This is a genomic window from Methylobacterium sp. DB0501, from assembly GCF_011043735.1.
GTDB classification, from domain to species: Bacteria; Pseudomonadota; Alphaproteobacteria; order Rhizobiales; family Beijerinckiaceae; genus Methylobacterium; species Methylobacterium alsaeris.
Genome location: NZ_JAAKGV010000025.1, coordinates 55,933 through 108,936 on the forward strand (window position 1 = coordinate 55,933; position 53,004 = coordinate 108,936).

The 53,004-nt window shown below is 68.4% G+C and carries 38 protein-coding genes, 1 tRNA gene and 4 pseudogenes (1 of these 43 only partly in view); 26 read left to right on the forward strand and 17 right to left on the reverse strand.

Features of this window, described 5'->3' with window-relative positions:
* Nucleotides 1-406, reverse strand: partial view of a (2Fe-2S)-binding protein gene (locus G4G93_RS29265; RefSeq protein WP_165089945.1) — the 5' portion only. 74 nt of this gene lie to the left of the window's left edge; only the first 406 of its 480 coding nucleotides appear in the window; it begins with the start codon at nucleotides 404-406; its stop codon lies beyond the left edge, outside the window.
* Between the two features lie 605 nt (nucleotides 407-1,011).
* Here G4G93_RS29265 and rpsA point away from each other — a divergent pair.
* From rpsA to G4G93_RS29335, 14 genes are all read left to right on the forward strand, one after another.
* Nucleotides 1,012-2,724 carry a 30S ribosomal protein S1 gene (gene rpsA / locus G4G93_RS29270; RefSeq protein ID WP_165089947.1) on the forward strand — a complete coding sequence of 571 codons (1,713 nt, stop codon included), beginning with the start codon at nucleotides 1,012-1,014 and terminating at the stop codon, nucleotides 2,722-2,724.
* Nucleotides 2,725-2,970: 246 nt separating this feature from the next.
* Entirely contained in the window at nucleotides 2,971-3,927 is a 957-nt protein-coding gene (gene sppA, locus G4G93_RS29275; protein ID WP_165089950.1) for a signal peptide peptidase SppA, read from the forward strand.
* Nucleotides 3,928-3,983: 56 nt separating this feature from the next.
* Complete coding sequence (gene ihfB / locus G4G93_RS29280) at nucleotides 3,984-4,310, forward strand: integration host factor subunit beta (RefSeq protein ID WP_165089952.1); 327 nt, start codon at nucleotides 3,984-3,986, stop codon at nucleotides 4,308-4,310.
* Nucleotides 4,311-4,454: 144 nt separating this feature from the next.
* Nucleotides 4,455-4,811, forward strand: a complete 357-nt coding sequence (locus G4G93_RS29285) for a lipopolysaccharide assembly protein LapA domain-containing protein (protein ID WP_165089954.1) — start codon at nucleotides 4,455-4,457, stop codon at nucleotides 4,809-4,811.
* A 2-nt stretch (nucleotides 4,812-4,813) separates the two neighbouring features.
* Nucleotides 4,814-5,752, forward strand: a complete 939-nt coding sequence (locus G4G93_RS29290; RefSeq protein ID WP_165089956.1) for an ornithine cyclodeaminase family protein — start codon at nucleotides 4,814-4,816, stop codon at nucleotides 5,750-5,752.
* Between the two features lie 74 nt (nucleotides 5,753-5,826).
* Nucleotides 5,827-6,576 carry a phosphoribosylanthranilate isomerase gene (locus tag G4G93_RS29295; protein WP_165089959.1) on the forward strand — a complete coding sequence of 250 codons (750 nt, stop codon included), beginning with the start codon at nucleotides 5,827-5,829 and terminating at the stop codon, nucleotides 6,574-6,576.
* Between the two features lie 52 nt (nucleotides 6,577-6,628).
* On the forward strand, nucleotides 6,629-7,849 hold the full coding sequence (gene trpB, locus G4G93_RS29300; protein ID WP_165089961.1) for a tryptophan synthase subunit beta: 1,221 nt from the start codon (nucleotides 6,629-6,631) through the stop codon (nucleotides 7,847-7,849).
* 124 nt (nucleotides 7,850-7,973) lie between these two features.
* Nucleotides 7,974-8,050, forward strand: a tRNA-Met gene (locus G4G93_RS29305).
* 238 nt (nucleotides 8,051-8,288) lie between these two features.
* Complete coding sequence (locus G4G93_RS29310) at nucleotides 8,289-8,540, forward strand: hypothetical protein (RefSeq protein ID WP_165089964.1); 252 nt, start codon at nucleotides 8,289-8,291, stop codon at nucleotides 8,538-8,540.
* Between the two features lie 69 nt (nucleotides 8,541-8,609).
* The gene (locus G4G93_RS36220) at nucleotides 8,610-9,065 is read left to right on the forward strand and encodes a hypothetical protein (RefSeq protein WP_246737095.1); all 456 of its coding nucleotides are present in this window, start codon (nucleotides 8,610-8,612) and stop codon (nucleotides 9,063-9,065) included.
* A gap of 49 nt (nucleotides 9,066-9,114) precedes the next feature.
* Nucleotides 9,115-9,333, forward strand: coding sequence for a pyocin activator PrtN family protein (locus tag G4G93_RS29320; RefSeq protein WP_165089968.1), 219 nt, complete (start codon nucleotides 9,115-9,117; stop codon nucleotides 9,331-9,333).
* A gap of 571 nt (nucleotides 9,334-9,904) precedes the next feature.
* Nucleotides 9,905-10,789 carry a DUF3800 domain-containing protein gene (locus tag G4G93_RS29325; protein WP_165089971.1) on the forward strand — a complete coding sequence of 295 codons (885 nt, stop codon included), beginning with the start codon at nucleotides 9,905-9,907 and terminating at the stop codon, nucleotides 10,787-10,789.
* 27 nt (nucleotides 10,790-10,816) lie between these two features.
* Entirely contained in the window at nucleotides 10,817-10,972 is a 156-nt protein-coding gene (locus G4G93_RS29330; protein ID WP_165089974.1) for a hypothetical protein, read from the forward strand.
* A gap of 122 nt (nucleotides 10,973-11,094) precedes the next feature.
* The gene (locus G4G93_RS29335) at nucleotides 11,095-11,391 is read left to right on the forward strand and encodes a hypothetical protein (RefSeq protein ID WP_165089977.1); all 297 of its coding nucleotides are present in this window, start codon (nucleotides 11,095-11,097) and stop codon (nucleotides 11,389-11,391) included.
* 34 nt (nucleotides 11,392-11,425) lie between these two features.
* On the opposite strand, the gene G4G93_RS29340 is transcribed toward G4G93_RS29335, so the two are convergent.
* Both G4G93_RS29340 and G4G93_RS29345 read right to left on the reverse strand, forming a co-directional pair.
* Nucleotides 11,426-11,578, reverse strand: a complete 153-nt coding sequence (locus G4G93_RS29340; protein WP_165089980.1) for a hypothetical protein — start codon at nucleotides 11,576-11,578, stop codon at nucleotides 11,426-11,428.
* Between the two features lie 1,289 nt (nucleotides 11,579-12,867).
* A complete protein-coding gene (locus tag G4G93_RS29345) occupies nucleotides 12,868-13,512 on the reverse strand; it encodes an SOS response-associated peptidase (protein WP_165089983.1) in 645 nt (214 codons plus the stop codon).
* A gap of 457 nt (nucleotides 13,513-13,969) precedes the next feature.
* Between G4G93_RS29345 and G4G93_RS29350 the strand changes: the two are divergent.
* Nucleotides 13,970-15,609 (forward strand): annotated as a pseudogene (locus tag G4G93_RS29350) (methyl-accepting chemotaxis protein).
* 61 nt (nucleotides 15,610-15,670) lie between these two features.
* On the opposite strand, the pseudogene G4G93_RS29355 reads toward G4G93_RS29350, so the two are convergent.
* The 6 genes and pseudogenes from G4G93_RS29355 to G4G93_RS29380 form a co-directional block, all read right to left on the reverse strand.
* Nucleotides 15,671-15,754 (reverse strand): annotated as a pseudogene (locus G4G93_RS29355) (hypothetical protein); the annotation flags it as partial.
* Between the two features lie 69 nt (nucleotides 15,755-15,823).
* Nucleotides 15,824-17,044: a TadE/TadG family type IV pilus assembly protein gene (locus tag G4G93_RS29360; protein ID WP_165089986.1), complete on the reverse strand. Its 1,221-nt coding sequence runs from the start codon at nucleotides 17,042-17,044 to the stop codon at nucleotides 15,824-15,826.
* Nucleotides 17,045-17,198: 154 nt separating this feature from the next.
* Nucleotides 17,199-18,299: a Brp/Blh family beta-carotene 15,15'-dioxygenase gene (locus G4G93_RS29365; RefSeq protein ID WP_312892292.1), complete on the reverse strand. Its 1,101-nt coding sequence runs from the start codon at nucleotides 18,297-18,299 to the stop codon at nucleotides 17,199-17,201.
* Between the two features lie 2 nt (nucleotides 18,300-18,301).
* Nucleotides 18,302-19,063, reverse strand: a complete 762-nt coding sequence (locus G4G93_RS29370) for a bacteriorhodopsin (protein WP_165089989.1) — start codon at nucleotides 19,061-19,063, stop codon at nucleotides 18,302-18,304.
* A 494-nt stretch (nucleotides 19,064-19,557) separates the two neighbouring features.
* Nucleotides 19,558-19,800 carry a hypothetical protein gene (locus tag G4G93_RS29375; protein WP_165089992.1) on the reverse strand — a complete coding sequence of 81 codons (243 nt, stop codon included), beginning with the start codon at nucleotides 19,798-19,800 and terminating at the stop codon, nucleotides 19,558-19,560.
* Nucleotides 19,797-20,168: an MmcQ/YjbR family DNA-binding protein gene (locus G4G93_RS29380; RefSeq protein WP_165089995.1), complete on the reverse strand. Its 372-nt coding sequence runs from the start codon at nucleotides 20,166-20,168 to the stop codon at nucleotides 19,797-19,799. The genes G4G93_RS29375 and G4G93_RS29380 overlap by 4 nt, the downstream gene beginning before the upstream one ends.
* Before the next feature lie 77 nt (nucleotides 20,169-20,245).
* On the opposite strand from G4G93_RS29380, the gene G4G93_RS29385 reads away from it, so the two are divergent.
* On the forward strand, nucleotides 20,246-21,298 hold the full coding sequence (locus G4G93_RS29385; protein ID WP_165089998.1) for an SDR family oxidoreductase: 1,053 nt from the start codon (nucleotides 20,246-20,248) through the stop codon (nucleotides 21,296-21,298).
* 512 nt (nucleotides 21,299-21,810) lie between these two features.
* Here G4G93_RS29385 and G4G93_RS36640 read toward each other — a convergent pair.
* Together G4G93_RS36640 and G4G93_RS29395 are read right to left on the reverse strand one after the other, a co-directional pair.
* The gene (locus G4G93_RS36640; protein WP_206290093.1) at nucleotides 21,811-22,365 is read right to left on the reverse strand and encodes a hypothetical protein; all 555 of its coding nucleotides are present in this window, start codon (nucleotides 22,363-22,365) and stop codon (nucleotides 21,811-21,813) included.
* Nucleotides 22,366-22,519: 154 nt separating this feature from the next.
* Nucleotides 22,520-22,846 (reverse strand): multidrug efflux SMR transporter, encoded by a 327-nt coding sequence (locus G4G93_RS29395; protein WP_165090001.1) that lies wholly within the window; start codon nucleotides 22,844-22,846, stop codon nucleotides 22,520-22,522.
* A gap of 255 nt (nucleotides 22,847-23,101) precedes the next feature.
* On the opposite strand from G4G93_RS29395, the gene G4G93_RS29400 reads away from it, so the two are divergent.
* Nucleotides 23,102-24,295, forward strand: coding sequence for a serine hydrolase domain-containing protein (locus G4G93_RS29400; RefSeq protein ID WP_246737096.1), 1,194 nt, complete (start codon nucleotides 23,102-23,104; stop codon nucleotides 24,293-24,295).
* Nucleotides 24,296-24,406: 111 nt separating this feature from the next.
* Here G4G93_RS29400 and G4G93_RS29405 read toward each other — a convergent pair whose 3' ends face one another.
* Nucleotides 24,407-25,780, reverse strand: coding sequence for a DUF4105 domain-containing protein (locus G4G93_RS29405; RefSeq protein ID WP_165090007.1), 1,374 nt, complete (start codon nucleotides 25,778-25,780; stop codon nucleotides 24,407-24,409).
* Nucleotides 25,781-25,810: 30 nt separating this feature from the next.
* Between G4G93_RS29405 and G4G93_RS29410 the strand changes: the two genes are divergently transcribed.
* The 4 genes from G4G93_RS29410 to G4G93_RS29425 all read left to right on the forward strand — a co-directional run bounded on the left by G4G93_RS29410 (nucleotide 25,811) and on the right by G4G93_RS29425 (nucleotide 34,225).
* Nucleotides 25,811-26,137, forward strand: coding sequence for a hypothetical protein (locus G4G93_RS29410; RefSeq protein WP_165090010.1), 327 nt, complete (start codon nucleotides 25,811-25,813; stop codon nucleotides 26,135-26,137).
* Nucleotides 26,138-26,221: 84 nt separating this feature from the next.
* Nucleotides 26,222-26,605, forward strand: a complete 384-nt coding sequence (locus G4G93_RS29415) for a hypothetical protein (RefSeq protein WP_165090013.1) — start codon at nucleotides 26,222-26,224, stop codon at nucleotides 26,603-26,605.
* 364 nt (nucleotides 26,606-26,969) lie between these two features.
* On the forward strand, nucleotides 26,970-27,206 hold the full coding sequence (locus tag G4G93_RS29420) for a hypothetical protein (RefSeq protein ID WP_165090018.1): 237 nt from the start codon (nucleotides 26,970-26,972) through the stop codon (nucleotides 27,204-27,206).
* Nucleotides 27,207-27,868: 662 nt separating this feature from the next.
* The gene (locus G4G93_RS29425) at nucleotides 27,869-34,225 is read left to right on the forward strand and encodes an autotransporter outer membrane beta-barrel domain-containing protein (RefSeq protein ID WP_165090020.1); all 6,357 of its coding nucleotides are present in this window, start codon (nucleotides 27,869-27,871) and stop codon (nucleotides 34,223-34,225) included.
* Nucleotides 34,226-34,469: 244 nt separating this feature from the next.
* Here the strand turns inward: G4G93_RS29425 and G4G93_RS29430 are convergent, their stop codons facing one another.
* Nucleotides 34,470-35,264, reverse strand: coding sequence for a DUF4239 domain-containing protein (locus G4G93_RS29430; protein WP_165090023.1), 795 nt, complete (start codon nucleotides 35,262-35,264; stop codon nucleotides 34,470-34,472).
* Between the two features lie 379 nt (nucleotides 35,265-35,643).
* On the opposite strand from G4G93_RS29430, the gene G4G93_RS29435 reads away from it, so the two are divergent.
* The 4 genes from G4G93_RS29435 to G4G93_RS29450 all read left to right on the forward strand — a co-directional run bounded on the left by G4G93_RS29435 (nucleotide 35,644) and on the right by G4G93_RS29450 (nucleotide 42,441).
* A complete protein-coding gene (locus tag G4G93_RS29435) occupies nucleotides 35,644-36,855 on the forward strand; it encodes an NHLP bacteriocin system secretion protein (protein WP_165090027.1) in 1,212 nt (403 codons plus the stop codon).
* A gap of 8 nt (nucleotides 36,856-36,863) precedes the next feature.
* Nucleotides 36,864-39,032 (forward strand): NHLP family bacteriocin export ABC transporter peptidase/permease/ATPase subunit, encoded by a 2,169-nt coding sequence (locus G4G93_RS29440; RefSeq protein ID WP_165090029.1) that lies wholly within the window; start codon nucleotides 36,864-36,866, stop codon nucleotides 39,030-39,032.
* Complete coding sequence (locus G4G93_RS29445; protein WP_165090032.1) at nucleotides 39,022-41,889, forward strand: NHLP bacteriocin export ABC transporter permease/ATPase subunit; 2,868 nt, start codon at nucleotides 39,022-39,024, stop codon at nucleotides 41,887-41,889. The genes G4G93_RS29440 and G4G93_RS29445 overlap by 11 nt, the downstream gene beginning before the upstream one ends.
* Before the next feature lie 285 nt (nucleotides 41,890-42,174).
* Nucleotides 42,175-42,441 (forward strand): hypothetical protein, encoded by a 267-nt coding sequence (locus tag G4G93_RS29450; RefSeq protein WP_165090034.1) that lies wholly within the window; start codon nucleotides 42,175-42,177, stop codon nucleotides 42,439-42,441.
* A gap of 396 nt (nucleotides 42,442-42,837) precedes the next feature.
* On the opposite strand, the gene G4G93_RS29455 is transcribed toward G4G93_RS29450, so the two are convergent.
* The 4 genes and pseudogenes from G4G93_RS29455 to G4G93_RS29470 form a co-directional block, all read right to left on the reverse strand.
* On the reverse strand, nucleotides 42,838-44,325 hold the full coding sequence (locus tag G4G93_RS29455; RefSeq protein WP_165090037.1) for a carbohydrate porin: 1,488 nt from the start codon (nucleotides 44,323-44,325) through the stop codon (nucleotides 42,838-42,840).
* On the reverse strand, nucleotides 44,325-48,326 hold the full coding sequence (locus G4G93_RS29460) for a Pls/PosA family non-ribosomal peptide synthetase (RefSeq protein WP_165090039.1): 4,002 nt from the start codon (nucleotides 48,324-48,326) through the stop codon (nucleotides 44,325-44,327). The genes G4G93_RS29455 and G4G93_RS29460 overlap by 1 nt, the downstream gene beginning before the upstream one ends.
* Nucleotides 48,327-48,965: 639 nt before the next feature.
* Nucleotides 48,966-52,121, reverse strand: a complete 3,156-nt coding sequence (locus G4G93_RS29465; RefSeq protein ID WP_165090042.1) for an autotransporter domain-containing protein — start codon at nucleotides 52,119-52,121, stop codon at nucleotides 48,966-48,968.
* A gap of 312 nt (nucleotides 52,122-52,433) precedes the next feature.
* A pseudogene (locus G4G93_RS29470) lies at nucleotides 52,434-52,694 on the reverse strand (integrase core domain-containing protein); the annotation flags it as partial.
* A gap of 58 nt (nucleotides 52,695-52,752) precedes the next feature.
* Between G4G93_RS29470 and G4G93_RS29475 the strand changes: the two are divergent.
* Nucleotides 52,753-53,004: pseudogene (locus G4G93_RS29475) on the forward strand (IS30 family transposase); the annotation flags it as partial.

The following is a 53,004-nucleotide window of genomic DNA, read 5'->3' on the forward strand; positions in this document are numbered from 1 at the left end:
AGGTGCCGCAGCGGCACAGGTTGCCGCTCATCGTGCTGTCGATGTCGGCGTCGGTCGGCTTCGGGGTCTCCTTGAGGAGGGCCGCCGCCTGCATGATCTGCCCGGTCTGGCAGTAGCCGCACTGCGCCACGTTCAGCTCGCGCCAGGCCGCCTGGACCGGGTGGTTGCCGTCCGGCGACAGGCCCTCGATGGTCACGATCGGCTGGCCGTCGGCGGCCGAGACGGCGGTCTGGCAGGCCCGCACCGCGGTGCCGCCGACATGGATGGTGCAGGCGCCGCAGGCCGCGACGCCGCAGCCGAACTTGGTGCCCGTCAGGCCGAGCTCGTCCCGCAGGTACCACAGGAGCGGCATCTCGGGATCGCCGTCGAAGCGGCGCTCCTCACCGTTCACGTTGAGCTTGATCATCGTCGCCCTCCGGCTTCGGGAGGTCTGGCGGGCGCCCCGCGGACACGATTCCGGTCGCGACGCCTGCGCCTCCCCCCTCGCTTCACTCGATTCCGGGCGCCGCGGCCGTCGCGGCCCGCGCCCCGTTCCTCCCTCACGCCGCGCGCAGCGTGCCGTCTTGCTTGATTGGGCGGCCCGTCCCCCGAAAGGCCGGCCCACCTTGGCCCGAACATCAGAATGGTTTCAGGCTAGGGATGGGTAACCCGGAGTTGCGCGTATGGGCAAGACGGGCAATCGCCCTCAGGTTGCCGCGTGCGAACACGACAACGCGACCGCAACGACACCTTGCCGGGGGGCGGGTTTTCCTGTATCGGCCCAACCTCCGGTGATCCGATGCCGGGATGCCGCAATGCCGGGCGACGAGCTTGGCCCAGCGCGCTCCGGCCGGGCGATCGGAAAACACGTTTCTGCCCGTCGATCATGCGCCGGCCCGCACCCCGTTCGAGGGAGCGGCGGTTCCGAAGGCTCTCAGGGGCCGTCTCGGGACTCCGGCGGGCGGAAGCGGCCCGTTGATACGAGCCGCCGGCGCCGTCCCCCCGGATAGGGCGGGACGAAAAGGAGCATAGATGTCCGCAGGTTTGCAAGGCGCCGCGTCGAGCCGCGAGGATTTCGCCGCCCTTCTGGAAGAGTCGTTCCGCGAGCACGAGATCACGGAAGGCTCCGTGGTCAAGGGCCGCGTGGTGGCGATCGAGAAGGACGTCGCCGTCATCGACATCGGCGCCAAGACCGAGGGCCGCGTCGCCCTCAAGGAGTTCACGGGCCCCGGCCGTGACCAGCCGATCGGCGTCGGCGACGAGGTCGAGGTCTACGTCGACCGCATCGAGAACGCGCTCGGCGAAGCCGTCATCTCGCGCGACAAGGCGCGCCGCGAGGAGAGCTGGGTCAAGCTCGAAAAGGCGTTCGAGAACAACGAGCGCGTCAGCGGCACGATCTTCAACCAGGTCAAGGGCGGCTACACCGTCGACCTCGACGGCGCCGTGGCGTTCCTGCCGCGCTCGCAGGTCGACATCCGTCCGGTCCGCGACGTCACCCCGCTGATGGGTACGCCGCAGCCGTTCCAGATCCTCAAGATGGATCGCCGCCGCGGCAACATCGTGGTGTCGCGTCGTACCGTGCTCGAGGAGAGCCGGGCCGAGCAGCGCTCCGAGCTGGTGGCCAACCTCGAAGAGGGTCAGGTCATCGACGGCGTGGTCAAGAACATCACCGAGTACGGTGCGTTCGTCGACCTCGGCGGCATCGACGGCCTGCTGCACGTCACCGACATGGCGTGGCGCCGCGTCAACCACCCGTCCGAGGTGGTCAACATCGGTCAGACCGTCAAGGTCAAGATCATCAAGATCAACCACGAGACGCACCGCATCTCGCTCGGCATCAAGCAGCTCCTGGCCGATCCGTGGGAGGGCATCGCCGCCCGCTACCCGGTCAATGCCAAGCTCAAGGGCCGCGTGACCAACATCACCGATTACGGCGCCTTCGTGGAGCTGGAGCCGGGGATCGAGGGCCTGATCCACGTCTCGGAGATGAGCTGGACCAAGAAGAACGTCCATCCGGGCAAGATCGTCTCCACCTCCCAGGAGGTCGAGGTTCAGATCCTGGAGGTCGATCCGGTCAAGCGCCGCATCTCGCTCGGCCTGAAGCAGACCCTGCAGAACCCCTGGGAGGCCTTCTCCGAGAAGCACCCGCCGGGCACCGAGGTCGAGGGCGAGGTCAAGAACAAGACCGAGTTCGGTCTGTTCATCGGCCTCGAGGGCGACGTCGACGGCATGGTCCACCTCTCGGACCTCGACTGGAACCGTCCGGGCGAGCAGGTCATCGACGAGTTCAAGAAGGGCGACGTGGTGCGCGCCCAGGTTCTCGACGTCGACGTCGAGAAGGAGCGCATCTCGCTCGGCATCAAGCAGCTCGCCGGCGACCCCTTCGCCGATGCCGGTGACGGCATCCGCAAGAACCAGGTCGTCACCTGCGAGGTGCTCGAGGTCAAGGACTCCGGGATCGAGGTCAAGATCGTCGATTCCGACCTCCAGGCCTTCATCCGCCGGGCCGATCTCGCCCGCGAGCGCAACGACCAGCGCCCCGAGCGCTTCGCCGCCGGCGAGAAGGTCGATGCCCGCGTGACGCAGTTCGACCGCAAGGCCCGCCGCGTCCAGCTCTCCATCAAGGCCCTCGAGATGGCCGAGGAGAAGGAGGCGATCGCCCAGTTCGGCTCCGCCGATTCGGGTGCCTCGCTCGGCGACATCCTCGGCGCGGCCCTGAAGGCCCGCCAGGCCGACAAGAAGTAAGGGATCCGTCCGGGCCTGCCGGCCCGGACACCCTGATCGAGATCGGACGCCCGCGCGGGGACACCCCCGCGCGGGCGTTTCCATGTCCGCCTCACCCGATCGGGGAGGGGAATGAGCCCAATCCCGCTCTTGCCGCTGCGCGACGGCCGGGGGTAGAACACCCCGGGAGCGAGATGCGCCAATGACTTGCAGGCCGCGGCCGGCGATCAGGGCGCCTCGGAGGTCAGACCAGGATACGGGCGCCGCATGGCCATCGATGCCGAACTTCTCCTCGACCGGCGGTCCCTGCGCCGCAAGCTGTCCGTCTGGCGCGCGATCGGGGTCGGCGCACTGATCGTCGCTGCCGGCGCCGTCGGCTGGCGGGCGGCCGGGGGCAGGGGGCTCTCCGCCGTCACGCCGCAGATCGCCCGCATCAGCATCGACGGCTTCATCGCCGGCAGCGAGAAGACCCGCGAGCTGATGAAGCGCGTCGGCGATTCGAGCGCCGTCTCGGGCGTCGTCGTCTCGATCAACTCGCCGGGCGGCACCACCACCGGCTCGGAGGAACTCTTCCGCAACCTCCGCGCGCTCGCCGAAAAGAAGCCGATCGTCGCCTTCGTCGACGGCACGGCGGCGTCCGGTGCCTACATCACGGCGATCGCCGCCGACCACATCGTCGCCCGCGAGACCTCGCTCGTCGGCTCGATCGGCGTGCTGTTCCAGTATCCCGAGGTGTCCGGCCTCCTCGACAAGGTCGGCGTGAAGGTCGACGAGGTGAAGTCCTCGCCGCTCAAGGCCGAGCCGAGCGGCTTCCACCCGACCCCGCCGGAGGCCCGGGCCGCCCTCCAGGCGATCGTCGGCGACACCTACGGCTGGTTCAAGGACCTGGTGGCCGAGCGCCGCAAGATGAACCCCGACCAGATCAAGACGGTCGCCGACGGGCGGGTGTTCAGCGGCCGCCAGAGCGTGCCGCTCGGCCTGATCGACGAGACCGGCGGCGAGCGCCAGGCCATCGCCTGGCTCGAGCGCGAGAAGGGCGTGGCCAAGAACCTGCCGGTGCGGGACTGGAAGCCGCGCTCCGACACCCGTTTCGGCCTGTTCTCGGCCGCGGCCGCCGGCGCAGGCCTCCTCGGCTACGACGACCTCGCTGCGCGGCTGCGGCAGGCCGGAGAGGAGACGGCGAGCCTGACGCAGGGCGGCCTGCTGGCGGTCTGGCGACCGTAAGATCCGATCCCGCGCGCCTTCCGGCCAGCCCCGCCTCTCCCGAGACCGTACCGCCCATGATCAAGTCCGAGCTGGTGCTCAAGATCGCCGAACAGAACCCGCACCTGTATCAGCGCGACGTCGAGAACATCGTCAACGCCATCCTGGACACGATCGCGGATGCGCTCGCCCGGGGCGACCGGGTCGAGCTGCGCGGCTTCGGCGCCTTCTCGGTCAAGCGCCGGGAGGCGCGCCGCGGCCGCAACCCGCGCACCGGCGCCGCCGTGGCGGTGGCCGAGAAGGCGATCCCGGTCTTCAAGACCGGCAAGGAGATGCGCCTGCGCCTGAACGCCGCCGGGATCGGCGCCGACGAGCCGAGCCGGGCCGAGGTCGCCGTGAGCTGACCTGACGGTCGAGGCTGACGCCGGATCGTCCTCGCGCATGGTCCCCCTGGCGCCGGCGCGCCCGCGCGTTACAACTTTGCCCTCGGGGCACCGTCCGGCGGCCCCGATTCCCTCCGCATCACCGACGAAAGACCGGGTTTCCCGATGATCCGCTTCCTCAAGGGCCTGATCCTGCTGCCCATCGCGATCGTGGTCGTGCTGCTGGCGGTGGCCAACCGCCAACCGGTGATGCTGTCCTTCGATCCCTTCACCGACGGGACGCCGGCCTTCAGCCTGCAGCTGCCGCTTTACGCGCTGATCTTCGCCGCGGTGGCGCTCGGCGTCGTCGTGGGCGGCGTCGGCTCCTGGCTCGGGCAGGGCGACAACCGCCGCGACCGCCGTGCCAAAGGCCGCGAGCTCAACCGCCTGCGTCACGAGACCGAGCGCCTGCGCCAGAACGTCGCCGCGACCACCCCGACCATCGGCCGCACGGCACTGCCGGCCCCAGCCCATCGCGCCTGATCATGCGGTCGATCGGCGCGGACGAGATCGACGCCGCCCTCACGCCGGACCGGATGATCGACGCGCTGGCCACGGCCTTCCGGGCCGGCGCGACGGCCCCGACCCGGCATCACCACGCGATCGAGACCGCGCCGGACGGCGCCTCGCTGCTGCTGATGCCGGCCTGGACCGCCGATTACGTCGGGGTGAAGATCCTGACGCTGTTCCCGGGCAACCCGGCCAGGGGCCTCGACACGATCCAGGGCGGGGTGCTGCTCTGCGACGGCCGCGACGGCCGGCCTCTGGCGCTCCTCGACGGCGCCCGCCTGACCCTGTGGCGCACCGCCGCCGCCTCGGCGCTGGCCGCCCGCCACCTCGCCCGGGGTGATGCCGCCCAGATGGTGATGGTGGGTTCCGGCGCGCTGGCCCCGGCCCTGATCCGCGCCCATGCCGCCGTGCGGCCGATCCGCGACGTCGCGATCTGGAACCGCCGGCGCGAGGGCGCCGAACGGCTCGCCGCATCGCTCGCGGCCGAGGGCATCCCCGCCCGTCCGGTCACCGACCTGGCGGCGGCCGTGGGAGAGGCGGACCTCGTTTCCTGCGCCACCCTCTCGACCGCACCGCTGGTGCGGGGCGCTTGGCTGCGGCCCGGCACCCATCTCGACCTCGTCGGCGCCTTCACGCCGGCGATGCGCGAGGCCGACGACGCCGCGCTCCTGCGCGGACCGGTCTACGTCGACACCCCGGACGCCCTCGGGAAGGGCGGTGACGTGGCGGTGGCGATCCAGTCCGGCGCGCTCGCGCCCGCGGCGATCGCGGGCGATCTCGCAGCCTTGTGCCGGGGCGAGGCGCCCGGGCGGCGGAGCCCCGACGAGATCACGGTGTTCAAGTCGGTCGGCGCCGCGATCGAGGATCTCGCCGCCGCGGCCGCAGTGTGGGAGAGCCTGGCGCAACGGTCCTGAGCGAGAAGGCCCGGGCGGCCTCTCGCCCCCACGCGGCACGTGCGAGCGGACGCGGATCGGCCTATATGGAGCGGATGTCGCCCGCTCCCGCCCATTCCTGTCTCGTCAAGATCTGCGGCCTCAGCACGCCGGAGACGCTGGAGGCGGCCATCGCCGCCGGTGCCGACCAGATCGGCCTCGTCCATTTTCCCAGGAGCCCGCGCCACGTCGACCTCGTCCGCGGCGCCGCCCTGTCGCTTCAGGCCCGGGGGAGGGCCGAGCGCGTCGCCCTCCTGGTCGATCCCGACGACGCCCTCGTCGACGCGGTGATCGCGGCCCTCAGCCCCGACTGGCTGCAGCTGCACGGCCGCGAGAGCCCGGAGCGGGTGGCGGCCCTGCGTGCGCGCACCGGGCGCCCGGTGATGAAGGCGCTCGGCATCGCCACCGCCGACGATCTCGCCGGGGTCCTCCGCTACGCGGCGAGCGCCGATCGGCTGCTCTACGACGCCAAGCCCGGCCCCGGCGCCATCCTGCCGGGCGGCAACGGCCACGCCTTCGACTGGTCGCTGCTCGAGGATGCCGGCCGCGACACCCCGTTCATGCTCTCCGGCGGCCTGACGCCGGAGACCGTCGCCGAGGCCGTGGCGATCACCGCCGCGCAGGCGGTCGACGTGTCGTCGGGCGTCGAGAGCGCCCCAGGCCGCAAGGACCCGGACCGCATCGCCGCCTTCCTGGCGGCCGCCAGAGCGGCCGCAGGCGTCGCAAGGGCGGCCGCGGGCGCCCCCGGAACCGCCGCGGCGGCTGCGTCCGAACCGCAAATTGCCCCTGCGGCGCGAAGGGCGTAAGCCCCACCGACGAGGATTCCGCAAACCCTTCCAGACTTGAAGAGCTCCTGCCGTGACCGCTCCCCAGAATCCGAACTCGTTCCGCACCGGCCCCGACGAGCGCGGCCGCTTCGGCATCTTCGGCGGCCGCTTCGTGGCCGAGACCCTGATGCCGAACATCCTCGCCCTGGAGCAGGCCTACGCCGAGGCGAAGGCCGACCCGTCCTTCCAGGCCGAGATGACGAGCTATCTCACCCATTATGTCGGCCGGCCGAGCCCGCTCTACTTCGCCGAGCGGCTGTCCGAGCACCTCGGCGGCGCGAAGATCTATTTCAAGCGCGAGGAGCTGAATCACACCGGCTCGCACAAGGTCAACAACGTGCTGGGGCAGATCCTGCTCGCCCGGCGCATGGGCAAGCCGCGGATCATCGCCGAGACGGGGGCAGGCCAGCACGGCGTCGCGACCGCGACGCTCTGCGCCCGGTTCGGCCTGAAATGCATCGTCTACATGGGCGCGGTCGATGTCGAGCGGCAGAAGCCGAACGTGTTCCGGATGAAGATGCTCGGCGCCGAGGTGGTGCCGGTCGAATCCGGCACCCGCACCCTCAAGGACGCGATGAACGAGGCCCTGCGCGATTGGGTCACCAACGTCGCCGATACCTTCTACTGCATCGGCACGGTGGCCGGCCCGCATCCCTATCCGGCGATGGTGCGCGACTTCCAGTCGATCATCGGCATCGAGACCAAGGCGCAGATGCTGGAGCAGGAGGGCCGCCTGCCCGACTCGCTCGTCGCCTGCATCGGCGGCGGCTCGAACGCCATGGGCCTGTTCCACCCCTTCCTCGACGACCGCGAGGTCGCGATCTACGGCGTCGAGGCGGCCGGCCACGGCGTCTCGAGCGGGCTGCATGCCGCCTCGCTCACCGGCGGCAAGCCGGGCGTGCTGCACGGCAACCGCACCTACCTCTTGATGGACGGCGACGGCCAGATCGCCGACGCCCACTCGATCTCTGCCGGCCTCGATTATCCGGGCATCGGCCCGGAGCATGCCTGGCTGCACGAGATGGGCCGCGTCACCTATCTGTCGGCGACCGACAGCGAGACTCTGGAGGCGTTCCGGCTCTGCTCGCTGATGGAGGGCATCATCCCGGCCCTCGAGCCCGCCCACGCGCTCGCCAAGGTCGCGGAGCTCGCCCCCAGCCTGCCGCGCGACCATCTGATGGTCGTCAACCTCTCGGGCCGCGGCGACAAGGACATCCCGCAGGTCGCCGAGATCCTGGGCGACGCCCTCTGAGCCGGCTTAGCGCCTCGCTTTCGCGGCGAGGCGCAAAAAGGCCTGCGACGCTTCCTTGACAGGCCCGGCCGCCTCCCCCTATATCCGCGCCACCGCAGAGCCGGACACGAACCGGCCACCGCGCGGCGGAGTAGCTCAGTTGGTCAGAGCAGAGGAATCATAATCCTTGTGTCGGGGGTTCAAATCCCTCCTCCGCTACCACCCGTTTAGCCCGCTTGGTCAATGACTTAGCGGGCTTTTTCATGCCCGCTAGTCTGCCGAAACGTGTTGCGATTGCCTGCAACACGGGTGCAGGTTTTACAATGGGTTACGGCGTGGCGTAGGCTGCTCCATGCAACACGGTCGCAACACGGAAACGGGCCCGGCAGGAGCATGCGGAGCGGGCTTCGCCTCCGGTGCGTAGGCCGGTTGCGGCCCGTCCTGAGGCTTGGAGCAAGCCATGACCAAGCTCCCCATCGGAATGCTGCCCCGCGGGCTCACTCGTGAGCAGGCGGCCGAGTACTGCGGCTGCGAGACGGTGGAGGCCTTCGACGCGTGGGTTCGGCGCAAGATCGTGCCGCCCGCGATGCCTGGCACCCGGCGGTGGGACCGCAAGGCTATCGATCGGGCCCTGGACCGGCTGTCGGGCTTGCTGGCCCCTGAGGCTGCTGGGCAGTCGTGGGAGGAGTGGGCGGCCCAGCATGCGGACTGAGCGCAGGAGCACGACCGCGGCGAAGCGCTGCGCATTCGGGTACGCGGCAGCGTGCATGGGGTGAAAGCCTTGCCACAACCACCCAGAGCCCCCTCAATCCGCTTCTGGGTCGAGCCCGGCGATATCCCGGCCGAGAAGGTGGCGCGCCGGCTGCATCTGACGCCGGCGCAGTTCGACGCCGTCCGGCCGCGGCTCTTCATACGGGGCTTCCCTCGGCCCGATCCAGACACCGGCATGTACTGCCTAGAGGCGATCGACCGGTGGCGGCACCTACGCCATCCGAGCCTGTTCCCCGAGCTGGTGGCGCTGGGCGCCACGCATACGCCGACGAACCAGGCTGAGAAGCTCGACTTGGTCGAACGAGCCCGTGAAGGCGAGGAGTGGCGAAGACGGGAACGGCTGGCGTCGAGAGGGCGGGCAAAGACCCTCGGCGAGATCGATGCAGAGGCGGAGCAAAAGCGCCGGGAGGCACAAGAGCAGGTCAGGCTGTCTCGGAAGGCTGCAAGGGGCCAGGCTGGCCCCTGATGCTGGAACAGTCCTTCCTTCGTGGGCAGGTCACCCGGAGCCAACGACGATGAACACCGCCTTTCTCCTGATGGCGCAGTACGGCGGCGCAGCCGTGATCCCGATCAGCCTCGTGTGCCGGGACTACTTCTCGCACCTGACGCCCGAGAAGCTGGTTCGGAAGATCTCCACTGGCGAGATCGCCCTGCCGCTGGTTCGCATCGAGGCAAGCCAGAAGGCGGCCAAGGGCGTGCATCTGGTCGACCTGGCGCGGTGGATCGATCAGTGAGCGGAGGCCGCACGGAAGGAGTGCCGTCAGCTCTGCGGTGCCGCCTATGTGGAGAGCAGCCGCGCCGACAGGTAGGCCTCCGCGCCCGGCAAGGTGGCGAGGGATTCGTGTGTGCGCTAGCTGTGGGCTCGGGTCGAATGATCGCCCCGGTGAGCGAGCGATTAACCCTCTAAGTGCCCGGGTTCTGATGCCTCCTAAGTCGTTGTTTCTACAGCAACTTAGTGATGTAAGCTGAGGCAGGACGACGTGCGCCCCTCAACCTGAGGCTCGGCCGTCGCTTTGGGCGCCCGACTGGCCTCGGCTTTCGCCCCTGCGGTTGAGGCATGAGCCCTCGGAAGGGCTTGTCTTAGGAACCTATCAACCCCTCTGAGGTTCTATTGACAGCGTCGGGTGGGAGTGCCATCTAGGCGTCGGGATGCGGAGCAACTGCGCCGCGCCCATTCCGGGGCCCGTGCTTGGATTAGCACGGGCTTCCGCGTTTCTGGCCCTTGCGCTTGATTTTGTGCTTAACCGGGGGTGGGCGCCCTACTCAGACACTTGCTTATGTTAGCGAATGTGGCATGCATAGAGCATGCTGTTCGTGTACATAGACGACTTCGGTCACCCCGGGCCGTACTTCAATCGGACCCATCCGAAGCACAACACCAGCCCCGTTTTCGGGTACGCGGGCTTCGCTCTGCCTGAGCAGCATGTGCGCGCTTTCTCGTCTTTTTTCTTGCAACTCAAGGGCCATAATCTGTCTCATGAGGCAGCGCGGGCCGGCAAACCAATATTCAAATGGGAAAAGAAGGGCACCAATCTTTTTACAAAAAACTCAATAGACAGGTATCCTTCAGTCAGGCAAATGGCTTTCCGCCTTATGGATGAAATAAACCAGCGCGGCGGTTTTGTATTTTATCATGGAAAAGAGAAATTTCGAGAAGTCGAGAACTTAAATCCAGTTGGATTGCAGACTACAATGTTGAGTAAAGCTATTCGCAAGCTCGATAAGGCTGCATGGAGGGCTGACGCGCGGTTTGCCCTTGTTATGGATCAATCTTCGTCCAGAACTGAGTTGCTGGAGTGTGCTCAGAAGACGATGTTTGGCGAGCATCCGTGCAGAAAGATGGTAAGTCCTCCCTTTGAGGTCGAAAGCCATCTGGATCAAAATATGCAAGCTGCCGATTGGGTCGCTACTATCGTTGGCAGGATTTACGCCGCTGAATACGACCCGGAAGGCTTTCAGGGATACGAGAGTTACGATAGGTACTTTAGAGAGAGACTAGGTCGCGTCGCTCGTTTTAGCAGCTGCTCCGCACGGGGGGCGCACAATCCGCACGCGGCACGCCAGCCTCTCGCGATTGCGCATAGCGAGGCGGTGGTCGTCGAGCAGACGGTAATCGAGACGGTCGTCGAAACCCGCACCTTCAGCGTGCTGCGACCCGCCCAATCAGCAACCCGCGACAGGCCTGGGTAGGAGCAACGCGAAGCGAGGGGTGAAGCCATGGATGCCATGACCACCATCAATCTCGTCGCCGTCGCGATCCTCGCGGCGGCCGGCGGCTATGCTTACCTCCGCTGGTCGTCGTGGAAGTTCGATCGGAAGTACGGTCGCGCCACGCCCGCAGAGCCCCGACGTCACGCGGCCTCGGGCGAGTAGGGCCTACTTCTACTCGGCTCTGACTGGTCGGGCCGCCAAAACTCCCTGCTGCTGTGGCCGATTCGCACTCGCCAGAGCCGTGTGACACAGGCACTTCCGGTTGCATGACTGGGGGAAGTCACATGGCACGGATCATCCGCAAAGAGACGCGAAAGCGCGGGTTCTTCGGCAAGCTCTTCAAGGGCGCTTTCATCGGCTTCAATCTACTGATGACGCTGTGGCTTGTCGGTTATCTTATAGACGTCATCCCGAAAATTGAGCAATCTGCGTCAAGCGCTGCAAAGACAGGCGGTCAGATTGGCGTATTATTCGGCGTCGGATTGCTTTGCGTGTTCTGGATTGCTGGCGCACTCATCCTCGGCCTCTTCACGATGATGACGCGGGGCTCGGTCACCGTGATAGAGGAGCGGGTCGAGTAGGCCCGCCCCGAAGTGCGAACCCTACGCCTGAGGCTCACGCATCCTCCGGCCAGCGGCGCAGCACCTTGGTCGTGATGCTGTCGCGCAGGAATTTGGTCACCTTGCAGGAGCTGCCGACGCCCGAACCGGGCATCAGTCGCTGCGCGTCGATGATGGCGTCCGCATCAGCGTGCGGGACGAAGGGCAAGGCTGAATCGGTGACGTCTCAGCCCAAGCGCTCGTCCAGCATGCCGCGGAATGAGTTGCAGAATGGCCTCATACCACCGTCTGCCTAGCTCATAAGATAAGATTTGGGCACGAACTTCCATCGATCACATCATGCAAGGTTCGCCCAATTTTCCATTGACAATCCGAAATATCTACAAACGAATCGATAGCTTCGGCTCTGGGTGAATTGTTAAAATATGCCTGCATCGCACCTTGCGGTCTTCAAAGACCGAGCGGGTACCAAAGCATGCAGCCTCGCAATCCATTCGAAGCCGACTGGCTGATTCGCTCCGCTGAAGAAGAGGCAGCACGCGCCGAGCGTTGGGCCGCGGTGGCGCAGCAGCAGGCAGCCTACCAGTCTGCCATGGCGAGGGCGCACGCGGCGGATGCTGCTGGGCTGCGGGCCTTGTGGACCTTCGAGACAATCCTGGCGCCGAAGCCAGCAGACCACTCGGTTCAGCCGGTGCCGGTGATGGATGAACCGCAGCCCCGGGCTACGCCGGAACCGACAGTGCTGCCGACATGCGAGTTTTGTGGAAAGCCGACACGCATCTGGCAGGGCAAGCCACAAAGGTTTTGCAGCTGGTCAAAGACTGAAATTGGCTCCTCTTGTGCGCATCGTTCTAGGGAGCGGCGACTCGCTAATATAAGGAGAGAAAAAAGACTAAAATTAAGTAGTATGGCAGTTGAAGTCGCATCGTCAGAAAATGACTCTGATGCTAATGCTGTCTCGGTTTATCCAGAAGCACCCAAATGCCAGCACTGCGGAAAAACGACCCGCCTTTGGAGGGGGAAGCCCCAGAAATTCTGCTCGCCCATCAATGGAAAAACAGTTTCAATTTGTGCTTCTGCATTTCATAATCGCGACAGTCGGCCGAGGTCCCGCAGCAGGGCTGCGCGGCCCAAGCACCCTACGAAGCAGAGCGCCCCTGTACGTCCAAGTGGATCTGTATTTTCTACTGCGTCGCCTCATGCAGAAGGCCATGCGCTACTTGCTTCTGTCACTCAGGCAGTCCCGCACCATCTGCCCGACGACCTGCGAAAAGAAATTATCAGTGAAACGGCTCTGCTTGTTCTTGAGGGGACTGAGCTGTCCCAAGCTGTCGCCCAGGCTTCGAAGAGTGTCCGCAAGAATGCTGCCCCACTCCGCTACACCAAGCAGATAGATGATTGCTTCTGGCTCGCAGCTGAAGCGCCAGAATGAGAATTAAAATCTCAAGTAACTGGTAAAGCAGGCGGGGAATTTAGTAGCTGACGCTCGCCCGCCCGTCATATTCCATCCTGCCGCCCGCCCCGCGCCACCTCGATCATCATCTCGTCCGGGAGCTGCCGCTGAAGCTGCAGAGCCTCCTCGGCCGGCGCCTCGAGCCAGGTGCGCCACTCCTCCGCGGTGGTGAGCAGCACCGGCATTGCCTTGGGATGAACCGGCCCGACCACGCCGTTCGCCTCCGTAGTCAGAAACGAGAACAGCCTGTGCTCCTCCTCGACGGGCTCGTCCCGCTTCGGCCCGCGCACGCCCTTCCAGGGCCGCCAGATCCCCGCGAAGGCGAACAGCGGCCGGCTCTCGTCGAGAGCGAACCACACCGGCGTCTTACGGGGCTTCGTGTCGGCGTATTCGCTGAACGAGGTGACCGGCACCAGGCAGCGGTGCGCCGGCTTGAGCCAGGGCCGCCAGTAGGGCGAGGCGACGTTGCGCACGTTGGTGACCGGTTGCGTCCCAACCTTCGGCGGCGGCGGGAATCCCCAGCGCATCATCGTCAGTACCCGCTCGCCGTCGGCGATCTGGACGATGGGCGCCATCTGGTCGGGGAAGATCCCGGGCAGCGGCGGCAGGTTGCCGGCTTCGTCGCGATCGACTGCGAAGGTGCGCCGGATCTCGTCCTGAGAACGGGCGGAGCTGTAGAGGTTGCACATGGCCGGGATCGTAGCCGAACGTGCCCAGCCGGTCCCGTGTAGCGGTGCTGATCGTCTCTGGGGTTTCAAACCGCCGCTTTCGGCCCATAGCGGCGGCTTTGCCGCGAATGTGCAGCCGATCTCACTGAACGGCTGCACTCACCATCGGCACCTCGCTCAACCGCGTCGTGAACCATGGCGACTGCGTGCTACGTTGCGCTAGAATAAAACCTTGAATTGTATTTACCTAATGCGAAAGGATATTGACTTCTGTCATTTTTGCTCCAGCGCAGTCGGCAATCTCATCGTACTCAGGTCCACGCCGGCCAAATCGGGAGCTAACACGAATAATAAATATTTATCGGGCTTTCTCTGCGAACATGCCGAAGAGCACGCTGCGCAGTAACCTGGATAGACAGCCATGAATTTTGCTCGTGACGCCAATATTCTACTAAAGATTGAATTACCTTTCGCGGTTATGATTGCGATCGGGGCTGGTCTCATCGCCTATTCCGAGGCGGTCATGAAGGATTTATCGCGGCAGACGGCGCGGATTGCCGACGTTCAGGCCGCACGCCTGGATGCGGTCGTCCATGTGCGCGGTGGCATCACCGAGGCCACGGTCATGGACCGCAATATGCTACTCGAGAGCGATCCGCAGATACAGGCTCGGTTCAAGACACGCCAGCAGGCGGGCATGGTTGAAGCACGCGAGGCCATCGAACGCCTCGTCGCCCTATCGGACACGCCGGAGCGACGCGCCTTCAACGAAGCCTTTCGCCGGGACGTCGATAGCTTCTTTGCGACCCTCGATCGCGTGTCCGAGCTCATGCTGCGCCATCAGCGCGATGAGGCTTTCGGATCGCCCGCGATGTCGGTATCCCCGCTCGCCTCAAGCTGAATGAATGGATGGTCGAGCGATCCACAGCCCAAGCCAAGGAGTTGGCTGTCGCCAAGGAACGCTCGGCTGCGAATGCTACGGATAGCACGCGCACACTGATCATCTTCTCGCTCGCCGGGCTGGCAGCCGCGCTCGTCCTCGCCAGCACGATCGTCGTGTTCGCGATCACCCGTCCGCTGGCCAGTCTGGTGGACGTGCTGCAACGGATGGCACAAGGCGAGATCGATACCGAGATCAAGGAGGCCGCGCGCGGTGACGAGATCGGCGCCGTCGGCCGGGCGGTCGAAGGCATCAAGGCGATGGTCGCCCGCAAGGCTGCCGAGGAGGCCGAGGTGAAGCAGCGTGCCGACGAAGCGGCTGTGGCCGCGCGCAAACGCGCGATGACGGAAATGGCCGACGGCTTCGAGGCGGCAGTGGGTGGCATCGTCGGCCAGGTCTCGGCCTCGGCGACCGAGTTGCGAGCCACCGCCCAGATGATGACAGCCACTGCGACGCAGACCGCCGCGCAATCCACCGCTGTCGCGGCCGCTGCCGAGGAGGCCTCTTCGAATGTCGGCACCGTCGCGGCGGCGGCCGAGGAACTCGGCGCCTCGGTGCAGGAGATCGGCCGCCAGGTCGACGGCTCGGCCCGGCTCGCTCAGACTGCAGTGGCGGAAGCAGGACAGACCGCGCATCAGGTGCGGGCGCTGACGGAGGCCACCGCCCGCATCGGCGACGTGGTCGGGCTGATCTCCTCCATCGCGGCACAGACCAACCTGCTCGCACTCAACGCCACCATCGAGGCAGCCCGTGCCGGTGCGGCCGGCCGCGGCTTCGCGGTGGTCGCGGCGGAAGTCAAGGAATTGGCTGGCCAGACCGCACGGGCGACGGAGGAAATCACCAGCCAGATCGCGGCGATCCAGGCCACGACGGGCCAGGCGGCCGGTGCGATCAACCAGATCACAGCACGGATCGAGGAGATCTCCGGTGTGACGACCTCGATCGCCGCGGCAGTGGAGGAGCAGGGTGCGGCGACCCAGGAGATCGTGCGCAATGTCAGCCAGGCGGCGTCGGGCACCGGCGAGGTAACGGGCAACATTGCCGGAGTGGCGAGTGCGGCGGAGGACACCGGAGCGGCGGCGAGCCAAGTTCTTGTCTCGGCCTCCGAGCTGTCGCGCCAGTCCGAGCACCTCGCGACGCAGGTGGCGCGCTTTCTCGATACGGTGCGAGCGGCCTGAGCGGTTCGTTTGGGTGGTGACGGTGCGCCCAGCGGTCATTGCATGTGGACACGCTCGGCACCTCGCTCAGCCGCGTCGTGAATCGGGATGAGCGCATCGCGAACTTCGTCGACCAGGTGCGCTTCTCAACAAGCCCCGCCCGCACAACAGCGCCACGCTGACGACAAGGACGATAGGGAGACAGCGCCGCTCAGCCCTCAGGGGTTGGCTATTGTTACAGGCGCACAGGCTGGTCCCGCGGCGGCCCGACACCGGCCGGCACGGGAATGGTAGACGAGCTATAGCTCGAGTTAACGGTCAGTCGCGCATTCCCCTCCGTCCGAATGTGGCGCGCGACGATGACCGTCCAGGCCGACTGATCGGCGACTTTGTTGTTGCCTTTGACCGTGAGGTCAGCATTGGGAAAATAGATTGTGCCGAGAAGCTTGCGGGCATTGTTGGTCGAAATCTCGACCTTGCCGGTGTAGCTGCGATCCGTGATCAGGACGAAGCCGGCATAGGGCCCGCTCTTGCGGCCCTCCAGCTGGAGCACGGAATTCGCCGTGAACTGCGCGGTTTCCAGCCCCTTGAGTATGACGACGACGTCGCTGCCGGTGATCGAGGTCTGCCCGCCGATGCTGAGGCTCGGCCCAACGAAGTAATGCTCGCCGGGCTCTAGAACGATCGTGGCGTTGCCGAGCAGCGAGATGCCACCGCAATGGACGCCCGGCTTGAGATAGGTGGTGCCGCCTCCGATGCTGACAAAGGTCGGGCCGCAGAGCAGGGGCACGCGGATCGCGAGGTTCGCGAAGGGGTCTGTGATGGGGGGCGCATCCGTGATCGGCGCGGGGAGGATCGCCCCCGAGGCGCTCCCGGACGCTCGCGCTTCCCCGGCCGAGAGGGCAGCTGCCCGCGCTACCGTCAGGTTGGCGTTGCTCTGAACCACGCAATCCCTGGCCGAGATCTCGGAACTGTCGGTCACGGTCACGCTGTCCTGGTTGTCGGCGTGCGAGCCCAGGACGCAGAGCGGCTTGCGGGCCGTACGGATGGCGGTGGCCGTCGCGGCGAGGCTCCAGCCCCCGGGCGGCAGAAGGCTGCCGAAGAACGAGGCGCGGTGCGCCGCCAGGCTGACCGTAACCGTGCGGGCTGCGGCGTTGACTGCGGCAGTCGAGGCGATGGTCCAGCGCAGGCGTAAGGGCGCCGCCATGGTATCAGCATAGAGACGCGCGCGCTCCATCGTGGCCGTCGACTGATCGACGCCGAACTCGCCGGCGCCCTGGATTGCCGCGGCGTCGACGTAGCTCTGAAGCTTCGACTTCGCGAGCATCACTTCGGCCAACTCGGCCACGCCCACCGCCCCCATGGCCAGGATCGGCAGGAGGAGACTGAACAGCACGACGATCGTGCTGCGCTCGCATTGTAAGATCTGCCGGAACGGCGGGCGGGCGATACGCATAGAACTGCTTTGGTGATAACGGTAGAATGAGCAGTATGCACGCAGTGATTAGTTCTGCTTGCAGCCTACAAATTCAATGTTTCTTCTATGCCATAAGAATATAAGCTCAGGCTGAAACGTCGATAGGGTCTGACAAGTAACTTCACGAAGGCGGTTAATGGTTTTCACGCCGCCTGCTGCGGTCGGTCGCGGAGCTGAGAGCGCGACGATCCTCGGCCAGTTTGGCGACGTGCCGGAGGATTTTGCCGAGCAGGCGAGCGGCTGAGGCGGTCGCGACTGACCTCGTCGCCCGGACGGTTCCCGTCCCCCACTCGGCCTTTGACCGCAGCCTCCTCTCCACCCACCGGTCCAGCAGCCAGTGCGGCACGGTCAGCGCGGCGAGAAGTTGGAGCGTCAGGGCGAGCAGGCGCTCGACGCTGTTCGCCTGCGGGTAGGTCGGCCACAGGAGAAGGCCGATCAGCAGCGTCAGCCCGAAGATCGGAAGCGCGAGCACGACCGCCCGGCCCATGCCGTCGACCGCCGGCGCCCGGGACGGGTCGTCGGCGAGCGCCCGCATGTGCCGCGGCGCATGCAGGCAGACGAAGTAGAGCCCGAAGGCGCTGAGCGGCGGCAGGATCAGGAAGGCCAGGCTCAAGCCTGCGAGCTCGGCGAGGGTCCCGAACGGGGGACGGCGCAGGCAGAGCCAGGCGGAGGCGAGGACGAGCCAAGCCCAGGCAAGCACAGTCCACCATTCCGGCAGGACCGGCATCGCCGTGTGCGTCACCACCGAGAAGATCCGGGCGGTCTCATCTGGCCGTATCAGGGCTGGCAGGGCGATCGGGAGGCCGCCGCGCACAAAGGCCTCGGCCGGCCGGCCGGGCCCGGCATCCTCGCTGCCAAAATGCAGCACCGACAGGGCGAGGAAGCCCGCAAGCGTGAGATCCGGCGCCAGCCGCCAGACGATCAGGACCGCAGCCGTCAGCGCGAGATAGGGAGCGGCGAAGATCGGGAACCAGGCCCGGCCGAAGCGCGGCTTCAGGAAGGGTTTCGCCACCTCGCCGTCGAGGGCGCCGTGCGGCACGCCGAGGCCGATCACCAGGGCAAGCACCGCTGCCCAACCGGCTTCCCGCGGCAACATAGCCGTAGCGGCAAGGACAGCCGCGCCGGCGGGAAGCAGACAGGACGCCGCTCCCCGGGACAGGCCCGGCCATTGATCGGGGACGTGAACCATCCGCGCGCCGGCCGGCGCCGGGATCGGGGCGGGCCGGCGCGCCACGCCTACTCTGCCGCCGCGAGATGGGGCCGCGCGGTAATCGTCACCTTGCCTTCCGCCAGATCGCGGTCGACGCGCTTGGCGGTCTGGACCGTCGCCATCAGGCCGTAGACGACCTTCGCGGTGAGATCGAGCACCGCGATGATGCCGAGGCCGAGCGCCGGCCCGAGCAGGCCGAGGCCGTCATCGCCCAGCAGCAGCACGATCGGGTAGGCGAGCCAGACCACGGACAGGAACAGGGCGTTGCGCATGAACGAGGCGCGGACGTCGTCGCGCTCGCGGGCGTTCTCCTCGCGCAGCTGGACGAAGATCCCGTAATAGACCCCCAGGAAGGCGCCGCAGGAGATCGCGAACCAGGTCCATTTCAGCCACGCCACCTGGGACAGGCCGAACACGAAGGCGGTGACGATCATGATCAGGTCGGAGCCGATCATGCCCCAGACGATCGCCGGACGGCGCATGCCGCTATGCATTGCGGTGTTCGCGAGCCCGAGCAGCAGCAGCGGTGTGGTGAACGACCAGTCGATGTAGCGGGCGAAGTAGAACGCCCGGGTCGCTGTGCCGGCATCCGGCCCGGCCGGCAGCGCGATGCTCCCTTGCCCCGAGGCCATCGCCAGGTACGAGCAGGCGGCGATAATCGGCACCAAGCCGTGGATGATGGTATCGGCCTCCTCGGCATGGGTGCGGCGTTTGCCGATGAACAGGATGAGGGCGGCGCCCACGCTCATGCCGGCAAAGCCGAGCCAGAGCCAGAACTGAGGGGTCATCGGATGATCCGTGTCTCGTCGTCGGGATTATCGCGACGGCCCGAACGTGCAGCCGCGAGGCGCCGGACAACCGGATACTCGGCGGCAGGTTCCGCTGGGGTAGCCCCCATGCACGGCCGCTTGCCTTGCGGTGCGCCGCTGACGGAAGGCCACGCACCCAGGACTGGGAGCTATCGAAGATCAGGCGGGGGCGCCCCGCCTGCACGGCGGCCCCGGGAGCGATCGGCTGCACCTGATGGCACGCGCGAGCGGCGTCGATTTGGGTGGCTGAGTGATAGCCCATGGCGGCGTGTAGCCCGGAAATAAAAAAGCCCCGCTCGGCGGCTGCCGGCGGGGCTGAAGGCGGGGTCTCGGGTCCAAATGAAGATCCGCCGGCTAACGGCCTAGCAGAGGGGCGGGTTCCAACCGGTCAGTCGTGGTCGTGGTGGCGAACCGACTTCCGGTTGATGCTGTGCAGCAGATCAGTCTCCGCGGTCAGCTGTTTCGGGCGGAACTCAGCGTTGGTCCCGCGCCAGTGTCACCTCGATTGCGGCGGCGAGGTCGGCCTCCGGCATCGCCTGCCAATCCTCGGCCGGGGACAGCCGCACCGAATGCGCCCCGCCCGACGGCGTGCAGACCACCGCCCGGCGCCCCTCGCCGGCGAGCTTGTCCTTCGCCGCCTCCGGCATGTCGGCGAGCGCCTCGATGCAGGTCCAGGCGGTGCCATCCCGGGTGGTCACGTCTCGCTGTTCGCTCATGGTGTCGGTGTCGCTCCGGTGAGAGTGAGGGCGGCCTGCGCGAGGAGGCGCGCCACGGTGCCAGGATCGGCGTAGGCGACGTGGATGCGCACAAGCGGGCGCCCGCCCGCGGCTGGCTCCACCGAGAAAGTCCGGGGTTCGGCCGCAACCAGCATGTCCCGCTCGTCCTCCTCGATCGGCACGACCAGCGACACCCCATGCTCCGCCAGCCAGGCGAGCCGCCGCTGGCCGACCCGGAAGACCGGCCCGGCGGCACTCGCATGCTCCGTGACGCCCGGCAGGGTGCCGGCCGCCCGACGGGCAACCTCGAACCAGACCGAGGGCTTCCGGGGTGGCGTTTCACGGCGCGGGCGGTCGCGTCTCCTCATCCCCCCTCAACGCCGGCCGACGGGACCTGGGCCAGGCGGAGGATGTTGCCTCTCGATCCTGAAGGGAGGCGCGCACGATGTCGGATACCCGAACTGCCCTGGTCGCCGGCGCCAACGGCATCATCGGCAAAGCGCTGATGGAAACGCTCGCCGCGGCGCCCGGCTGGCGGGCCCGCGCCTTGTCCCGTCGCCCGCACGGCTCGCCCGGAGCGGTGGCGGTCGACCTCACCGACGCGGCAGCGACTCGCGCCGCCCTCGCTGAGACCCGCGATGTCACCCACCTGTTCTACGCCGCCCTCGCGCCGCAGCCGAACCTGGCGGACGAGGACACGGTGAACGGCGCGATGCTCTGCCACCTCCTCGACGGGTTGGAAGCCGCCGGCGCGCCGCTCGAGCGGGTGGTGCTCTACCAGGGCGCGAAGGTCTACGGCGTCCATCTCGGGCCGGTGCCGTCGCCGTTCTACGAGGACGAGAACCCGCGCCACATCGGGCCGAACTTCTACTTCACGCAGGAGGACGAGCTGCGCGCCCGCGCCGCCCGCGGTGGTGCGAACTTCGCGATCCTGCGGCCGGACGTGGTGGTGGGGGACGCAGCGGGCAACGCCATGAACATCGCCATGGTGATCGGCGCCTACGCCGCCTTGTGCCGGGCGGAGGGCGCGGCCTTCCGCTTTCCCGGACCGGCCCACGTCTATGACGGGGTCTTCGCCCAGGTGACCGAGGCCGGGGCGCTGGCACGCGCAAGCCTGTGGGCCGCTACCGCCGAGGCGGCGCGGGGCGAGGCGTTCAACTACGTCCATGAGCCGTTCCGCTGGCGCCGGGTCTGGGAGAAGCTCACCGCCGCCCTGGATTTGCCGCCCGGCCCGCCGGTGCCGCTGCGCCTCGCGAGCCACATGGCCGACAAGGCACCAACCTGGGACCGCCTCGTCGCCGAGCAGGGGCTTGTCGAGACACCCTACGAGCGCGCCGTCGGCTGGTCCTTCGGCGATTTCGTGTTCCACAGCGACTTCGATCTCGTCTCCGATATGGGCAAGATCCGCCGCCGCGGCTTCACCGAGACGGTCGACAGCGTCGAGGCGCTGATTGCGGCGATTCAGCGCCTGCAGGAGGCGAAGGTGTTGCCGCGGTAAGCCGGAAGCCGTCCAGGCGGCGTGATCTCAGAACCCGAGATCGTCCTGCCGGATCTCCGATCGGGGATCGATGCCGCGGCTTCGCAGCGACTCAGCTGCCCGCCGGTCCGCCACCGTCTTCTCAGGGGCCTTCCGGCGCCGGCCGCCAGTGCTTCGTGTCCTGGCCTGCGGCGTGGCTCGGCACTTCTCATAGGCTGGCCGTACCTACCGGTCACCATCGCCGCTGCCGGCCGGCGCCTGACGATCCTCCCGCGGCTGCGGCTCGTCGAGCAGCGCGCTCCACCGCGCCACCTCGCGGCCGATGAGGTCTCGACGACGCTCGCCTTTTTCACCAGCCTGCCGTCTCGGCGTGCCCGATGGCCAGTGCCGCGGCGCTCATCGCCGCTCCCGCCGCCACTCTCTCGCCCTGCCAGCGCCCGCGGCCGTTGCCGACCCGATCCTCTCGGCGATCCGAACGCACCGAGGCGCCTGAGCGCTCTTCCATATCGCGTCCGACGACGGGGCGGCTGCGGCTAATGGAAGCCGGACACGAGGCCTCGATGCGGCTCCTCGGCACTGCCTGCGCCTCCCAGGCGCGGCGCGCACGCCCTGATCGCGCACCTTCGCTGGTACGTGGCGGAGGAAGGCACGAACCTGCTGACCAGTGGCATCGGCGGCTGCGAGCGCGGCGACCTCGTGCATGCCCGTCTCGCCGACCTCGTGCTGTTCGTCCCGGAGGCCTCGCCGGACAGCCCCAGCATGGTGTCGAAGGGATCGGATGGCGCGTCGGTCCGAAAGTCGAGTTCGAGCAATCCGGCTTCCTCCAGCGCCTCGATGTCGGGCAGATCGCGCAGTGAAGCGACGCTAAACCAGGCGAGGAACACCGGGGTGGTCACATACGTCAGCGGTGCGCCGGGTTCCAGCGAGCGCGGCCCGACGCTCAGGAGGTCGAGCCGCTTGAGCCTCGCGATCTGCCCGACATCGAGGCGTTGGAGGAAGCCGGATTGCTCGAACTCGACTTTCGGACCGACGCGCCATCCGCTCCCTTCGATGGCATGCTGGGGGTGCGAGGCGAAGCGGCCTGACACAAGCCCATGCAAGTCGGCCGGCGCCCCTCATACTGCTCGCACCGATCGACAACGCCCCTCCCGCCGAGTCCGATGCACGCTATCATGCTCGCGTCGGCGAGCAGGCCAGGCCGCCTGACCCGGAGCAACAAGCCTTCGAAAAATCCGGATCGGCTCAATGGTGGCCCTGTCCGACAGCCAGAACCGTGACACCCAGTGCGACAATTCCGATGCCGACGAGCAGTGTGGCGTTGAGAGGCTCGCCGTAGAGCCAAGCCCCACCGAGCGCGGCCCCCACCATGCCGACGCCGGCCCAGATCGCGTAGACGACGCCGATCGGCAGCATATCCATGCTGGTCGACATCAGCCACAGGGCGGTCCCATAACCGACGGCGACGATCACGCTCGGAACCGGTTTCGTGAAACCATCCGCGGCCTTGAGGGCGAGGGTCGCCGTCACCTCGGCGCTGATCGCGAGACCGAGGATGAGGAAAGCGTTCATGACAACCTGGACTTCCCTGTCGAAAGGTGGCGCCCGACCGGGGCATCCTCACGCAGCGGTTTTCCCGCCGAAGCCGTGAACATTTTCACGCGGCGGACCGGCAGCGGCTCCGCGGTCCACAGTTTTTGCCCGGCCACCCGAGAGCTTGGGTCCTGCATCACGAAGCGTCTTCCTGTGGCCGGGCAATCCTCAGCCTATCAAGACAATCTTCAGGGTCGGTCGCGACAACACTGGCACATGTCTCCGTTGCCGACCATGCCCGTACCCCCGATCCGCAAAAGACCCGCCCGCCGGTGGCGCACCTACGCCGCGATCGGCGTCGGGCTTGTGGCGGGCTCCGCCTGGGCCGCCACCCGCGCGATCGGCGTCCCCGATCCCATCACCCTCGCGGCCCTGGCGGTCATCGAGCCGTCGGTGGTCGGCACATGGTTCCCGAGCCGCACCGTGCCGGCGCCGGCAAAGGCCCGTGCCTTGCCGTTCGAGCCGCGCCCGATCCTCAATCGCGTCGCGTGGAAGGGGCGCGAGGTGCCGCTCGCCACGATGCTGGCGGCGACGCACACCAACGCCTTCCTCGTGGTGCAGGACAACGTGCTGATCCACGAGTGGTATCGTCCCGGAACCGGACCGGCGACGCTGTTCCCGTCATGGTCGGTGGCGAAGTCCGTCGTGTCGCTGCTGGCCGGGGCGGCGATGGCGCAGGGCAAGCTCTCCGAGACCGATCGGGTGTCGGACCTCCTGCCCGAATTGCAATCCAAGGCGGTGTTCGGAAAGATCACCGTGCGCGACCTCCTCGACATGGCGAGCGGTCTCGCCGTCCCGGAGAACTACGATCCGTTCCGTCCCCTCACCGGTACGGCCGGGATGTACCTGACCCGCGACATCCCGGCCTTCGTGAAGGATCACGCGCATCTCGCGTTCAAGCCGGGCAGCAAGGGCCGCTACCGCAGCATCGACACCGAGGTGCTCGGCCTGATCCTGGCACGGATCGAGGGCAAGCCCCTGGCGGATCTGCTCTCGGAACGGATTTGGAAGCCGATGGGGGCCGAGGCCGATGCGACCTGGAACCTCGACCGTCCCGGCGGGAACGAGAAGGCGTTCTGCTGCATCAACGCCACGGCGCGGGACTTCGCTCGCTTGGGGCTCCTCGTGACCGACCAGGGGCGCGCAGGCGGCACCCGCATCATTCCCGCGCGCTGGATCGAGCGGATCGGGACGCCGGCCCGCCGCGCGGTGGACGGCTGGCAATATTCCGCTCAATGGTGGCACGCGCCCGGCGGCGATGACGGCGACATCTCGGCGATCGGCGTCTACGGGCAATACGTCTACGTCAACCACCAGACGGGCACGGTTATCGTGAAGCTCAGCGATCACGGTGCCGAGCAGGACGAGACCGATACCCTCGCGGTGATGCAGGCCATCGCGGCCAATCTCGAGACCAAACGGCCCTGAGCCGACCGTGGCGTGAGGCTTCTCGGCGGGGCGGAGGCGGCCTCCCAACCCTCTTCATGCGTCGGTCGGCGCCGCACTCGGTGCGGGCCGGCGCCTCACGACCCAGTAGAGTCAGACCATCGGTCCGACTCGAAGGTGGCGGACTAGGAGGTTGCGGACGAGGCGGCGCCCGACCGCCTTCCAGGCGGTGGCCGGCGCCGGTGAGACTGGATCGAGGAGCGCGCCCAAGGCGCGGCTGTAATCCAGGACCAGGCCCGGCGTCCACGTCATCCCGGCAGCGCCGTTCCGCAACAAGGCGGCGGCCCAGTATTCGGGGGTCGTCAGGGCCCGGGCCAAGCGTCGCCAGGGAGTACCGGCCCGCGCGAAGGCGCCCTCCACCGCCGCATCCAGCGCGCTCGCCACCGTGGTGGAACAGTTGCGGCTGATGAAGTTGTAGGTGGAATCGTGGCGATAGGCGTCCCAGAACGCCCGGAGCCCGGCGGCGTCGATCCCGGTGAGCGTGACGGCCACCGTGGCGTCGCACCAATCGGCCGCCTCCTCGGCATAGGAGGGGAGGAAGCGCCCCGGCACGTCGTTCTCCGGACCGGCCCGCAAGCTGGAGCGCAGGTTGGCCGTCGAGCGGTCGAGCTCCACGGCGGGATAGTGACTGATGTAGAGGTCCGTGCCCTGCGCGAGGGCGGCATGCCCGGTGGAGACGATCCCGCGGGCGTTCACGGCGGCGATGTAGCGCTGGATCAGCCGCTGCCGGGCCGGCGTCGTGACAGTCCCGGTCGGGGTCCAGACATAGACCGTCAGGCCGTCGGGTTGCGCCGAGGCGGGCTCCGGCTCCATCGCCGGGGTCTCGGTCACCGGGATCTCCCTTGCCAAGCGCTTCGCCCGCCGGCCGGCCAGGGCGAAGCGGGCGCCGTTGAGGATCAGGAACATCCCCAGGCAATAGCCCACCGTGCCCGCGTACCAGGTCGGCCAGGGCTGCAGGTGGAACAGGCCGAAGGCGACGCCCAGGGCTCCGAGGGCAACCGAGCTGCGCCACCCAGAGAACTTGAGCAGGCTCGCGATGACGATCCGGACCGCGCCGTCGACCAGGAAGGCGACGCCGAAGATCACCGCGAGCAGGAAGGTGCTGTGGCGCGTGGCTGCCACGATCAGCACGGCCATCACCAGCAGCACCACGCCCTTGAGGAGGCGCAACCGGCGGGCGGCCCCCAGGGCGGTCAGCCCGGTGACGAGCGAGGCGACACCTTCCAGCAGGAGCAGCACCCCGAACCAGCGATCCGGGATGTGGATCGCTCCGTCGAGGGAATCGATCACGATGAGAACGCCGAGCAGGGCGGAGACGAGGCCGGCGGCGAGGAACAGATGGGCGCGCCGGCTCACCTCGGCGCGTCCCACGAGCAGCAGCCAGAGAGACGTGGTCCTGGCCCCGCTGCTCGCCCTGAGGCGATCGGGGAGGGGAGGGCCGGGCAGGGACGGAGGCGAATCGGACATGACCGGGCGTCTTCGAGCGGATGGAGCGTGGTGCGCACGATTCACGGCTTGCGTGATGACTTTGTTAAAGGACTGCTGATCGGCCGCGCGCAGGTCGCGCGCGAAGGGCATGGGGCGAGACTCGATCGGCGCTGGAAGGCGAGGATGGCGGCTTCGCCCGACCACCCCTCTCCGGCCACGGCAACCAGCACACGGGTCCGAAAGCCGCAGCTTTGGCGTGACGCCGAGAGTCTGACAGCCGGTGCCGATGAAGCGAATCAGCAGCATTCGAAAAATTATTCGATAAGGATTATTTCTGATAACAAAATCAAGGCGTACTCCGGAGGCAGATTTTTAGTCCTCTTGCCGTATCGGTGAGCGCGAAGACCGAACGGCCGTTAGGCCAGTCGTCCGTGGGCTGGACTGGGGAACGATCGGTTGGAACTGTGGTGGAGCGGACCGATGAAGGCGATGTGCGCCGCAGCCCTGATGCTTGTGTCGGCGACGGCAGTATCGGCGAAAGAAATCTACTCCGACTTCGAGGAGTACGCTCTGGGCCCGACCTCCGGATCCAAGATCCTCTCGAAAAAATATAACGGCAGCAAATCCTTCCTCGACGACCATCTCGCGACCGTCAGACGAGGGGATCGCGATGGGCCGAAGCCGGGCAATCATCTGACCGGTGGATACATGACCGGGTCGGGACGATGGGTCCCGCCGAGCTACACGACGAATCCGGGCGTCGCCTCGTCGGGCGGCAGCGGGCCTTCCTGGATGCCGGGCGGCGCCTCGCGCGAATGGAACGAGGCCAATCCCTTCATGGACGGCCGCGGCAGCCGCCGCTGACGATGGGCGGCGCTCGAGGCGGGAGGGTCGAGGACATGGCATTCGACTCCACTCGGTCCGCCCTTCGACGACGCCCATATCCGGTCTCGGAATGGCCGAGCCGATCGCGTTCAGGCTGCTGCAGGATCTGAGGCGGGAGAAAGCCCACGAACCTCGTCGATCGCGACAATTGTCGCGGTCGTGGTGGCGTCTCGTTGTGACGTCGGAGGGATGCTGGCGTCGTGTGAGGAGCAAGGCATCCCGTCCCATGCGGCCCCCAGGGCCTCCCGATCCGACGACGGCAACCGCGCGTCGCACCCGAACGATGGTCGCCTCGACTGCCGGATCACCACCGCCACTGATGACCCTCAAAGAGACAACCGCAATGTCGGACTTCCTCGAAACCGGCCCGCAGCATCCGAGCCGGATCATCTTTGTGACGACCGTTATCGTCGCTGCCGTCGTCGGGCTGGTGACCGGAAAGGTCTTACCCTTCGTGCTGGCCCTCGTCGGCTGCGCTGCGGTGCTCTGCACCGCCTACGCTCTGATCAGGCGCCGTCTCGGCTGGAAATCGCTCGACGCCGATTACCTGTTCCGTCTGATCCATGTCCTGCATCCGTGAGCGGGCTGGCCCATGATCGACGCTAACTCCGTGTCATGAAGATCGCATGATGAAGCGCTTTCCAATTTAATCGCAACTGTTTGATGCTCTGCATCTTGTGATTTGTCGCATTTTATTTAGGAATATGGCATGAAACTTCGTAGGATAGGATCTGATTTGACTGTGCGCTGATCGAGTCTGGTTCGCTCGGCGACATGGCATTTCCGATGATCAGCTTGCGGCGTCAGCCGTTCGGGATTCGTCGCAAGCCCGGCACCTCTTCACTGCAGGTAGCGTAGGGTAATAGATCTTATGAATTGTATCGCGAGCGATTCCAGACGAAATGCGGCAGGCAAGCATTGCATCCGACTTGCAAGTTATCGGCATTAGCCAGAAGGGCTGCCGCCGTTTCAAGAAATTAAAGCCTTATTAACCATATCGACGGAAACTTGTCCGCGACGTTTCGCCCCCCTTCCGGTGAGCGGGCGCCCGCGGACCCGCCTCCGAGCGCCTTCGGCCGAGTCCGGCGAACCTGCCAGGTGGCTCTTTCAAGGCGTGAGGAATCGTCTCCGATGTCGTCAGCACACTCCTCGCGATCCGTGGGGCACTCCGTCGGGTCATGCCGAGGCGTCACCATCGCGCTGCTGACGGGGGTCAGCGCCGTCGCGCTCGTGACGGGCGGGATGGCATCGGGAGCCGAGGCGGCCGAGCGGCCGGTTCCCCAGGTGGTCCGCGGGAGCAACGGCGAGAGAGCCGACGACTGGCTGATCAATTTCTGGGGGGCGCTCGGCCACGACAGCACGCCGGGCGGCAAGGGCGCGAACCTCAACCTGATCGACGTCGACGTGAGGGGCGCGGCCGGGAAGCCCGCCGCGACCGTCGAGATCGGGTCCGTGGGTGGTGCGGGCGGCGCCGGCTACGAGCGCGGGAGCAACTGGCGAAGCGGGAGCTTCGGCGGACGCGGCGGCGACGTCAACGCGACCCTGAACGCTACCCTCTCCGGACGCGGTGACCAGTCGGCGCAGCTTCCCCGCTTCTGGGTCTATTCCCGCGGCGGCGTCGGCGGAGACGGGCAGAAGTCGCCGGGCGGCGGCGGCGATGCCGGAACTGCGAGCCTGACTCTGTCGTCCATGGTCACCACGCAGGGGACAGCGTTCCAGGGCGTGCGCGTGACCTCCGCCGGCGGCAATGCCGGCTTCGGCGGACGCGACGACGCCGCCGACGCCGCCTCGCGGCGGGGCGGCGCCGGCGGCACGGCCTGGATGCGGCTGGCGCAGGAGGCCGGCGTGACGACGACCGGTGCGCGGGCGACCGGCATCGTCGTCGAATCGACGGGCGGCGCGGGATCGCGCAAGGGGAACGACTTCTACAGCGGAGACTATGCGACGCCGGGCGGCACCGGCGGCAAGGCCAGCATCGACAATGCCGGTAGAATCGTCACCACGGGCAGCCACGCCCTCGGAATCCTGGTCCAGAGCCTCGGCGGCAATGGCGGCATGCAGGATCCCCTGAGCGGCGGGGGGCATCCGGGCGCCCGGGGCGGCGACGGCGGCTGGGCCGAGGTGTTCAACTACGGCCGCGTGAGCACGACGGGGGCGTATTCGCTCGGGATCGTGGCGCAATCGGTCGGGGGCCCGGGCGGCACGGGCGGGGGCAAGAATTTCGGCACCGGCGGCACCGGCGGTGCGGCGGGGCAGGGCGGCGACGTCACGATCACCAGCCGCGGCGTCGTGACCACGACCGGCAAGGGGGCGACCGCCATCGTGGCCCAGAGCATCGGCGGCGGAAACGCGGCCTCCGCCCTGCCCGAGGGCACCCTCGACGCCATCGGGACGGCGAGCGGAGGGGGCCAGAGCGGTGGTTCGTTCGGTCTCTTCTGGGGCAATGGCGGCGCGGGCGGGCGAGGCGCCTCCGGCGGGCTCGCCTCCGTCGTCAACGATGGCGGCGTCATCGCCACCGAGGGCGCGAACGCCTACGGCATGCTGATCCAGAGCGTCGGCGGCAGCGGCGGCGCCGGCGGCCTCTCCTCCGTCGCGGGCGGGTTCTTCTCCGTCGCCCTCGGCGGCAGCGGCGGCGGCGGCGGCGCCGGCGGGAAGGCGCAGTTCATCGGCGAGGCCGGCCGGGTCGAGACGCTCGGCGCCGGCGCCACCGCGGTGCTGGTGCAGAGCGTCGGCGGCGGCGGCGGCGTGGGCGGGGAGGCCAGGAGCACCGCCGGGGGGTTCGGGCTCTCGTATTCCAAGGCGGTCGGCGGCTCCGGCGGCCAGGGCGGCCGGGGCGGCGAGGCCGTCGTCGAGACGCGCGACAACATGGCCGTGACCACCGGCGGCCTCGCCGCGACAGGCCTCAGCGCGCTCAGCGTCGGCGGCGGCGGCGGGGTCGGCGGGCTGAGCGATGCCAAGGCGATCTCGGTCCCGCTGGTGCTCCCGAACGGCAAGGCGCTGCCGAGCGTCGCGATCAGCACGTCGATCGGCGGGTCCGGCGGCGAAGGCGGCAATGGCGGCCAGGCGACCGTGACCCATGCCGGCTCGGTCACGACCTACGGCACCCGGGCCGTCGGCATCCGCGCGCTCAGCGTCGGCGGCGGCGGCGGCATCGGCGGCGATGCGGCGGCCTATGCCCTCGCCATCGCCCCGCCCGGCCAGCTGGCCCTGGCCGCTGCCTCGTCGCTCGGCGGCACCGGCGGCAAGGGGGGCGATGGCGGCAAGGTCGAGGTCACCAACCGGGGCAGCGTGCGGACCTCGGGGGATTCGGCCTTCGGGCTTCAGGCGCAGAGCACCGGCGGCGGCGGCGGCGATGGCGGCGCGGCGACGGCGGTGAGCAATGCGCTCAGCCTGCACCAGAACGTCACCCTCTCCTCGGCGATCGGCGGCGGCCCGCAGCTCAAGCCGCTGCTCGACGCGCAAGGCCGCCTGCAACTAGACAAGAACGGCGTCCTCCTCTTCGAGAACCCGGCCGACATCAAGGATCAGGGCGGCGGGCAGGGCGGCAGCGTGACGGTCGTCAACCAGGGCCTGATCGAGACCGGCGGGGCGCTGGCCACCGGCATCCTGGCCCAGAGCATCGGTGGCGGCGGCGGCAATGGCGGCAACGCCACGACGCTGGGCGGCGCGGGCTTTTCCTTCGACAAGACCCTGGACGCCCAGCTCCATAAGCTGCCGCTCGCCGACAACGCTGCCTTGAGCATGACGATCGGCGGCCGCGGCGGCCGTGGCGGCGCCGGCGGCGAGGTCGCGGTGACGAACGGAGGGACGATCCGCACCGCCGGTACGTCCGCCGCCGGGATCCTGGCGCAGAGCGTCGGCGGCGGCGGCGGCACCGGCGGCGAAGTGCAGGGCGCCGCCAAGGGCAAGCTCGACCTCAAGCTCACCCTCGGCGGCAGCGGCGGAACCGGCAACAAGGGCGGTGCGGTCACGGTCGAGACCCTGGCGGGCAGCCGGATCGAGACCACGGGTGATGGCGCGCACGGTATCGTGGCCCGCAGCATCGGCGGCGGTGGCGGCAGCGGCGGCAACGTGTCGGCCCGCAAGGAGTCCACCCCCGACGCCGTGGGCGCGATCTGGACCCAGATCAAGCAGTCGATCGGCGTCGCGGCCTACGAGGATTGGGCGAAGGACAAAAAGAACAAGGACGATAAGGAGGCCCTCGATCAGTTCCTCAAGGACATCAAGGAAAGCGATACCTACAAGAACCTTGCGGACAAGATCAAGAATTCCGATTTCGGCAAGGCGCTGCAATCCTACAGCAAGAGCGTATCGGCTTACCTGAAGGAGCAGAAGGACGGCAGCGTGAAGCTGCCCGATATCTCCGCCACTCTCAGCATCGGCGGCGGTGGCGGCACGGGCGGCGTCGGCGGCGCGGTCAAGGTCACCAATGCGGGGACCATTCTGACGCAGGGCATCCTGTCCCACGGGGTCGATGCCCAGAGCGTCGGCGGCGGCGGCGGCCAGGGCGGCCTCGCCTTCGCAACTGCCGACAACAAGACCAATTTTTCCGGTACGGTCGGGGGCACGGGCGGCTCGGGCAATGTCGGCGGCACGGTCGAGGTCGTCAACAGCGGCACCGTCGTGACGGCGGAGGACATGTCCTACGGCCTCTCGGCCCAGAGCGTCGGCGGCGGCGGCGGTCGCGGTGTCGCCGCGACCTTGGTCGGGGGCGCCAAAGTCGGAGGTGCCAAGCCCAGCGGCGAAGGCAAGGCCGAGGGCAAGAAAGACGGCCAGGGTGACGGCAAGGACGAGGTGCGCAGCTTCAACCTCACCGTCGGCGGCAATGGCGGCGAGGGGGGCAACGGGGGCGCCGTCACGGTCACCAATACCGGCACGGTCGCGACCGCCGGGATCGGTGCCCACGGCATCGTCGCCCAGAGTGTCGGCGGCGGCGGCGGCTCCTTCTCGACCCCGGAGGCGAAGAGCGATGCCAAGGGCGCCGCGAAGGGCGCCGCGAAGGGGGACACCAAGGCGGGCGCCGGGGAGAAGTCCGACTCCGAAGGGCTGGTGACCGCCTTGCTGTCGGCGCTCGGCATCGAGAAGCTCGCGGAGCCGGAGACGGCCGGTTCCACGCCCGAGAAGTCCTACGGCATCACGCTGGGCGGGTCCGGCGGCGCCTCCGGCACGGGCGGCACCGTGACGGTGACCCATGGCGGCACGATCACCACGACGGGCTTCGGCGCCTTCGGCCTGTTCGCGCAGAGCATCGGCGGCGGCGGCGGGACGGTGGATGGCGCCGCCAGTGCCGGCGGCTCGAAATACACGTTCGGCCTCGGCGGCGCGGGCAGCGCCTCCGGCAATGGCGGCGCGATCACCGCGACCCTGAAGCAGGGCGCGCGGGTGACGACCTCCGGCGATGCCGCGACGGCGGTGATGCTGCAATCGATCGGCGGCGGTGGCGGCTATGCCGGGGCCCACCAGGTGATGGGCTACGCGGTCCCGTTCCTGCTGCGCGACGGGTCGACCGGCGATGGCGGTGCGATCATCGCCACCGTGGAGCAGGACGCGGCGATCCGCACCACCGGCGCGCAGGCGCACGGCATCCACGCGCAGAGCCTGGGCGGCGGCGGCGGGCTCGTCGTCGACCTCTCCGGTCTGACCTTCGCCACGCCGGAGCCGCCGAAGGGCCGGACCGGGTCGAAGGGCAAGGGGGGCGACATCACCATCACGGCCACGGGCGCGGTCGAGGCCCTGGGCAAGGATGCCTACGCGATCTTCGCGCAGAGCGGCGTCCAGCGCAGCGACGGCAGCCTGGATCCCGCCCGGTCGGGCGGGGTCATCGCCGTCACGGCGAAGGGCCTCGTCACCGGCGGCACCGGCACCGGGGCGGCGATCCGCATTGATGGCGGCGGCGGCAACACGATCACCCTCGACGAGCGGGCGGTGGTCAGCGCGGCCTCGGGCCGGGCGATCGTCGGCTCGCTGGCCGACGACCGCCTCGTCAACCGGGGCACGATCCTGGGGGATATCGACCTCCAGGGCGGCAGCGCGCTCAAGAGCGACCGGATCGAGAACGGCGCGATCGACTGGCACGGCGCGCTCCTCCGCTCGCGCCCGGACGGCATCATCAATGTCGGGGCGACCGGCCAGGTGCTCAATTACGCCGTCCTCGACATCGGCGGCGTCGGCACGGTCGCCCGCACCACGATCACCGGCGACTTCCAGCAGCTCGCCGGCGGCCGCCTGCTGGTCGATGTCGCGCCGAATGCCCGGGACGGGGCCCTGCGCAGCGACCTGCTCGTCGTCAGCGGCACGGCCACGCTCGGCGGCACGGTCCAGCCGACCGTGACCGGGGGCCTGCTTCCGGGGCAATACACCTTCCTGACCGCGGGGCGCCTCGGCGAGACCAGCGCCACGGCCCCCGGCACGGTGATCCAGCCCGGGTCGATCCCGATCAGCTGGGCGATCGTGCAGGCCGGCAACAGCCTCTCCCTGAGCCCGCAGGCCAACTTCACCACCCCGGGGAACATGGTGCTGACCGGCGATCAGCGGGCGGTGGCGCAGGCGCTCCAGGACGACTGGGCGGTCAGCGCGGCCGGTGCGCAAGGGCGGTTCGCCCAGTTCCTCAAGGTCGGCACCACGGCGAGCTACGCCGACGCCCTCGACGAGATCACCCCGGAGGCGAACCAGTACGTGCTGACCGACCGCACGCTCGACGCCCGCGCCGGGCTGAAGCGGGCGATGAGCTGCCCGGCCTTCGTCGGCACCGGCACGCTGCTGCGCGAGGGCGAGTGCGTGTGGGGCCGGATCACCGGCACCCGCACCAGCCTGTTCTCCTCGGCCGAGGAGAGCGGCTACCGCCAGACCGCCCTGAGCTATCAGGGCGGCCTCCAGACCGAGTTCAGCCCGGACTGGTTCTTCGGCCTGTCGGGCGCCTATACCCGTGCCGGCCAGAGCGGATCGGACCGCGTCACCGGCAATGTCGGCGATGCCGGCGACCTGTCGGTCGCGCTCAAGCATCAGGTCGGTCCCTGGCTCCTCGCGGCGTCGGCCAATCTCGGCTATTCCTGGCAGTCCAACGTGCGGGCGATCGGCATCGGCGGCGACACCTGGCTCGCCCGCAGCAAGTCCGAAGTCCTGACCGCCGGCGGCCGCCTGCGGGGCAGCTACCAGATCTTGTTCGACGGCTGGTACGTCAAACCCTATGCCGACCTCGACGTGCTCTATACGCACAGCCCGGCCTATTCGGAGACCGGCGCGCCGGCCTTCAACCTCGACGTCCGCAGCCTCGACAAGACGCTCGTGGCGTTCAGCCCGAACGTCGAGATCGGCGGGCGCATCGACCTCGATGCCGGCCGCTGGATCCGCCCCTATGCGACGCTCGGGGTGATGCTGTTGTCGGACAACCACTTCACCGGGTTCGCCAGCTTCCGGAGCGACGGTCCGCTCCGGGCCTTCGCGACGTCGTCCCGGATCCCGGACCGGCTGGGCGAGGCCGGGCTGGGATTCCAGATCGGACTCGGCAACGGCATCGAGCTGACCGGCGAGTACCAGGCCACGGTCGGCGACCGCTACCTGTCGCAAACCGGGACCGCCCGGATGCAGGTGCGGTTCTGATACCGACGGGCGCTGAAAACGACCTTTGGTTCCGCTCTCGAATTTCCGCAAACCTTTGGTTCGGCATCGGAAATTCGAGATGGGTCAATGGCCCCGTCGATCTCGGGCCTGCCCGAGGTCGAATCGATGCGTCAGCATCCTGGGCGATTGGGTCTGAGGGCGGGGGCCGCTCCTCCCAACGGAGGCGGGAGCGGCCCCGCCGGAACCCGGTGCCTTGACCGCGAGGATGGTGCGACAGGGGCGATCAGCGGGTCCCCGCCATCACCACGCTGCGGGCCCGAAGCAGAGGGTCCGGCTTCAGGGCGAGCGGGCCGTCGAAAGGTCTCTCGTGCAGGGCGATCACGCCCAGGGTCGTGACGATGGCGGCGGCGAAGAGGAACAGGGTGACGGCCTGCGCCCTCGGCCATTCCCAATGCACGAGGCCGATCGAGACCATTGTCAACGCGGCCAGCACCATCAAGGTCAGCCATTTCGTCTCGTCTTGCTCCGACCCGACCAGGGCGAGGCGCTCGCCGCGGGCCGAGCGCAGTCCCAGCACGGCGGCCAGGAGTGCTGATTGTGTGGCTTGGCCCGCTTCCACGCCGGTCCGCGGGTCGGCCGCCGCCTCGAGGAGGCGGGCCAGCGCGGCGCCGGCCTGCGGCACGCCGCGGCCGGTATCGGCCATGCTCGGCCATTCGGCATCGATCACCGCGTCCAGGTATCCGGTCAGCGCCTTGCGGAGGTCGTTCATGTCCGGGGCGGCCGCCTGGCTGAGATCGAACACGGCCAGGGCATGGGCGCGCTCGGCCTGGACGACGCGGGATGCGGCGCGCTGGCGCTCCCAGGCATCGTTGGCGACGAAGCCGGTCAACAGCGCGAGCAGCACCGCGAGGACGCCGATATAGGTCGGTGCGATGCCGGTGCTGATCCGTCCGATCCAGGAGCGGGTCCAGGACAGGTTCGTCACCAGGATGATGACGGCGCCGATTCCGAAAACGTAGGAAGCCAGCAGCGTGAACACCAGCCAGACGGGCAGGTCGAGCCAGAAACCGAGGATCATTGGAGCACCTGGGACAGATCGTCCCCGGCAGGCTAGCCAGACAAACCCTCCGGATCGGTGAATCGGAACGGCTCGTTGCGCCCGACATCCCGTCGGGCACCCACGATTCGGCATCGATTCGATGGCCCTCCTCGGCAGCCCGCCGGATCGGCTGAGCCATCGAAGCGTCGTGATCGCGGGTGTCTCTGCAGCGGAAATCCTTCGCGAGTATGTTCATCATCAGTAAATAATTTGGTTCATCGTTTTTTGAAGAGGTGGTGAACGGAAAATCAACTAACTATTTTTTAGTAAATGAATGTGACAAGACATGATGTAAGCTTACAATCGCGCCGGACGATCGATGCCGCTACCCCTTTACCGTCAGGAAGCGTTGGCCGGCGTGGCAGGTCCCGATCAGCTCGACGAGATGGTGCACGTCACCTCGCCGCTCGCGTGGGCTGCCCTGGGCACGGCCCTCATCATCATCGGCGGCTGCCTCGGGTGGTCGGTCTTCGGCAGCTATCGCACGACCGTCAGCGGACAGGGCCTGCTCGTGCCGGCCGACGGGGCCTTCGTCAGCGTCCATGCCCCCAAATCCGGCTGGATCGAGAGCTACCGCCAGCGCGGCGACACCGTGAAGAGGGGCGATCTCCTCGCCCGGCTCAGCGCGCCGGAGGACGCCGCCCGGCTCGCCGACATCGACGGACGGGTCAACCAGCTCGCGGTCCAGCGCGCGGCCCTCGCCGAACGGCTCGAGGACCAGATCGACAAGGAGAAGGCGGCGGCGCAGCGCAAGCGCGAGGCGCTGCAGGAGACGATCGACCTCGGCGAGGCGCGGCTGCGCGAACTGGTCGTGCTGCTGGAGCATCGCGAGCAGCTGCTCGCGAAGGGCCTGACGCAGTCCGACCGGGTGATCGAGGCCCGCGAGCGGATGTTCGCGGCGCGGGAATCGATCTCGCGGGCCCGCACGGAGCTGCTCTCGCTCGAGGCCGCGCTCCTCTCCCTCCGCCATCGGTCCGACCAGGATCTCGCGGCGATGGACCGCCAGATCCGCGACGCCGAGGGGCAGCGCGCGCAGGCGCATCTGAGCGAGCGCCTCGCGACCACCATCGTGGCGCGGGCCGACGGCATCGTCACCACCAACGAGGCCGGTGACCAGGCCCTCGTCGCAGCCGGCCAGAAGCTGATGGTGATCGAGCAGGGCGGTCCGCGCCTCGACGCCCTGCTCTACGTGCCGGCCGACAGCGGCAAGGCGGTCAAGCTCGGCATGGAGGTGCGTCTGTCGCCCTCCACCGCCAAGAAGGAGGAATACGGAGCGCTCCTCGGCACCGTCATCCAGGTCGACGAGAGCCCCGAGAACGAGAGCGCCATCGCCCATCGCCTCGGCAATCCCGACCTCGCCCGCCTGTTCACCCGCGGCGGCCCGCCGCTCCAGCTCGTCGTGCGGATCAAGCCCGGTGCGGCCGGCGCCGGCAGCTACGCCTGGACCTCGCAGCGCGGCGAGGAGGTCGCACTGGCCTCGACCACCCTGGTGGAGGGGCAGGTCACGGTGAAATCCGGCCCCCCGATCAGCCTGTTCGTCCCGGCCCTGCGCCGGCTCGCGGGCGTGTGAACCAGCGAATGAGCATCACACGCTTCCCCCGCACGGCACGCACCCGGGTGCCGACGATCCTCCAGATGGAAGCCGTCGAGTGCGGGGCGGCCTGCCTCGCGATGGTGCTGGCCCACCACGGGCGATGGGTCCCCCTGGAGGAGCTGCGGCGCGCCTGCGGCGTCTCCCGGGACGGCAGCAAGGCGCGCAGCATCGTGCGGGCGGCCCGCACCTACGGGCTCACAGCCGAGGGCTGGCGCACCGAGCCGTCCAAGCTCGCCGGCAAGCCGCTGCCCGCGATCCTGTTCTGGGAGTTCAATCACTTCGTGGTGCTGGAGGGGGTGGGCCGCAACGTCGTCCACCTCAACGATCCGGCGACCGGCCCGCGCACGGTCACGCACGCGGAGTTCGACCGCGCCTTCACGGGCGTGATGCTGACGATGACGCCGGGTCCCGGCTTCGAGCGCGCGGGCCTGCGCCCGAATGCCTGGCGGTCGGTGCGCGACGGGCTCGCCGGCTCCCGCGGCTCCGTCGCCTTCCTGGTGCTCGCCGGCGCGGCGGCTCTGGTCCCCAGGATTTTCGTGCCGGCCGCGACCAAGATCTTCGTCGACGACATCCTGCTCGATCACCTGACCGACTGGATCCGTCCGTTGCTCCTCGGCCTCGCCTTCGCGGCCCTGCTGAGCGGCCTTCTCGGCTGGCTCCAGGGCACCATCCTGGCGCGGCTGCAATGGAAACTCGGGGTGACGCTCGGCCTGCGCCTGACCTGGCACCTGCTGCGGCTCCAGCCGGGCTTCTTCGCGCAGCGCCATGCGGGCGACGTCGCGAGCCGGCTGGCGACGACCGAGCGGGCCTGCGACCTGATTGGCAGCCAGGTCTCGGCCCTGCTGGTGACCGGGCTCGCGACCCTGTTCTATGGCGGCCTGATGGCCCTCTACGACCCGGTCCTGGCGGCGATCGGGCTCGGCTTCGCCCTGGTCAACGTCGCGTTCATCCAGTGGACCGCACGGCGTCAGGAGGATGCGGCGCGCGCGGTGATGCGCGAGCAGGCGAAGCTCGGCAGCCTGTCGATCACCGGCATCCAATCGATCGAGACACTGAAGGCGACCGCCTCCGAGGACGAGTTCCTGAACCGCTGGGCCCAGGCCCAGGCGCGGACCATGAACGCGGTGCACCGGATGCAGGTCCCGCTCCAGCTGCTGGGCCTCGTCCCGTCGGCCCTCGGGGCGCTCACCGTGGCGGCGATCCTCGGCGTCGGAGGTGCGCGCGCCATGGACGGCCTGATCACCGTCGGCACCCTGGCGGCGTTCCAGTCCGTGCTGGCGAGCTTCCTGTCGCAGGTGAACGGCCTCGTCGGAGTCGCTTCCGGGATGCGCGAGCTGCGCGTCGCGATGGAGCGGGTCGACGACGTGCTGCGCTCTCCCCTCGACCGCAAGGTCATGCCCGATGGCGGAGCGGCGGTGCTGCCGCTGCGGCGCCTGTCGGGCGCTGTCGCGATCGAGACCGTCGCCTTCGGCTACAATCCCCTCGATCCGCCCCTCGTCGAGGACGTCTCCCTGGCGGTTCCCCCGGGCGCCCGCATCGCGCTGGTCGGTCCCTCCGGCAGCGGCAAGTCGACGATCGCGCGCCTGATCGTCGGGCTCGCCGAGCCCTGGGCGGGCACCATCCGCTTCGACGGCCTGCCCGCCGCGGAGGTTCCGGAGGGCGTGCGCTGCGCCTCGATCGCCTATGTCGACCAGACAATCGTCCTGATGGAGGGGAGCGTGCGCGACAACCTCTCCCTGTGGGACCCGCGGATCGGCGATGCCGCGATCGTCGCGGCGGCTCGGGACGCCGAGATCCACGACGTGATCGCGGCCCGTCCCGGCGGCTACGACGCGCCGATCAGCGAAGGCGGCGCCAACTGGTCGGGCGGGCAGGCGCAGCGCCTGGAGATCGCCCGGGCCCTGGCGCTCGAGCCCAGCATCCTCGTGCTCGACGAGGCGACCAGCGCCCTCGACGCCGTGATCGAGGCCCGGATCCTCGACAACCTGCGCCGCCGCGGCTGCACCCTGATCCTGGTCACCCACCGGCTCAGCGCGATCCGCGACTGCGACGAGATCCTGGTCATCGACCGCGGCCGCATCGTCGAGCGCGGCACGCACGGCACGCTCGACGGCCAGGCCGGTCCCTATGCGGAGCTGATCCGTGCTGCTTGATTTTCCCGAACGGATCGCCGGCACCGCCGACGAGGCCGTGCCGCTCGTCGATCGGGGCCTGAGGGTCGAGACCGGCACGGCCGACCTCTACCTCGACCATCCCGGGCGGGCCGGACGCCGCCGCCACCTCCTCACGCTAGCCGCGGGCGAGATCGCGCTGCCTCTCCCACCCACCGACCGGATGGTGCGCCTCCTGGCCCTCCCGGCGCCCGGTGCCAGGCTCTCGACCTTCGAGCCGGACGTCTTTCTCGGCCGGCTCGACGCCCCCAGCCCCGAGGCGATCGCCGCCACGGAGGCGTGGATCGGGCGCACGCTGCACACCCTCGCCGAACCGGTCCCGGGACGGCCGGCCATTCTCGGCGAGGGCGCCGGCCGGCTCGATCCGGGGGTCCCCGGGCGGCCCGAACGCGGGTTGCTCTGGATCTCGGTGACGGCCGGAACCGTTCACCCCGGCTTTCCGGGCGCCGATCCCTGTCGTCTGGGCGATCTCCCCGCCGCGGTCGCAGCCTCGGCCGGTGGCGTCGCGAGCGGGGAGGGCGCACGGATTCTCGGCCGGTCGAGCGCGGCCCTCGCCGTCACGGGGGAACTCGCGGGTGCAGTCGTCGGGCATCAGGCGCGACTCGCGGCGGCCCTGGCCGCGGCGGAGGCCTCGTGCGAGGCGGCCGAGGCTGCCTTGATCGGTGGCAAGGCGGCGCGCGACCGGTCGGTTCTCGCCGCCATCGTCGCGCCGCTGGTCGCCTCCGCCGGGGCAGGCGCCCCCGGAGAAACCTCCCCCGGAGAGGCCTCCCTCTTGGTGGCCTTCCGAGCCGTCGCCGAGGCGGGCGCCGCGACCCTGCCCGGCGAACCGCCGCCAGACTTCTCGGACGACGTCGCGACGGACGAGCCGCCCACGGTCGAGCGGCGGATCGCCGATCTCGCGGCCTGGGCCGGGCTGCACCCGCGCCGGATCCGGCTGAAGCCGGGCTGGTGGAGCCGGGGCAGCCAACCGGTGCTCGGCTTTCGCCACGACGGCACGCCGGTGGCGCTGATCGCCGGCACGGGATGGCGCGGCGGCTACCGCCTGCGGGAGGCCGGACGCCTCCGCGGCGTCGGACACCGCGAGGCCGCCGGGCTGGCCGGGCACGGCTACGTGCTCCAGCGGCGCCTGCCCGACACGCCCATCGACGGACGCGGCCTGCTGCGCTTCGCGGTGCCGCTCGCCCGGCCGGGAGTCCTGGCGGTGCTGGCGATCGGGCTCGCCGGCAGCCTGCTCGGCCTCGCCCTGCCGGTGGCCACCAACATCCTGTTCGAGACGGTCATTCCGGCCTCCTCGCGCCCGGAACTCGTCCAGCTCGTCGCCGGGATCGCGGCGCTCGGGCTCGGCGGGATCGTGTTCGAACTCGTCCGGGGTTTCCTGCTCCTGCGCGTCGCCACGCTGCTCAACACCGACCTGGAGGGGGCGGTGTGGGACCGGCTGCTGCGCCTGCCCGCCGGCTTCTTCCGCGGTCACGCCGCGGGCGACATGGCCCTCCGGGCCGATGCGATCAACCAGATGCGCGACGCGGTCGGCGGCACGGTGATCGGGACCGTGCTCTCCGCGGCGTTCTCGGTCTCCAGCCTCGCGCTGATCCTCTCCTACGACTGGCGCCTCGCCGGGGTCGCGCTGGCGCTCGCCCTCGTCCAGCTCGCCGTCATGACGGCGGTGAACCTGCGCCTCGTCGGCTGGAAGCGCCGCATGCTGGACATAGACGGGCGGCTCCAGGCGGTGTCGCTCCAGCTCATCCAGGGCATCGCCAAGCTCAAGGTCGCGGGCGCGGAGGCGCGGGGCTTTGCCAGGTGGGCGCCGCTCTTCGTCGAGCGCCGGGCCCTGGAGATGCGCCAGAGCCGTCTGCTGGCCGGGTACTCGGCCTTCGGCTCCGCCTTCGGCATCGCCGCGACCGCCCTGATGATCGGCATCGTCGGCTTAGGCGGCCTCGATATCGGGATCGGCGGCTTCATCGCCTTCAACGCCGCCTACGGGCAGTTCATGGCCGCGACGCTCGCGCTCGGAGCGGCTCTGCCGGCCCTTCTCGCCCTGCGGCCGCTCTCCGAGCGCGCCGGGCCGATCCTGGCCGCCGTGCCGGAGAGCCTCGGCCGGCGCGGCCCGGCCCCCATGCTTCACGGCGGCATCGAACTGGCCGATGTCGGGTTCCGCTATCATGTTGAGGGACCGGCGATTCTCGACGGCGTGTCGATCGTCGCGCGGCCCGGGGAGTTCGTCGGCATCGTCGGCCCGTCCGGTTCGGGCAAGTCGACCCTGATGCGGCTCCTCTTGGGCTTCGAGCGGCCGCAGGGCGGCTCGGTGTTCTTCGATGACCGCGACCTGGCTGGCCTCGACCTGCGGGCCGTGCGCCGGCAGATGGGCGTCGTGCTCCAATCGAGCCGCGTCACCGGAAGCACCCTGCTGGAGAGCATCCTCAACGGCGCGGCCCTAACCGAGGCCGAGGCCTGGGAGGCCGCGCGCCTCGCCGGGCTCGACCACGACATCCAGGCGATGCCGATGGGCATGCAGACCTTCGTGGGGGAGGATGGCGGTCTCCTCTCGGGCGGGCAGCGCCAGCGCCTCCTGATCGCCCGCGCCGTGGTGCGGCAGCCCCGCATCCTGTTGTTCGACGAGGCGACGAGCGCGCTCGACAACCGTACCCAGCAGATCGTCTCTGAGGGGCTGGAGCGCCTCGACGCCACCCGCATCGTCGTCGCCCACCGGCTCTCGACCGTGCAGAAGGCCGACCGGATCTACGTGCTCGAGGCCGGTCGCGTCGTCGAGGAGGGCCGCTACCGCGAGTTGCTGGAGCGCGGCGGCCTGTTCTCCACCCTGGCGGTCCGGCAGATCGCGTAAGATCGATATCGCGAAGCTGACAATTTTACGATTGCGTCGAAGGCACGATTAACCACTGTCATCGTGTTGGCGTTCGGCGCTTCACGCAGGGTCGGCAACGCAACATTCAAGTAATAAAGCTGCCCTACATCTGTCGTCAGGCGCTGACGACATGACCGAAGCGGGCTCCGGATGGTTCAATTCGGACCCGGTTTCTCCGAGGCAACGCGGCGCCCGAACGAAGCTGGAATCCGCCGCGATTGCCCAAGGCGATCGTCCGGATGTGATAAGGTCAGGGAGTCAGTCATGACTGAGAGCACGACCGTTCAGATGTCGGCCGACGATCACAGCCTGTCCGATGCGGATCTCGCAACCGTGACGGGTGGTCTCGAGCAGGGCGGCGCTTGGCGCCAGGGAAAATCGGGACACTGGGTTTACGATGGCTGGGCCAAGGAAGGCAACAAATCAGACAAATATACCCTTTCGCACCGCAAGGAATACGTGGATGGCGGAAAGGCGAATTATTACGACCGCAACAACAACCTGGTGAAGACTCTCGACGCCACGTTCTGATGCAAAGCTCCGCGATATGATGCGGTCGCTCGGACCGCTCCCGGCTGACACCGTATCACAAGGCTGCATGGTACCCAGAGCCTGTTTGACCTGATCGACGGTATTCGTATCCTCTTGGTCATTCCGGGGCCGCGCAGCGGAGCCCGGAAGCCATAAACTCAAGTGGTGGAGGATGAAGCGGAACGAGATTCGCTTCATCCTGACCCATTCGTGGTTCTGGCTTCCGGCGGGCTCCGCTAAACGGCACCGGAATGACACAGTGGGTTCGAAATCTGTAGAGATCGATCCAACAGGCTCCCAGTATGAAGGCTCACGCGAGACGCGATCGATCGCCTCATCCGTCAGCGACCGCCGCCTGTCCGCGATGACGACCGAGCGTGCCGCCTGACGCCGGCTCTACTCCGCCGTCAAGCCCAGCATGGTTCCAAGCGGCACAACCAGCGCCGCACCGACGAAGACCCCGTCCCGCGCCCGGCGGGCGGTGTAGGGCTCGTAGAACGAGTCCGCATTGACCACGTACTGGATCACCGGCTCGAACCCGATGCCCTGGCCCAGCTCGAACCGGGCATTGGCCTCGAACACGAGCTTGTCCCGGGGATAGGCCTGCCCGCTCCCGCCCGAGACCCTGCTGGCCTCGCCCAGGAACGCCGCGAAGGCCGGGTTCAGCTGCTGCCAGCCGAGCCGGAATCCGTAGGTGTCGTCGGGGCGATCCCGATCGGGGCCCGAGAGCAGCAATCCCGCGAAGCTGTGGAAGCGGACCGGCACCGTCGTGTCGAGGGCGAGACCCGTGCTCGAATAGACGGTCAGCGCCGTCGGGTTGCGGGCCTGCGCATCCGCGCCGCCATCCGCGCGCCACACCGTCTTGCTCGCCGTCAGCACCACGCCCGACGTGCCCGATCGCCGGAACGCCACCCCGGCCTCGCCGAGACCCTCCGCCAGGCCGGCGATCGTCCGGATGCTGTCGTCGTGATCGGCGGTGTTGACGAAGCCGGTGAGCGAGACCCGGCCGGGATAGGGGCTGATGGCGTAGTCGGTCTGGAAGCCGGCCTCCGTCATCACGGTCGCGCCGGCGATCCGCTCGGTGCCCCATTCAGTGCCGCTGAGCCGGTTGGTGTCGGGATTGACGCTGAAGATCCCGGCCTGGACATAGGTCGACGGCGTCGGCTTGTAGGCGGCATTGGCGCCCCACACGCCGTAGAGGCTCGACGTCCAGCCGGCGTTGAGGGCGAGCAGGCTCTGGTAGCAGGTGGCGGTCGTGCCGCAGGGCGGCAGGGCGTAATAGCGGTCCGGATGCGTGCGGCCGATCTCGACCACCAGGCGGTCGTCGAGGAGGCGCTGCTGGTAGGTCAGCAGCGACAGGCGCGTCGGGAACGGGTTGTAGGCCGGCTGGTAGCCGACCACGCTGTCGCCGATGGCGTCGGCCATGTGCAGGTTGCGCACCAGCCCGAACACGCTCTGCGTGATGGTGATCGTACCGCCCGCGACACCCGTGAACCGCTCCAGGTCCGCATTCATGCTCAGCACCAAGTAGCCGGCATGCGAGTGCCGGCCGGGGCGCAGGCCGAGGGTCGGGTTGGCGGAGAAGAAGCTGTAGGCGTTGATGTCGAAGGTCAGGCCCTGCGCCGCCGTCTCCGTCGCCCAGGCCGCCAGGGGACCGTGGCGCTCCGCATCCTCGTCGCTCCGGGCGCCCCGGGGCGTGGCCGGCCGCGTGGCCGGCCTCTCGGGCGTATCCGGCGGATCGGCGGCGGGCGGCACGATCTGGGCGAGCCCCGCCGCCGGGCCGAGGGCGAGGCAGGCGACGGGAAGCACGACCCGGAGGCGGGCCCGGCCGCGTCCCGCCTTGGCGGGCGGGGAGGGACGGGTGCCTCGGCGATCCGGCGCCATTACGCCGCCGCTCCGGGCACCATCAGGCGGGCGGGGGCCCCGGCCCATTCGGTGTTGGCGGGAATCGCCTCGCCCTTCATCACGATCGTGAGCGGGCCGAGCCGGGCGAAATCCCCGACCCGCGTGTCGTAGAGGACCGTCGTCAGCGCGCCGACGCTCACCCCCCGGCCGAGTTCGATCGACCCGACCTTCATCACCCGGTCCTCGAACAGATGGGTCTGCAGGTTGGCGGTGGCGTTCACGGCCGCATGGTCGCCGATCCGCACGCAGTCGAACTCGGTGAGGTCGGTGCTGTCGAGGAAGACGCCGGTGCCGATCTTCGCCCCGAACAGGCGCAGGCTGGCCGGCAGGAACGGGGTGCCGCGCAAGGCGTCGAGCAGGACCGCCCCCGCGGTACCCCAGTAGAGCGTGGTCATCGCCTCGGTGCGCAGGGCCCACCAGGACCACAGGCCGTGGTTGCCGGGCCGGTACACGCCAATCACCAGCCATTTCAGGGCGAGCACCACGCCCGCGAGGATGAACGCGCATCCGGTGGCGGTGGCGACGAGGAGGGCGAGGAACACGCCCGTGCTCTGGTGCTCAAGGGCCGGGAACAGCACGTACTCGGCCGCGAAGGTGCCCAGCGTAATGAACATCATCGTGGGCATCGAGGCGCTGAACAGCTCGAACGTGGCCCGCAGCAGCCGGCGCCCGGCCGACGGCCTGAAGGTCATGGCGGTGGCGGCGTCGTCGAAACGCTGGCGCACCGGCAGGCGCATCGGCGGGCTGCCGAACCGGATCTCGCCGGGCTCCATGGCGGCGTCGGCCGGGGGCTTCGACTTGATGCCGATCAGGCAGCCATCCGGGACGACGGAGCCGGGCGGCAGCACCGAATCGTTGCCGAGGAAGACCTTCGATCCGACGCGGACCTTGCGGACCGTCATCCAGCCGCGGCGGATGTCCTCGTCGCCGACCACCACCTCGTCGGCGACGAAGCACTGGTCGCCGATCTCGATCGCGTCGAAGCGGCCGGAGAAGTTGGTCGCGACCTCGGTGTCCCGGCCGATCCGGGCGCCCATCAGCCGGTACCAGCGGCGCATGTAGACGGTGGAGAACAGCGAGCTGAGCGTAACGAGCATCACGTCGCAGGCCAGCGCTACCGTCCATTTGCGCAGGTAGAGCCCGGAATGGATCGAGTAGGTCCCGTCCTTCACCCGCGGCAGCACGCACCAGCGGATCGCCGTCACCAGGAGCGCAGTGCCGAGCACCAGGAGCATCGCGGTCGGCCAGGTCAGGACCGGCAGGTACCAGTGGTAATCGATGCCGACGAGAGCCTGGAGCACGGTGTCGTAGCGGTCGAACAGGTAGAAGGCCGGGAAGATCGGCAGCAAAGCCAGCGCCGGCATGACCAGGATCATAAGGGTGTAGTAGGCGATGCGCAAAGCCTGCACCGCCGGGGCCGGCTCCGGCGCGGGCGCCGGCCAGGCAGCGGGATCGACCGTGCCGACCGGCCGGCCGGGGGCGCCGTCCCACTGCGCCAGGGCCTCGACGCGGGTCCCGGGCAGAATCGCCGTCAGATCGGTGAGTTCCGCGCCGTCACCGATCGTCACGTCGTGACCGATGACGCAGGACGTGCCGATATAGGCCGAGGATCCGATCGTGACCGGGCCGATGACCAGCTCGTCGCCCACCACCTCAGCATTGGCGATGCCGAGCTTGGCCCCCAGCGTCACGTCGTCCCCGACGGTGAGGAGGTCGACCGCACCGGCCTCGAAGCCGCTGACGATGCTGCGGCGCCCGATCTGCGCCCCCAGGAGCCGCAGGGCGAAGGCGGCGACCGGCGTGCCCTGCATGCGGTCGAGATGGGTGAGGCTCACGCATTGCTTGGCGAGCCACCAGCGGAAGAAATACGTGCCCCAGAGCGGGTAGCGCCCGGGCACCGTGCGCCACAGCACGAGCCGCTTGGCGAGGATCGCCGCCGCGGTCACCGCGAGGGTCGCCGCAGCGTAGACGCCGAGCAGCATCAGCACCTCGCCGGGGCTGATGACCTCGTCGGTGGTGATCAGCTCGTAGGCGACGAAGATCGTCAGCCACGGCCCCAGGCGGCCGAGGAGCAGGAACGGCAGACACGCCGCCTGGGCGAGGCCGCACAGGATCCGCCGCATCCGCGGTGGCGGCGCGAAGGAGAGATCGGCGGCGACCGTGCTGCCCGAGGCGGCGTTCCGCTCGTCGAGGCGCGCGGCGATCGCCCGTAAGGAGCGCAGGCCGTAGACGTCCTCGAGCGTCAGGCCCGCCAGATGCGGGGTCTCGCGCACCGCGGCGAGGAAGCGCGCGGCCAGCAGCGAGTGGCCGCCGAGATCATTGAAGAAATCGGCCTCGAAGGCGAGAATCTGGCCCGGGAAGAGCGGCCGGGCGGCCGCCAGCAGCGCCGCCTCGGTGGCGCTGCCCGGCTCCTCCTGGCTCTCGGTCTCGGACCCGGCCGCCAGGGGACGCGCCCGCAGAGCCTTGCGGTCGGTCTTGCCCGAGGTGAGCCGCGGCAGGGCCGGAACCGCCTCGAGATGCGCCGGCACCATGTAAGGGGGCAGCTGCGCCTTGAGGGCGGCGCGTAGGGCCGCCGGGTCGAGGGCGACGCCCGCCTCCGGCACCACGAAGGCGACGAGCCGGTCGATCCCGTGATCCTGGCGCAGGACCACCGCCGCGCCGGACACGCCGGCGAGACCCGACAGTCGCGCCTCGATCTCGCCGAGCTCGATGCGGAAGCCGCGCAGCTTGACCTGATCGTCGATGCGGCCGTGGAACACGAGCCGGCCGTCCGGGTCGATGGTGACAGCGTCGCCCGAGCGATACAGGACCGGGTCGTCCCCGTCCGAGTCGAACGGGTTGGCGATGAACTTCTCGGCCGTGAGGTCGGGCCGGCCGAGGTAACCTTCGGCAATGCCGGGGCCGCCGATCAGGAGCTCGCCCTCCGCGCCGGGGGCGACGAGTTGCAGCCCCTCGTCGACGACGTAGCAGCTGTAGTTCGGGATCGGGACGCCGATGGTGACGGGCGCGTCCGGCGTCACCGTGTCGATAGTGGCGACCACGGTCGCCTCGGTGGGCCCGTAGCTGTTGAACACGGTGCGCCCCGGACGGCACCAGCGCTGCCGCACCGAGGGCGGGCAGGCCTCGCCGCCGAGGATGATGATCCGCAGGGAGGGCACGTCCTCCGGCATCATCGCCAGCAGCGTCGGGACGGTGTCGAGGACGGTGATCCCCGCCGCCCGCATCACCTCAGGCAGCGCATCGACCTCGCTGAGCGTGGCGGGCGAAGCGACCCACAGGGTCGCGCCGACGAGGTAGGGGATGAAGATTTCTTCCAGGGAGAGGTCGAAGGCGACCGAGGCGCCCTGGAAGCACACGTCGTCGCCGGTCATGCCGTAGACGGCGTTGCCGGCGCGCAGGTAGTGGCAGATATTGGCGTGGCTGATGACGATGCCCTTGGGCTTGCCGGTCGAGCCCGAGGTGTAGATCGCGTAGGCCGGGTGGGCCGGCGTGACGCCGTCCCGGCGCAGGTCGATCGCCGGGCCGTCCCCGGCCGCGAGGGCGGCGAACGGAACCGCCCGACGCGCCAGGGCTGTGTCGAGCCGCGCTGCGGTGACGGCGTCGGTCACCACGAGGTCCGACGCGCAATCGTCCAGGCACTCGCCGACCCGTTCGGGCGGCGCCTCGGCATCGAACGGGATGTAGGCGGCGCCGCTCTTGAGAATGCCGAGCAGCGCGACGTGCAGGTCGAGCGAGCGGGTCATCCACAGGCCGACGAACCGGCCCGGGCCGGCCCCCCGCGCCCGCAGGGCCCGGGCGATCCGGTCGGCCGCCGCTTCCAGCTCGGCATAGGTGAGCCGGCTCTCGCCGAAGACGATCGCGACGTGGTCGGGCCGCCTCTCGGCCGAGCGCGACACGAGCTCCGGCAGCAACTCGTCGCGCCGACAAGCGGAATCCTTCGGGCCGCGCAGGATGCTGCGATAGACGAGAGCGGGACGCATATTCACGAGGTCGGCCCCTCAGCAACCGGATTGTCCGACGACCATGTGCCTTCGACTCGTTGAGGAAGTTCTAGCGATCGGGGTCGAGGCTCTCTGATGGTGTGGTCCGCGCGTTCTCCCGGCCAAGTGGCTAGAGCATTTTCCGACGAAGTGGATACAGGTTTGTCGTAGAAAATGAGGCAAAATCAAAGACCTAGAGCAGCGCCCGATGGCAGCGTGATCGGGCGCTGCTCTAGAACGGCACGGGCGATTCCGCCCGGAGGGCAGGCCGCAGGTTCGAGCCCTGTCGGTTCCGCCACTTGGTCGTTTCCGCCACTTGTTCGGTTCCCCCACTTGGAGCGCCTGCCTCGACGGCACCCGCGACCCAGGTTCTCTCCCTCCATGCCGCGCGAGGAAAGGAGGGCCGTGCCGGCGGCTCTTCTCGTCTCTATATCTTGGAGTGACCTTGGCCCGTCGACAGCGTTGCAGAGCACACTGGTGCATCGGGGTTGCGGATGAGCCCCGACGCGACCTGTTCGCCCGGTGTCCTTCCGACACGGTCAGCTCTGAACGCACGAGGCCGGGCCGAGGGATCGGTCCCCGGCCCGGCCTCGATGCGGGACGATGGTGCGCTTGCCAGGACCTTACCTCGGCGTCGGTTCACCAGGTGTAGCGCAGGCCGCCGGCGAAGAGGTGCGCGCTCAGGTTGGCGCCGAAGCCGGCCTCGTAGCGGGTGAAGACCTGGAGGTTGCCCTTCTGGGCGGTCAGGCCGGCGCTGACCACACCGGTGTCGCGGGCGATGCCGGCGAACGAGGTCGTGAAGGCCGAGCCCGGCGCGCCGATCAGCGATGCCTTCACGAGCGAGAGCGTATCGCCGGCATTGTGGTAGTAGCGCGCCCGGATCTCGGGGCTGAACAGGATCCCGTCATGGGCGAAGTCGGCGGTCACCCGCACGCCGACCGAGGGCTGAACGATGTCGAGGGTGGTGGCTTGCGAGGAGAGACCGGCCGACCCGGCGTTCCGCTCGGCGAACCCGTCCCGGCTCAACCGGTACCAGTCGAAGCCGAGGCTCGGCTCGGCGTAGAGGGCGCCGAACTGGTGGCGCGTTCCGAACTTGAAGGCCAGGCTGAGGTCGTCGCTGCCGTAGCGGCCGACCGCTGTCCGCGACAGGTCGCCGAAGGTGAGGCCGCGGGTGGTCGTCGTATCGGCGTAGGTGTAGGCCGCCACGCCGTCCACGAAGGCCCGGCCGAAATCGAGCGAGCCGTAGAGCGAGCCCTGGTAAGCGCTGGCGCCGCTACGGTTCAGCCCCCCGACGCCCTTGGTGGTCCCGTCGGCATAGCCGAAGCTGGCGCCGATCAGGCCGCCGTCGAGGAACTTGTCGGCACCCACCATGACGCCCGCATGGGTCAGATCGAACCCGTTGCGCCCGCCGATGCGGCCAGGACCGCCGAGGGCCCGGGCCCACAGCGACAATTCGGTCACGCCCGGCTTGGCGGCCGACCCGGTGAGGCCGGCGGCGGCGGTGCGCAGGGCCGCGCCCGTGCGAGCCTGGTCGAGCGCCGTGTAGGTCCCCTCGATCCCGATCCCCGGCTGGACGTCCGCGCGGCCCGCCCGGCGGTCCGCCATGCGGTCCTCGAGGGAGCGCACGAATTGCCCGCGCTGCACCGCGTCCGCCGCGGTGGCGTTGGCGATGGCTTCGCCCGAGAGCGATTGCAGCGCGGCGGCGCCGGCGGCCTCGGTCGCGGTCCGGTCGAGGGCGAAGAACACGGTGTCGAGGTCGCCCTGCGCCTGCAGCAAGTACGAACGGTTCAGGTGGCCGGCAACTGCCCGCTGGTTGGCGGAGCGAGCCGGCGCCGCAAAGTCTCGGTTGAAGGTCATCGAGACGCTGTCCGGACCGTAGGTCATGGTCTCGGTCAGGAACGGGTTGAGGTCGATCACCTGCCCGAAGCGACCGCTCGTGGTGCCGGCGCTCGAAGCGAAGGTGAAGGTCTGGTTGGCGATCTTGTCGGTCGGATCGAAGGCGAGATCGATCTCGCCGCCGACAGTGAGGTTGCCGTTGACCCGCAGCGCATCGAACCGGTTGGTGTCGACCTCCATCACGATGCGGCCGCTGTCGGTCTGCTCGTAATTGCCGTCGATGGTGAGCGTGCCAATGGAGTTGCCCGGCGCCAGCGTGCCCCGGTTCTTCACCGTGCCGATAATGGTGCCCGAGCCACCCAGGACGGCGTCCTTCGCCACCGTGACCTCGGTCGAGCGGTAGAGGGTCGAGCTGTTGATCTTGAGCATGCCCTCTTGGACCGCCGTGAGGGCGCGGGCATCGGCGACAGCGGAGCGGATGTCGAGGGTGCCCAGGCCCGCCTTGGCGATGTCACCAGAGCCCGAAAGCGTGTTGTCGCGGAGCGTCAGCACCGTGCCGGCATCGGTCCGGAAGGTTGCGCCGAAAGCCGAGCCGCCGATCTCGCCCTTCGAGACCGAGGCGTTGACCGCCACGTCGCGGTTCATCGTGATGCTCTGCGTCGTGTGCAGCGCACCGCCCTGGAGCGTCAGCATGCCGGCGCGGTCGCCGAGATTGGCATCGCTGCCGATGCGAATCGTGCCGTTGTCGATCCGTGTGCCGCCTGCATAGCTGTTGAGGCCGGCGAGCGTCAGGACCGACTCGCCGCTCTTGATCAGGCTGCCGGTACCGGCGATCTGGCCTGCGAAGGTGCGGTCGCGCAGTTCGATGTTGGCGACGTACGGATTGACGAGCTGCGCCGGCAGGCCGGCCTCGAGGAGGTCGGTCTTCCAGGCGTAGTCGGCGATCATCGCGTGGGCTTTGGTCGTGGGATGGAATTCATCCCAGAACAGGTAATCCCCCACCGTACCGGCCGAGCAGGAACCGACGTAATTACCCGTTTCCGCGTTGACGCAATTGGTCGAACCGTAAACGAAGCCGAACGAACCCGGACGCGCCTGGACCTCCTTCAGCAGCGCGGCGGCATCGACGACGACGATGCGCTCGCCACGGCGGGCGGCGTCGAAGCCGTCCTGCATCGTGTACAGTTTATCCTTGATAAGCCGGTTGGTCGTGGTGATCTCGGCGCCGAGCATCCCGGCGATCTCGGCGTGGGACTGAATGATCTTCGGCGTGGTCGCGATGTTGGGAACGGTATTGACGTAGTAGGTGGCTCCCGACTGGGCGATATCGCGCCGGCCGCGCACGGCATCGTTGAGCTTCATCAGTTCCCCGGGGATGTCCTCCAACAGGGCCCGAGACGCCTTTGCGAGGTCGATGTCGCCGAGCGGCTTCGTCGTATTGAGAGTCCAGCTATAATCTTCGACTTCCTGTCGATAATTATTGCCGCCAATCCATAAGGTAAATAACGGCTTATTGCCAAAATTCGACGCCTCGTTGACGTAATCGTTCGACCAAAATCTTAAGAAGCTGCCACGATCATTGATCTTTTCGATCAGATTTTTGTTCTGCTGGTTAACTGTCTGGATAAGTGCTCCGAGGGGGGTGTTAATTGTGTAACCGGCCGTGGCGCCGCCCCAGGCGAGGTTCCGATCCTCGTTGTAGGACCCAGCGCCGTTGATGTTGTTCAGGTACTCGACCCAGACCTTCCCGTTCGAGAACCGGCCGTCGTCGTAGAGGTCGCCCTTTGGGGTCTTCTTGAAGGGGATCCACTTCGTCCGGCCGTAGGTGCGCCCGACATCCGACAGGCTGTCACCGAGGCTCCACAGTGAACTGTAGCGGCTCTCCGCCAACGCCGTGCTCGACAGCAAGGCAGTCATGGCAGCGGCAAGAACAGCGCTGCGGTACGTTTTGCCGGCCATGATGATCTGGTCCGTTCCAGGCGGTCAGGAGAAGGAGGGGGCCGGACGCCGGATCGCCTGCGGGCGGCGGTGCGATGGCCCTTACGAAGGGGAAAAAAGCAGAAACATGGTTAACAAATCGTAAATATCGACAGCATAAAATCTTCAACGTGTCGGCAGTAGCGCGCCTTGCACAGAACCGAGACAGCTAGGACGTGCATTCTGTGGAGTTCATCGGGACTCTCTGTTGTGTTTCCACGAACAATTTGAGCATTTTCGGCTCAGAACAGCGTTTGAACCGCTCCGGGTTTTTCGGAGGCTGATTGTCTTGGGTCAGGCGGCCATGGCTTGGTCGCCGACGTGGGTATGATAGCGCGCTTCGGCCTCGGCGGGAGGGACGTTGCCGATCGGCGCGAGGAGGCGACGGTGGTTGTACCAGTCGACCCACTCCAGGGTGGCGTACTCGACCGCCTCGAAGGAGCGCCAGGGGCCACGCCGGTGGATCACCTCCGCCTTGAACAAGCCGTTGATCGTCTCCGCCAAGGCGTTGTCGTAAGAGTCGCCGACGCTGCCGACCGACGGCTCGATGCCCGAGCCAAGTATTGGGTGGATTCAAGTGGTCGTCGCAACGGCTTGGCGGAGGGCGGTTGTGATGGCAGGTCGGCGACGTTCGGATCGATGCCTTCGGGAGAAGCTGCAGTCACCGGGTCGTCCCGGGGTCGGTCGACGCGAGACGCGGCGGGAGTTCTGGGCGTTCATCGCCCAAGGTCTTTCGAGCGAGGACGCAGCGATGAAGGTCGGGATCTCGCCACCGCTCGGCTCGCGGTGGTTCCGGACGGCAGGCGGGATGGCGCCCACCCATCTATCGCCGTCATCCAAGCTTCCTTCGGCGCGCTATCTGTCG

Coding starts and splice junctions, on each gene's coding strand:
- rpsA (WP_165089947.1), top strand. CDS start 1,012: ATGTCCGCAGGTTTGCAAGGCGCCGCGTCGAGCCGCGAGGATTTCGCC.
- sppA (WP_165089950.1), top strand. CDS start 2,971: ATGGCCATCGATGCCGAACTTCTCCTCGACCGGCGGTCCCTGCGCCGC.
- ihfB (WP_165089952.1), top strand. CDS start 3,984: ATGATCAAGTCCGAGCTGGTGCTCAAGATCGCCGAACAGAACCCGCAC.
- G4G93_RS29285 (WP_165089954.1), top strand. CDS start 4,455: ATGATCCGCTTCCTCAAGGGCCTGATCCTGCTGCCCATCGCGATCGTG.
- G4G93_RS29290 (WP_165089956.1), top strand. CDS start 4,814: ATGCGGTCGATCGGCGCGGACGAGATCGACGCCGCCCTCACGCCGGAC.
- G4G93_RS29295 (WP_165089959.1), top strand. CDS start 5,827: ATGTCGCCCGCTCCCGCCCATTCCTGTCTCGTCAAGATCTGCGGCCTC.
- G4G93_RS29310 (WP_165089964.1), top strand. CDS start 8,289: ATGACCAAGCTCCCCATCGGAATGCTGCCCCGCGGGCTCACTCGTGAG.
- G4G93_RS29320 (WP_165089968.1), top strand. CDS start 9,115: ATGAACACCGCCTTTCTCCTGATGGCGCAGTACGGCGGCGCAGCCGTG.
- G4G93_RS29325 (WP_165089971.1), top strand. CDS start 9,905: ATGCTGTTCGTGTACATAGACGACTTCGGTCACCCCGGGCCGTACTTC.
- G4G93_RS29330 (WP_165089974.1), top strand. CDS start 10,817: ATGGATGCCATGACCACCATCAATCTCGTCGCCGTCGCGATCCTCGCG.
- G4G93_RS29335 (WP_165089977.1), top strand. CDS start 11,095: ATGGCACGGATCATCCGCAAAGAGACGCGAAAGCGCGGGTTCTTCGGC.
- G4G93_RS29345 (WP_165089983.1), bottom strand. CDS start 13,512: ATGTGCAACCTCTACAGCTCCGCCCGTTCTCAGGACGAGATCCGGCGC.
- G4G93_RS29360 (WP_165089986.1), bottom strand. CDS start 17,044: ATGCGTATCGCCCGCCCGCCGTTCCGGCAGATCTTACAATGCGAGCGC.
- G4G93_RS29370 (WP_165089989.1), bottom strand. CDS start 19,063: ATGACCCCTCAGTTCTGGCTCTGGCTCGGCTTTGCCGGCATGAGCGTG.
- G4G93_RS29375 (WP_165089992.1), bottom strand. CDS start 19,800: ATGAGCGAACAGCGAGACGTGACCACCCGGGATGGCACCGCCTGGACC.
- G4G93_RS29380 (WP_165089995.1), bottom strand. CDS start 20,168: ATGAGGAGACGCGACCGCCCGCGCCGTGAAACGCCACCCCGGAAGCCC.
- G4G93_RS29385 (WP_165089998.1), top strand. CDS start 20,246: ATGTCGGATACCCGAACTGCCCTGGTCGCCGGCGCCAACGGCATCATC.
- G4G93_RS29395 (WP_165090001.1), bottom strand. CDS start 22,846: ATGAACGCTTTCCTCATCCTCGGTCTCGCGATCAGCGCCGAGGTGACG.
- G4G93_RS29400 (WP_246737096.1), top strand. CDS start 23,102: ATGCCCGTACCCCCGATCCGCAAAAGACCCGCCCGCCGGTGGCGCACC.
- G4G93_RS29405 (WP_165090007.1), bottom strand. CDS start 25,780: ATGTCCGATTCGCCTCCGTCCCTGCCCGGCCCTCCCCTCCCCGATCGC.
- G4G93_RS29415 (WP_165090013.1), top strand. CDS start 26,222: ATGAAGGCGATGTGCGCCGCAGCCCTGATGCTTGTGTCGGCGACGGCA.
- G4G93_RS29420 (WP_165090018.1), top strand. CDS start 26,970: ATGTCGGACTTCCTCGAAACCGGCCCGCAGCATCCGAGCCGGATCATC.
- G4G93_RS29425 (WP_165090020.1), top strand. CDS start 27,869: ATGGCATCGGGAGCCGAGGCGGCCGAGCGGCCGGTTCCCCAGGTGGTC.
- G4G93_RS29430 (WP_165090023.1), bottom strand. CDS start 35,264: ATGATCCTCGGTTTCTGGCTCGACCTGCCCGTCTGGCTGGTGTTCACG.
- G4G93_RS29440 (WP_165090029.1), top strand. CDS start 36,864: ATGAGCATCACACGCTTCCCCCGCACGGCACGCACCCGGGTGCCGACG.
- G4G93_RS29450 (WP_165090034.1), top strand. CDS start 42,175: ATGACTGAGAGCACGACCGTTCAGATGTCGGCCGACGATCACAGCCTG.
- G4G93_RS29455 (WP_165090037.1), bottom strand. CDS start 44,325: ATGGCGCCGGATCGCCGAGGCACCCGTCCCTCCCCGCCCGCCAAGGCG.
- G4G93_RS29460 (WP_165090039.1), bottom strand. CDS start 48,326: ATGCGTCCCGCTCTCGTCTATCGCAGCATCCTGCGCGGCCCGAAGGAT.
- G4G93_RS29465 (WP_165090042.1), bottom strand. CDS start 52,121: ATGGCCGGCAAAACGTACCGCAGCGCTGTTCTTGCCGCTGCCATGACT.